The organism is Chryseobacterium sp. MEBOG06 (assembly GCF_021869765.1).
Classification (GTDB): Bacteria; Bacteroidota; Bacteroidia; order Flavobacteriales; family Weeksellaceae; genus Chryseobacterium.
Genome location: NZ_CP084580.1, coordinates 3,056,592 through 3,112,777, shown reverse-complemented (window position 1 = coordinate 3,112,777; position 56,186 = coordinate 3,056,592). Strand labels below are relative to the sequence as shown.

The following is a 56,186-nucleotide window of genomic DNA, read 5'->3' as shown; positions in this document are numbered from 1 at the left end:
CCCCTGAAAGACATTCCTTCTATCCATACAGACTTAAAAAGTATCGATAAGAGCACAGATGTATTTATCTGGCTGGGACATTCTTCTTATTACCTTCAGACTAATGGGATTTCATTTCTGATAGATCCGGTTTTAAGTGTATATGGCTCTCCGTTTAAATATTTTAATAAAGCATTCAAAGGTTCAGACATCTTTAAACCTGAAGATATTCCGGAATTGGATTATCTGGTGATTACCCACGACCATTTTGACCATTTGGATTATCCTACAGTCAGATCAATCAGAGAAAGGGTGGGGAACGTCATCCTGCCATTGGGAGTCGGTGCCCACTTTGAAAGATGGGGTTATCATGAAAGTCAGCTTATTGAGGAAGAATGGGGCACTGAAGTTGAATTAAAAAATAATATAAAACTGGTTTTCACTCCTGCCAGGCATTTTTCGGGCAGAAGGATAAAGCAGAATGATACCCTTTGGTCTTCTTATGTTTTGATAGCACCCTCAAAGAAAATATTTCTGGGAGGCGACAGTGGATACGACGCTCATTTTAAAATGATCGGTGATAAATATGGCCCTTTTGACTATGCTATTCTTGAAAACGGACAGTATGGAGAAGCCTGGAGGTATATTCATATGCTTCCTGAAGATGTAATTCAGGCAGCAGTTGATATTCAGGCCAGAAAGATTATTCCTGTTCATGCAGCAAAATTTGCGCTTGCCCTTCACCCCTGGAATGAGCCTTTACAAAAGGTTACAGCCCTCGGAAAAGCACAAAACCTTGATATTCTTACTCCAATGATTGGAGAAGTGGTGGATCTTGACCGGTCAGATCAGCAATTTAGAATCTGGTGGGAAGACTGATCAGGCATGCCAGATATCTTTATATCTTGCCGGATGATTTTCAAACTGTTGTCTTACAAAATCACATTCCGGATCTACAAGCAAATCTTTTTCTTCTGCATAGCGAACCAGCTCATCCAGTAATAATTTGGCATATCCTTTCCCTTCGCGTTCTTCATCAAGCTTGGTATAGTATACTATGAGTAGCCTCCCATCAACCTTTATGGACATATAACCTGCTTTCTGATCATCAATAAGTAGCTGCAATTCATCCTGATATGGAGATACTTTAAATTTTATATTTTCCATAATTACTGAGATTTGATTGATTTAAAAAAATAGACTGGAGAATTTCCAAAAACATTCTCTCCTTTAAAATTACAAAATTAATTGATATGGAATAATAGTTTTCGGGAATCTTAACGAATTTTATAATTGTAAAGATTAAAGATTACGGATAACAGATAACAGATAACAGATAACAGATTTATTTTGGTAAATATCAATATCACCCATTCATCAGAAATTTTTTGTACCTAAAAACAGATAGAGCAATTTTTTTATTCCCAGTGTTTAAGAAAATAAACAGCCTGAAAAACAGTGGCTTTTGAAATAATAAACAACCTTCAATAGTATATGATTGTATAGAATATTTCAAAGATAATCAGTTATTTATAGCTTTTTTTAACAAACCTTTGGGTTTTAATTTAATTCTTGGCACTCTAATTGACTATATTATAATGCTTAATTTAAAAGAGGAATGAAATGAAAAAGTTATTATTAACCGCATTTTTGATCGGGACATTCAGTTTTAGCTTTGCCCAGTCAGAGTATTATAATGATTACAGGAGGAGTATTTCGGATGTTAACTGGCAGACGGTAGTTGCTGATCTGTTACTTTCTACAACGCAGGCTAATCAGGTTTATGCATTAAATGATAGATACCGTGATTATAATTCATGGAACAGGGTATATGTAGTAGATCCGGGAAGATGGAGAGGTGAGCGATACAACGAGCTGGAAAGAATTCTGGGGAGAGAAAAATATATAGCCTTTAAAAAAAGATATTATAGAGGACAAAATCCTGTAATGGTCTACGGAAGAAATAAAAACGATTATAAAAAATACCGCAAGCAGCAGCAGAAATATTATAAAAACCAGGAGAAATACTACAAAAAACAAAACAAACATCATGGTCATGGTCATGGACATGGTGATTGGGATTAAACCATTATCAACTATATATTCACTTTACGTGGCTGGCATTGCTGTCAGCCGCTTTTTTTTTGAAAATTAATTTATAGTTTAATTTGTTTGAATTTTATAATTTTGATCTATGGAATCAAACGAATCATTAAATGGCTTTTACGAGCGCAATGCTTTTAATCTAGGTAAACCTTACGCTGGAGTAAGTAAGCTTGGACATTTCAATGTGTTTTCAAGAGAGTACTGCTCTCCGTTGACTCCTTACAGCAGGCGGGATTACTATAAAATATCTTTGATTATTGGAAAGGGGAAGCTTCACTATGCCGATAAATGGATTAAAGTAGATCGTCCGGCATTACTGTTTTCAAATCCTATTGTTCCTTATTCATGGGAAGCTGATGATGATGATCAGCAAGGCTGGTTTTGCCTTTTTACAGAACAGTTTTTACAGAATGGAAGCCGTTTGGGAAATCTTCAGGATTCTCCGCTTTTTAAAATTGGCGGAACTCCGGTTTTCTTTGTGGATGAAGATCAGCAGGGTATACTTTCGGATCTATATACAAAAATGATGACTGAGATTCAATCGGAATATATTCACAAGTATGATATACTCAGAGCCTATCTTCACGTGATGATTCATGAAACCATGAGAATGCAGCCGGCAGAAGATTTTGAGCCTTATCAGAACGCATCACAGAAAGTAGCCTCTTTATTTATGGAACTGCTTGAAAGACAGTTTCCAATTGACAGCCCTGAAGCTTTCTTAAAGCTAAAGACGCCCAATGATTATGCACAGAGCCTGTCTATTCATGTCAACTCCCTCAACCGTTCTGTGAAAGAAATTACAGGAAAAACGACCAGCCAGCAGATCACAGGCCGAATCATTCAGGAAGCTAACGCTTTATTAAAACATACAGACTGGAATATTGCCGAAATTGCCTATGGGTTAGGTTTTGAAGAACCTTCTTATTTTACCAATTATTTTAAGAAACAAACCGGACTTACTCCAAATGCACTTAGAGCGAATTCTGTTTGAATTTTATAATTATTAGTTTGAATTCTATATCGGTGATATCTGATTCATGATCTAATTTTGTCTTATTAAAATCAAACCATCATGAAATTTAAAAAATTAGGAAACACCGGAGAGCAGTTATCTGCAATTGGTTTAGGATGTATGGGAATGAGCTTTGCTTATGGCCCAGCAGATGAGCAGGAAAGTATCAATACCCTGCATAGAGCATTAGATTTAGGAGTTAATTTTTGGGATACGGCAGATATGTATGCTAACGGAGAAAATGAAAGGCTTATTTCTAAAGTTCTTGTACCCAACAGAGATAAAATTTTTATCGCTACCAAATTTGGATTTAGGTTCAAAGATGGTACTGCAAGCCATAGCGGAGCTCCGGGAACTTACTTTGACGGTTCTCCTGAATGGATCAGACAGGCGGTAGATTTAAGCCTTCAAAGATTAAAAATAGATACCATTGATCTGTATTATGCACACAGAGTAGATCCGAATATCCCTGTTGAAGAAACAGTAGGAGCAATGGCAGAACTTGTAAAAGCTGGAAAAGTGAAGTATATCGGGTTATCTGAAGCGTCACCAGAATCTATCAGAAAAGCTAATAAAATTCACCCAATTGCAGCCTTACAGTCAGAATATTCTATCCTTACCAAAGATGTTGAAAAAGAAATTCTGCCAACGATCAGAGAATTGGGTATTTCATTAGTTCCTTATTCTCCGCTTGCAAGAGGACTTTTTGCCAATATCAATGAAGTGCAGAATCTGGGAGATGACGATTTCAGAAAATCATTACCACGCTATCAGCAGGAATATCTTGAAAACAATACAAAACTGGCTAAAGAAATCAACGAATTTGCTGCTTCAAAAGGGGTGAAAGGCACCCAGTTGGCCTTGGCATGGGTATTGAACCAAGGGGATGATATCATTCCGATTCCTGGTACTAAACGTATTAAGTATCTGGAAGAAAATATTGCAGCAGTCAATATAGAACTTTCCCAATCAGATCTGGATACCATTGATGCTATCCTGAAAAAATATCCCAATGTAGGAGAAAGATACAGCGAAGGTTCAATGAAATTGGTCAACAACTAAACACATTCACCAAATTGAGATTGAGTTCCTGAATAACAGCAGGAACTCAATCTTATATAATAGCTAATGCAGTTCCTCCATAAACGGAGGTATTTTAAATACAACATCACAAATTGAAATATGAATAGAAGAGAACTTTTAAAGAGCGGTTTATTAGCCGGAACATTAAGCTTTATCCCATTTTCCAATGTGTTTGCAGAAATGAAAACAACACCGGAAAAAGAGAGAGAGGATTTATCAGGTTTTAAAAAGATTGAATTGGGGGATCTTGAATTGTTTATTCTTACCGACGGATATATTCACGAAACCAATCTGGATTCATTTGCACCAAGAGGGAATGTTTCGGAACTGAAAACGATCTTAAAAGACAATTTCAGACCTGAGAATTACATCGATATGGCAATCAACGTTCTGCTTATCAAAACAAAAGACAGGCTGGTTTTACTGGATGCGGGAATGGGAATATTTGCAGATGAAAGAACAGGATTTCTGGTAAAAAGTCTTCAAAAGGCCGGGTTCTCTGCGAACGATGTGACAGATGTTTTTCTTTCTCATGCCCATCCTGATCATTTCGGAGGAGTAGTGGACAAGCAGAATAATCTAGTATTTCCAAATGCAGCTCTTTTTATGTCTAAAATAGAATATGATTTTTGGATGAAAGCTTCCGTTAAAGATTTTGGAAACAGTGCTCTGAAAGCTCACCCGGAATTTCTTACCAAGACTATTGTGGCAATACAAAATATACTGAAAACCATCCAGCCAAAAGTGAAATTCTATGACATGAACACTCCGTTATATGAATATTTTAGTTTTCAACTGGCTCCCGGGCATACACCTGGTTTAACCATAACTACTGTTTCTTCAGGGGATGAAAAACTTATATATATTGCAGACCTTATTCATTCTGATGTCATTCTTTTTCCTCATCCGGATTGGGGCTTTTCAGGAGACACGGACCTGGATATTGCGACAGCTTCAAGGAAAAAACTTCTGGAACAGCTGTCACATACCAAAACCAGAGCATTCGCCTGCCACTTACCATGGCCGGGACTAGGTTTTACAAAGAAGAAAACAAGCGGATTTCAGTGGTTTCCGGAAAGTTTTATAAACTAAAAGGGAAGAAACAGATATTAGAAAGATTACTTATGAAGGACTTCGATGATTCCTTTTATTTGAAATATGACTATAAAATCAAAAGGAGCGGGCTTTAGCCCGCTCTCATTATAAATATCCATTCTACTGGCTTTAGCCAAAACCTGATTTCAGAATTAAAAATATTTTTCATTTGCAAATACACAGATTTCATAACGCTAAATTCGTGTACTCGTAGCCTTATAATTCAATAGTGCTTTTGTAGCTCCAGAGATTTCACCTGTTTTTGTATTCTGAATAAAGGCAATTATTTCCCAGTTTTCCGGAGAAAAATGTTCAGGAAGACTGAAGGCAACAGTTCCTTTTTGTGGTTTATTTAATGAGATTATATTCTGCTTGTGGACGATTTGCCAGTGCTGCAAATGACGGCCTTCATTTTCACCTTTATCCACCTGAGTGGAAGACTGTTTTTCAATCAGGCTTATAAGAAGTACTTTTTTAGGATCAGCTGAAGAGGCATTGTACTCGATATTAATTTGATTTTGAGAGATCTTTGCCGAAAGATCAATGCTGTTGTTTTTTGAATTGAAGAAAGCTTTCTGAATAGCATTTTCTACTGCATTGCTGTCAGAACCTACAAATTCAGCTCTCCCGTTAACTACTAGTTGAGGAGTATAAACCTGTGAATTTAGCATGTGGCTGTACTGCTGCTGCCGTTGTGAATTTTCAGCAGAACTGAAACGGTCTTTCCATCCCAGGCGGTTCCAGTAGTCAACATGATAGGAAAGGATGTATACCGGTTGGTCTTTATATTCTTTTACAACTTTTCCGATCAGTTCATCAGCCGGAGGACAGCTTGAGCAGCCTTCTGATGTGAACAGTTCCAATATAGCAAAACCATTGTTTCCGGAGTCAGTATTCTGTGAGGTTTTTTGTACTTTATCTTTTTGTACAAATGCGAAAGCTGCAAATAATAATAAGGTGAAAGCACCTACTGAGATTAAGTTTCTTAATACCATGTCTTTTAATTTGGTTCAAAAGTAGATACTCCGCAATTCCCGGAGAATATGAAACTGGTTTAACCGGACAAATGGAGAGGCGAATCAGGAAAATAAAAGGGATGATTTTTTTAAGAATAGATAGTGGAGGATAGAAGCCGGAAGTCATTGTAAACCATATTCATTGTGTCATTTGAAATATAAATTCCTATAAAAGGAAAACGTTTCTCTTTTTGACTTCTATCCTTCTGTATATGCTTTGTTATCTGTTTTCCAGCCAGTTGAAAAAACTATGCGTTTTTTCCTTATTAATCAGGAGTTGTTCAGGAGTTTCAATCACCAGTTTAACGAGAATCTTGCGTTGAAAATAATGTTCCATTTCTTTTATAGCTTTAAAATTAACGAGATACTGTCTGTTGATTCTGAAAAACTGCTTATCAGAAACCTGTTCAGCTATTTGGCTAAGCGGGGGAGTAAGCTGAAACTGTTCTTTGGTAAAGGTCACCAGATGGGTGATTTCATTATGAATATAAAAATAAGCAATATCTTCCGTAGGAATTGTGGTGTATTTTTGATTTTTAAAGACCAGAAAACTGTTTTTACCTGAAGGCTGATTGATTTTTTGTAAAAGAGATTCAAGGTCCGGCAGTTCATTCTTCTGAAAAAATATCTTTAATCCGTCAACTTTTTTCAATGCTTCTTCAATGTCCTTTCGGGAAAAGGGTTTTAAAACATAGTCTACGCCTTTACTTTTAAAGGCATCCAACATATATTGATCGAAAGCAGTACAGAAAATAACCGGGCAGGTAATTTCTATGGTTTTGAAAATTTCAAATGAAAGCCCGTCTGAAAGCTGAATATCCATAAAGATAAGATCAGGCTGTATATCTTTAGACAAGGCTTCAATGCTGGTTTCAATACTGTCGTAGGTTCCCAGTATTTTTGAATCGGGTTTTAAGTCTGAAATTAAACTCTGAAGAGCTTTTGCAGCTCTGAATTCGTCTTCAATGATGATGATATTCATGAATTATCGGTAGTTTTATCTGAAAAGTTTTTTCGTCTGAATGAATGGTAATATCCTGTTCCAAAAGATGTTTATAACGCATTTTGATATTGTCAAGGCCTACGCCTAGAGAGTCTTCTATGGCGACTTTCCGTTGAATAGGATTTTCTATGACCATGGTATCAGGAGCATTATAAATTTTAATATGTAAAGGCTTACTGTATGAAACGATATTGTGTTTTATGCAGTTTTCAACCAGAAGCTGAAGAGTAAAAGGTGGAATAAGGGTTTGCAGCGTTTCACCTTCAAGCTGGTTGGTAAATGTAATCCCATCCCCAAACCGGGCTTTCTGGAGGAAGAGATAAGCTTCCACTATTTTCATTTCTTCCTGAACACTGATCAGATCCAGTTTTCTGCTTTCCAGGGTAAACCGGTAAAAATCAGAAAGCTTTACAATGAAATCTACCGTTTCGTAGTCGTTGGTCTCTGCCATTAGTTTTAAAGTATTAAGGCTGTTGAATAGAAAATGAGGATTGATCTGCTGTTTTAAGAGCTCGTACTGAGCCCCAAGATTATCACTTTTTACTTTCTCAAGTTCAAGCTGAACCTGCTGACTGGCATAATTGTTCTGCAGCAAGGTTAAAAACATATAACATACTAGATTGATTAAAATCCCTCTCACTTCGATCATCAGCATTACCGGGCCAAAGTTGATATGCGAAAGGATCAGCTGCTGAATCCATGCCAGCCCAAACATAATGACCATCCCAAATGCTAAAATGACGAGTAACCTTGAGTAAGAAATATGCTGTCTGCGCTGTCTGGCCGAACGATTCAGCATATAAATGTTAATATACCACATAATAACGGAGAATGCAGCTGTTATCGATGAGTTGACGAGAGCTTCCTTCCAGTTGAACTCATGATAGGCAAGCTGCGGCACAGAGGATAGAATTCCGAGAAAAAGGGAACTTATCCAGATGGTTGCTTGTGAAATTTTTATTTTTTGCTGTTGCATAGAACTGCGGATTTCAAAAGTTAAATTTATACTTTTTATTGAATATATGATAAAAGGAGCTGATGAATAAAGAATATGTGGTACTTTCTAAATCAGTAAGAATCCGGCACTATTCTATATTTGCAAAAAGCAACCTTTGAGGCTGCTTTTGATTAGGGTCTGCTTACAGGACGATAACTCATGAAATACTGTATTTTTTCCGTTTGATCAGAGTGATTATTTTTTGTCTGGGTATTTTGACTGTCGTAGGTAATATTTCCTCTGTCATCAGTTTTCACTGTTTCAATACTTATCAGTTCACCGGTGATTTTACCGCCAAAGTATTGAGGGTTATCATGATAGCGCCAGGTAACCAATTTCATAAGGGAGCCTCCTTCCGGTTTGAGAGCTTCTTTTGATAAAGATTCGAGGGCTTTTCCGTTTCCATACAGGGCAGACATCGTTTCCTTCTTCGGATTCAGTGATGTAGAGATGAATTTCAGATTGCCGGGATCAAAAACCAGCCTTATCAGTCCCTTATCATTATCCTGATTTTCTTTGCTGCAGGAATTAAGTGAAATAAAACTTGCGAATAAGATCAATAGTGTATGTTTCATTGTTGCTGTAGGTTTTTAATAAGTCTCTGTGTGTTAATTTTCATGGGCACATCGAAAAGATATCCTGTTTTCTCTGCAAGCTGTCTGTGGCAGGCAATACATGATTCTCTAGCAAATGATGCTGTTTTCCCCGTTGGATGAAGTTCATTTCCTGAAAATTTGGCAAATCCCCATCCTTCTGTATCTCCATATTTGTCGGAATCTTTTACCATAAACTGTGCATTCACAAATTCTCCGGCTCTGATTTCTCCATCAGGCAATTCCTGTTGTTTCCATACTGATTTTACTACAATGCTGCCGTCCGGCCATGGGTGAAAGTTTTCAGTTTCAACGGCTTTTACAGCAATGTCATTTCCATAAATAACTCTTATCGAATGATCAAAGAGTGTACTCATGCTGATGACTTTCCAGTTTTTAAAATCATCAGTATACTGAACTCCATTAGGCGAAACGGGAAATTTTGAAAGGTTGAGGTTAGGAGTGGCGTAAGATTCGTGCGTTTCAACCTTCTTTTTGGCAGACTGGCCTGCTGCAGATAATGAAAGAGTGTATTTTTTAATTGTTTCAACATCTTTGTCGGTAATCTTAGCAGAAGGATGCAGAAGGGTATACTCATGAAGAGGCATTTTTCCGTTTTGCATCATATTGAGAATAGCATACATTTTTCCCTGATGCTCACCGGGGGAATACTTTTCCCATTCTGAGAAATTAAGAACTTCCCTTGCTCTTTTTATATCCTTATTCACGGCCCATGAAATGGGAGCTATTTTATCATACCAGCTTAAGTTTTGCTGATTGGAATGGCAGCTGAAACATGAGTTTTCAAGAATGGCAAGGACTTCTTTAGGGGCTTCAACCTTCCCTGTAACAGGTTTTCCTTCCAAAGGCCTGCTGAACAGTTGCAGTCCTCCGAAAATCCCCAATATTGCCAAAAAGACAATCGCAATAGGGTTTCTTTTTTTCTTTACAGTATCCATAACATATTTGTTTTATTTTTCTGGTCCAAAAGTAGGCTGATAAACTTTGATCAGAAATGTAAAACAGGCCGAAGCAGACAAAAGAAAAGGCGAAACAGGAAAATTTTATGCCGGAAAATTAAATGAAAAATCCCGGTGATTCTGCGGTCGGGATTTGAGGGAAATATTCAAGAGGAGCGGGCTTTATCTCACTCACAATTTAAATAAAATAAAAAAGCCCCTTTAAAAAAAAGGAGCTTTTCATTTATATTAAATCAAAGATTAGATTGCATCAATGATTTCATTTAAAACAGTACTAGGTCTCATAGCTGAATACGTTTTATAAGTATCAGTTTTGTAATACCCTTCAATATTTTGAGGCTTACCTTGAGCACCAATTAATTCTGCATTGATTACTTCTTCGTTTTCCTGCATAGCCTGTGCAATCGGAGCAAATTGTTTTGCCAGTTCAGCATCAGCAGTCTGGTTAGCTAAAGCTTCAGCCCAGTACATTGCCAGATAGAAGTGAGAACCTCTGTTATCAATTTGTCCTACTTTTCTTGCAGGAGACTTATCAGTAGCTAAGAATTTAGCATTAGCTTCGTCTAACGCATCAGCTAAAACCTGAGATTTTGTATTTCCCTGAGTTTGAGCTAAATGCTCTAAAGAAGCCTGAAGTGCAAGGAATTCACCTAGAGAATCCCATCTTAAATAACCTTCCTCTAAGAACTGCTCAACGTGTTTAGGAGCAGAACCTCCTGCACCTGTTTCAAATAGGCCACCTCCGTTCATCAATGGAACGATAGAAAGCATTTTCGCAGAAGTTCCAAGCTCAAGGATTGGGAAAAGGTCAGTTAAGTAATCTCTTAATACATTTCCTGAAACAGAGATTGTATCTTTACCTTCTCTTGCTCTCTTAAGAGTTTCAGTCATGGCATCTTTTACATCAAGGATTCTGATGTCAAGACCTGTTGTATCATGATCAGCAAGATATTTTTCTACTTTTTTGATGATTTCTCTGTCGTGAGCTCTTCCTTTGTCTAACCAGAAAATAGCAGGAGTATCAGATAATCTTGATCTGTTTACAGCAAGTTTTACCCAGTCCTGGATCGGAGCATCTTTCGTCTGGCACATTCTGAAGATATCATCTTTTTCTACTTTTTGAGATAGAAGAACATTTCCAGCCTCGTCCTGAACCTCTACAGTTCCGTCAGCAGATAATTGGAAAGTTTTGTCATGAGAACCGTATTCTTCAGCTTTCTGAGCCATTAATCCAACATTAGGAACAGATCCCATAGTTGTGGGGTCTAGTTTTCCATGCGCTTTCATATCATCAATTACAGACTGATAGAAACCTGCATAAGAACGGTCAGGAATGATACATACCGTATCTTCTTCATTTCCTTCCTTGTTCCACATTTTACCTCCGCCTCTTACAAGAGCAGCCATAGATGCGTCAACGATGATGTCTGAAGGTACGTGGAAGTTGGTGATTCCTTTATCAGAATTTACCATAGCCACTCTTGGTCCTGCAGCAAGTGCTTTTTCAATATCAGCTCTGATGTCAGCTTCCTGAGCATTTCCTTTTATTTTTTCAAAAAGATCAGCAAGACCGTTATTTGGATTGATATCTAAAGATTTGAAAGTCTCAGCATATTTAGTGAAAACCTCTTTGAAGAAAGTCTCTACAATAGCCCCGAAAATAATAGGGTCAGAGATTTTCATCATCGTAGCTTTAAGGTGTGCAGAAAGAAGTACATTTCTGTTCTTAGCTTCCTCTATTGCTTCCTGAACGAAAGATCTCAATGCATTTAGGTTCATTACGGAAGAATCGATTACCTCTCCGGCCTGAAGACCTGCGAAATCTTTTAGTACAGATTCAGATCCATCATTTCCTTTGAATACGATTTTGTATTTTGTAGCGTTTTCTAATGTCGTAGAATTTTCTGTTCCATAGAAATCACCATTGTTCATGTGAGCTACATCAGTTTTGCTGTCAGAAGCCCAGTTGCCCATTCTGTGAGGGTTAGCTTTTGCGTAGTTTTTAACAGCTTTTGGAGCACGTCTGTCAGAATTTCCTTCTCTTAATACAGGGTTTACAGCACTTCCTAAAACTTTGGCATATTTAGCTTTGATTGCTTTTTCTTCGTCATTTTTAGGCTCTGCAGGATAATTCGGAACTGCGAAGCCTTTACCTTGTAATTCAGCAATAGCTGCATCCAACTGAGGAACAGAAGCAGAAATATTAGGTAACTTAATGATATTAGCTTCAGGTTTTGTTGCCAATTCTCCAAGTTCAGCTAAAGCATCAACAATTTTCTGGTTATCGTTTAAAAACTCAGGGAAATTAGCTAAAATTCTTCCTGCTAAAGAAATATCCGGAACAGCAATTTCAATATTTGCCGATTTCGTAAAAGCTTTTACAATAGGTAAAAATGAGTGAGTAGCAAGCATTGGAGCTTCATCAGTAAGTGTGTAATAGATTTTTGATTTTTCTGACATTATACTGTAATTTTTTATTTGAAATTTTAAGTCCCACAAATTTACTAAATATGATTGTTTTATTTGAGGTTTTTACATAAAAAAAGAGACCTAATTCTCTTTAAATTAATATCAGGGTAATGGATTACATTCCATTTTTGCTAAAGTGAATGTTAAATCCTGCTTTTAAGTTTTTTTGAAACCAGTATTGAGGCTTCAGGGCGTTAAAATACACGAAAGACTTTTTATTTTCACTTTAAGATTAATTTAACCTTAATCAGGCAGGAAAAAAAATCTTTTTTGATTAAATTTGGAAAACTAAAAAAAATAAATAGTATGTCAACGACAATCACTTTAAAAGGAAACGAAGTACACACAATAGGAACATTACCATCAGTAGGAAGCACAGTAAAAGATTTTGCTTTAGTAGACTCAGGATTAAATGTGAAAAACCTTGAAAGCTTTGAAGGAAAGAGAAAAGTATTCAATATTTTCCCAAGTATTGATACTCCTACCTGCGCTGCTTCCAGCAGAAAATTCAATGAAGAGGCTTCAAAACTGGATAATGCAGTGGTAATCAATGTTTCAAAAGATCTACCATTTGCATTGGGTAGATTCTGTGCAGCAGAAGGACTGAACAATGTAGAAACACTTTCAGACTTCAGAAGCAGCTTTGGTGATGATTACGAAGTGACTATTACGGATTCTCCTTTGAAAGGACTTTTAAGCCGCGCTGTGATTGTTACAGATGAAAATAACAAAGTACTTTACACAGAACAGGTTTCAGAAATAGCTGACGAACCTAATTACGATGCTGCACTTGCTGCACTGAACCAATAGAATAAATAATTTTTGTAAAAGAGCCTTGTAGAATTAATTTTTGCAAGGCTTTTTTTATTTAAAACACAATATATAAACAGAAAACAAATGATGTCCGATCATTACAAGATGGCTGATGAATATTTTGAGAAGCTTTAAGAAGCAGAATTGTTAATTAACTTAAGTTAACACCGGTTTACATTTTTAGATTGTAGCTTTACGTTATCAAAACCTAACACACTTTATTATGGAACAAAAAGACCTAACCATTATTTTGGTACATGGAGCCTGGGGAGATGGCTCTCACTGGCAATATGTTATCCCTTCTCTTGTAAAAGCGGGATACAAAGTAAGAAGCGTTCAGAATCCTTTAACTTCACTTCAGGACGATATTGATAAAACTAAAGATCTTATTGATGCCCAGGAAGGGAAAGTGCTTTTAGTAGGACATTCTTATGGTGGAGCTGTTATTTCAGGCGCTGGAAATCATGATAAAGTAGCAGGGCTGGTTTATATCGCAGCTTTTGCTCCGGATGCAGGAGATAGTTTGGGCTCTCTCTTAGGTAGAAGAGAATCTCCGGGTGGTGCTAGTATCTACCCTGATGATAAAGGATTTTTATGGATCAAATATGATGAATTCCATTCTGCTTTCTCTCAGGACCTTGATGAAGAAAAATCACTTGTAATGGCATTATCCCAAAAACCTATTCATGGACAGTGTTTTGGCGATACAGCGGGCGAACCTGCATGGAAAACGAAGCCAAGCTGGTATCAGATCTCTTTAAAGGACCGTATGATCCCTGCAGAAACAGAAAAGGAGATGGCAGAACGCCTTCAGCCTAAGAAGATTATATCTTTAGATGCGGGACATGCTTCATTAGCTTCACACCCTGAAGAAGTTGCACAGCTGATTTTAGAAGCGGCCTCTTCGCTGTAAACATTAAATAATACTCAATAACTTATCTGTGCCTTGTAAATTTTTGTAATTTCACAAGGCTTTTTTATGATATAATTAAAATCAATATGGTAAAAAGAATTGTTGCGAATATAAAGACAAATGATCTGTCAAAGGCTGATCGCTTTTATCAGGATATCTTGGAACTTGATATCCTGATGGATCATAGCTGGATCAAAACGCTGGGAAATGATGAGGATGCAAAAGTTCAGATCAGCTTTGCCGAACAGGGAGGGAATAATACTGAAGTTCCTTATCTTTCTATTGAAGTGGATAACGTAGATGAAATATACAATAAAATGAAAGATGCCGGTTTTGAAATTATTTATGATTTGACTAACGAAGAATGGGGAGTCCGCAGGTTTTTCGTTAAAGATCCTTTTGGACATACAATCAATATATTGGCGCATTTGTAATGTGGATGAATTATTTTTTTACTATTAAATAACATACGATGAGAGCGGAAAAAATTATACCTATTCTTAGAATTTTCGATAAGCAGAAAACAAAAGAATTTTATGTTGACTGGCTGGGGTTTGAGATAGTCTGGGAACATTATTTTGACGAAAATACCCCTGTTTATATGGAGGTGAAAAGAGAAAACATGATTTTCCATTTAAGTGAACATCACGGTGACGGAACTCCGGGAACTCATGTTGCCATCTGGGGAGAAGGTGTACCGCAATATCATAAAGAACTGATTGACAAAAAATACAAATACAACCGTCCCGGACTTGAAAAAACGTTTTATGGAGCTGTGTCTTTTACCGTTATTGATCCGTTCGGAAATAAAATTTCTTTCGAGGAAGAATATGATGAAGCAAAACATAAAGATCTGGAATTTGCCTTAATTCATTGATTTTACAATTTATAATAATCAAGGACGGTTTTTATGGCCGTTTTTAATGCTGTCTAATTTGTGTGTTTTAAAAAATAAAAAATACAAAAAAATAGAATTGAACAGTTTTCATTTGAATTAAAAGTTGATTGAAATCAGTATTATTTCCGAATATTACAATTAACTTTGTTATCATCAATATGAAACGTTCAGGAACAGCAGATTTACCGTTACACTATGGCAAAGTACCCCCTTGGCTTTATGAACGTATGTCTGTACTGGGTCTCTCCATTATTGAAGTCATTCTGATGGATTACGGTAAAGATGAGGTGCTGCGCCGTTTGGCTGATCCATTTTGGTTTCAGAGCTTTGGAGCGGTAATGGGTATGGACTGGCATTCTTCAGGAATTACCACTTCTGTGATGGGGGCTTTGAAGCGTTCTGTTAATCCTAATTCAGCTTCCCTGGGGCTTTATATTTGTGGCGGAAAAGGCAAACTCTCCAGAGAAACACCCTCAGAACTCATTAGAATTGCAGATCAGACCGGCTTAAACGGGACAGAATTGGTAAGAGCTAGTAAACTTTCTGCTAAAGTAGATAATACAGCCATTCAGGATGGCTATCAGTTATACCTTCATAACTTTATTCTTTCAGATAATGGTAACTGGAGTGTTATTCAGCAGGGTATGCATGAGTCAGACGGAACAGCAAGGCGTTACCACTGGCATTCTGAAAATATAACGTCCTTTGTAGAAGAACCTCATACTGGAATTAATGGAATTTCAAGAGGTAAAATACTTAATCTTACCGATGCCGAAGCTTCAGGAAACAGAAAAGGAATTTTAGATATTTCCCATACCGATTCTGTAGAGGTGATGAGAGATTTTTCTAGATTGATTCTGCCTGCCCATCATGATGTACAGGCGTCTGATGTTGATTTGAAACGGTTGGGAGCGCTTTTATATGTTACCAGAGAGCAACAGCCGCAGAATTTTGAAGATCTGCTGATGCTGGAAGGAGTAGGGCCAAGAACAATGCAGTCTTTAGCTTTAGTGAGTGAAATTATTCACGGGGCACCTTCAAGGTTTGCAGACCCTGCCAGATTTTCCTTCGCCCATGGAGGTAAAGATGGTCATCCTTTTCCTGTGCCTACCCATACCTATGATGAGAGCATCAGTATTCTTAGAAAAGGAATTGAAAAATCAAAACTTGGAAATTCTGACAAACTGAATTCACTGAACAAGCTTCATCAAATCGTAGCAAAGGCTGAGCAAGACTTTACTCCTGATTTTGATATACAGGATATCATTGAAGAAGAAAGGCAAAATTCTTGGCGTTTTGGAGGTAAAACTGTGTTTGGAGATGCCCGGAAACCTAATCCTCCCAAATCTATTCAGCTATCCCTATTTTAAAGAGGTCAAATACTTTGTCTTCTGATTATAAAAATTGATAGTTTTACCCAAAATGTATTCTTACTTCGGAGGAGTGGCAGAATTGTAGATTTGATGGGGGAAATTTATCATATTCAGACCTGTTTTTGGATTGTTGTTTAAGTTTTAGATATTATGAAATATCTTTTATTCCAATATTATATGTGGTGTTTTTCAGGTGTTGAAATTAGTATGTTTAATATTTGTTGTCTTTAATTCAATTAAAAATTTTATTTTTAAAGACTTAAAAAAATGACACCAATGACCAATAGAGCCTTAGAAATATGCTATGATTTCCCTTTTTTTCTACATGAAGAGCTTGATGAGATATTCAAAGCCCATGAGAAAACATCATTCCAAAAAGGCGAATTTATTCTGGAAGAAGGAAAAACAGCCAATGAATACTATATTCTGGACAGCGGCCTGGCCCGCTCATTTGTTAATGACTTTAACGGCAATGAGGTAACCACTCATTTTTTCGTGGAAAATGAAGTGATTATTGAAGTCTTATCCATGTTTCAGAGAATTCCCTCTCAGGAAAATATAGTCTGCATTACAGACTGTGAATGCTGGAAGCTGGATTATGATACCTTTCAGGAATTATTCCATAAAATCCCCAACCTCAGAGAATGGGGAAGGTCCTGGATGTCTAAGGAACTTTTCGACTATAAACAGCGTTCTGTAGAGATGTTTACCCTTTCTGCCACCAAAAGATATCTTAATCTGCTTGAGCAGAAATCTAAAGTAATCCAGTTTGCTCCCTTAAAGCAGATTGCTTCTTATCTGGGAGTTACAGATACTTCTTTGAGCAGGATTCGTAAAGAACTGGTTTCCCATCCCAAGAAAAATTAAATCTTGCCTTATGACAAGTTGATTTTCATCCTGCCTTGGTAATTTTGAATAAAAGTTTAACACTAAAAATTACAAAATGAAAGTCAATCAAATTTACGTCAACCTTCCGGTAAAAGATGTGCAGAGAACAAAAGAATTCTGGACCAAACTTGGTTTTGAAATCAATGAACAGTTTTCAGATGAAAAAGCAATCTGTGTGGTACTGAATGACATCATCTATGTCATGTTTTTGCAGGAAGAGTATTTCAAGACCTTTACCAATAAACCTGTAGCAAAAGAAAATACAAGTCAGGTTATTGTAGCAGCAGGACTCAACAGCCGTGAGGAGGTTGATCAAGTAGTGAATACAGCGGTTGAAAATGGAGCTTACCAGCATGAAGAACCACAGGATTACGGATGGATGTATCAAAACTCCTTCTGGGACCTTGATGGACATGGCTGGAATATGACATTTGCCGATCTGTCTCAAATGCCTTCAGAATAATCCAGAAACGTTTGATTGAAAACTTAACACTAAAAATTACAAAATGAACATCAACGAAATTTATATCAACTTACCTGTAAAAGATGTACAAAAAACCAGAACATTCTGGACAAAGCTTGGCTTTTCTGTCAATGAAAAATTTTCAAATGATAAAGCGGTAAGTGTAATTATGAAAGAAAATCATATTTACGGGATGTTTCTGAAAGAAGATTTTTTCCAGACTTTTACCAATAGACCTTTTGCTAAAGGTGATACTACGCAGGTGCTTCTTGCCATCAGTGTTAGTAGCCGTGATGAAGTAGATCATATGGTAAAAACAGCTATTGAAAACGGAGGTTCAAAATACGGAGAGCCAGTGGATTACGGATGGATGTATCAAAGTAGTTTTGCAGACGTCGATGGACATCAGTGGGAAGTGATGTACGGTGATGACTCCCAAATGCCTTCAGAATAAATATTACCGTCAAATCTATCACATTTTATCCTATGAAAACAAAATCAAACGATATAGAATTCTTGAAAAATCAGGTGGCAGGTACTTACAAAGTCGTTTCCATGAATATAGATGGAGTAAGCGATGAAGAATCAATGATTTTTCCTAATGGAGAAGCCAATTGTATGAATTGGATTTTCGGACACCTTATTTATATCCGAAATGCTTTCCTTAATATTTTGGGCGAAGAGGCAGTTTGGGATAGTGCTCAATTTTCATGCTATAACAGAGGCGAAATACCTTTGAACCGAAAAGAAGAATTTGTAAGTTTTGAAGAATTAAAATCATATTTCAGACAAAGCCAGGATAAACTGGAAGCAAAACTTGAAATTCTTGAAAGTTTGAATACTGAATGGATCAAAGATATCTCCAACCTGAGTCTGCACGAGATTTACCATAGCGGGCAATTAGGCTATCTACGGAGGCTCCTTGGGAAACCCGGGGCTATAAAATAAAATTGAAAAAAGGACATATTGCCTTTTCTACAAAAAAATAATCCATAAAAGAACAACAAAATGAACACTCCAATATCAAAAAAAATGGAAGTCATTATTCCGGCTTACAGAATGCACAGTCAGAACTTTATAAATGTTTTGGATGGCATTTCGGAAGAAGATGCATTGAAAAGAATTGAAAATAAAACCAATCATATTGTATGGATGGCAGGAAACTTTGTCAATGTGCGATATGGGCTTGGCTGGGTGTTGGGTCTGCAGGAGCAGGACCCGTATAATGATCTGTTCTTTCAGGGAAAATCATTAGATGAAAGTATAAAATACCCAACTTTAGCTGACCTTAAGAAAAACTTTCATGACATTTCGGCTAAAGTATACCAGAAACAACTGGAAGTATCGGATGAAGAACTGGAAGAAATCTTTGAAATAGGGATGAATATTCCCTTTGTCAAAGAAACAAAGCTCAATTTTGCAGGAATGTGCATTGGGCGTGAGGATTATCTATGCGGGCAGATTGGCCTCATGCGAAGAATATTAAATTATCCCGGAATGAAATATGAAGTGGATGAAAATCTTAAATATTAACTCATGATTCCGGTAGAAAAAGGATACAAAAAAGTCAACGGAATCCAGCTGTATTATGAGATTTATGGATCCGGAAGCCCGCTGGTTCTTATTCATGGTGGGGGTTCTTCTATAACATATGATTTTCAGGAAGTCATCGCAAGGCTTGAAAATAAATTTCAGCTAATCGGTATAGACCTTCAAAATCATGGAAGGAGTGAACACCGCGATATTCCTGAAACATTTGAACAGGATGCCGATGATGTTGCTGCACTTTTGGCAGAAATAAATATTCATAAAGCCTCATTTTGGGGGTTTAGTAATGGAGGGAATACAGCAATGCAGATAGTTCACCGTTATCCTAAACTGGTAGAAAAGTTGGTTGTAGCCTCCGCTTTTTATAAAAAAAACGGTATGATAGAAGGCTTTTTTGAAAGAATGCAGGATGCAACTTTTGATTCGATGCCGGAACCGTTAAAAATTAACTTTTTAAATCTCAATCCGGACTTTTCAAAGCTGGAAAATCTTTTTGATAAAGATTGCCGGAGAATGCAGACTTTTCAGGATTGGGATGATGAAATACTGGCTTCTATACAATCACCTGCACTATTCATCAGCGGTGATAAAGATGTGATGAAACCCGAGCATACAGCTGCGATGTGGCGTTTGGTGAAAGGTTCTCAGCTGATGATACTTCCTGGAACACATGGCGCTTATATGATGGCTGACTTTGATGGTAGTATCAATGAAGACTTAATTGATTTTACAGTTAACGAAGTGGAAAAATTTTTAACTCATTAAATTTCCGAAGAAGGTAAGTAATATCAGATGAAAGTATGTTGACCATAAATTTTAAAATCAATGTATTCCTGCTTCTCTTATCCCTTTGATACTGCTTTTAATGATTAATTCAATCCGGATCTTATAAAAAATATAACATTTAAAATTAAAAATCATGGCTAAATTAAATCCGTATTTAAATTTCAATGGAACAGCAGAAGAGGCATTCCATTTTTACAAATCTATTTTTGGAGGTGACTTTGTAGGAGGTATTCACAAAATGGGAAATGCTCCGGGCACAGAGAACCTTTCGGATGAAGAAAAAAACAGAGTGATGCATATCGCATTGCCTGTCGGAAACGATCTTTTAATGGCTTCAGATATTGTTCCGGGATTTGGACAGACTCTGACAGTTGGGAATAATAACTATGTTTCTGTTTTTCCCGATTCAAGAGACGAAGCAGACAGAATTTTCAAAGGGCTGTCTGAGGGCGGAAATATAGAAATGCCAATTGAAGATCAGTTTTGGGGAGATTATTTCGGAAGTTTTCAGGATAAATATGGCGTTCATTGGATGGTGAACTATAATACAGAATACACAAAATAATCCTATCTTTAGCTAAATTATTAGAAGAGGTGTCCGTTTCGGACAGCTCTTTTGTCTAATCATCAAAATACAGAACTATGGATCCAATTACAATAGACATCACAATTCTGGCACCGGTAGAAAAGGTGTGGAATTATTTCAATGAGCCCAAGCATATTACAAAATGGAATTTTGCCCACGAAAGCTGGCATTGTCCTAGTTCTGAAAATGACCTTAAAGTGGGAGGGAAATTTAAAAACAGAATGGAGGCTAAAGATAAAAGCTTTGCATTTGATTTTGAAGGGATATACGATGAAGTTGTTCCCTATGAAATAATAAAATACCATTTGGAAGATGGACGAAAAGTGGAGGTAATCTTTGAGACAATAGATGAGAACACAACAAAGATTATAGAAATTTTCGATCCGGAAAAGCAGAATTCTGTGGAAATGCAGAGAGAAGGCTGGTATGCCATCCTCAATAATTTCCATAAGTATGTTGAGAATCACTAAAAATATTTTTTGTAGTCATGATCAATCTAGTAATCATGTCAAAGAGCTTACATTCCATTGATGCGGTGAACTATGACCCTCAGGATGGTTTCCTTCAGGGAGTGATTGCCATTTCGGCCAGAAAAGCCCTGGAAAAGGAAAAAATAGACTCTTTGGAAAAGCTGTCGGATTATTCTGAAAAGGAAATTATGCAGCTTCATGGTTTCGGAAAAAATACATTGGTGAAGCTAAAAGATTATATGAGAGAACACCAGTGTTTTTTTAAAGAAACATAAAGGTATATAAAACAGGAAAATTGGTAATGTCATTGCAGTCAAAGTTGAGAAATACTTCTCTGAAGGCAAAGGCAAGGTCTTTTCTTTGCTATATGTTCTACGAAATAGCTAAGATCAATCAACGAAAAAAGTACCCGCTTCAAAGCATATAATTCAGAAGAAAATAAAACGGAATATGCCATCCCATTCTTAAAAATAAAAAAGAAAATTTCTCAATAATTTTATAGATGATTGCGTATTATTGATCCCGCAAAGTAGGTGTTAGAAAACAAACGGACTACATTTTCAATATTAAAATTAAAAGTTATGAACAACGATATTTTTCCATGTCTCTGGTATGATGGAGACGCGAAAGAGTCTGCAGAATTTTATTGTAAAATTTTTGGAGGCGAGATTACAACAGATACTCCTGTTGTGATGAACATTGATCTTTTCGGTCAACGAATAATGTTACTGAATGGAGGCGCGCAGTTTAAAAAAAATGCATCCGTTTCTTTGATGGTCATCTGTGAAACCGAAGATGAGGTTCAAAAATACTGGAACCAGCTGTCAGATGGAGGAATGCCTCTGATGGACCTGAGTTCCTATTCATGGAGTAAAAAATATGGATGGATTCAGGATAAATATGGAGTTTCTTGGCAGTTATTTTTAGGCGATAAAGCCGGTGAACAGAAAATTGTTCCTACAATGATGTTTATTCATGATAATAATGGTAAAGCCAAAGAAGCTATGGAGCTTTATACTAAGACCTTCCTGAACTCAAGCATTGGAAATATATTAAAATATGGTGAAGGAAGTGAAGGTCATGATACTCAGGAACCTGCCGAAAATGTTCAGCATGCTCATTTTGTAATCGATCATTACAGTTTATTCTGTATGGATAATTCTTATGACCATTCATTCGATTTCAATGAAGGAATTTCAATGGTGGTAATGACGGATGATCAGCAGCAGACAGACAATTACTGGAATGCCCTTACCTCAGATGGCGGAAGAGAAAGCATGTGCGGCTGGCTGAAAGATAAATATGGTTTTAGCTGGCAGATTGTTCCTAAAAGATTGATTCAGCTAATGAATGATTCCAATCAGGAAAAAGCATATAAAGTAGTGCAGGCGATGATGAAAATGCAGAAAATCATTATTCAGGATCTTGAAGATGCTTATAATTCTTAAATTACTTCCTTTTATTAGGGTTTAGAGAAAAAAGATCAGCTTTTGAAGAAACTGCCTCTATTACAGGAAAATTCATTCACTCAGTGGCGGTGATTTTGTGGACGGATAGAGATTAAGAATTCATTCTTGGTCTGATAGTTGGTGTGATATCTTAAATCACTTGTTTACAATAAAAATTTAAATAATATGGAAGAATTATCATACGAAATTGAGATCAATGCAGAACCAGAAAAAGTATGGAGTGTTCTTTGGGGAGATATTACCTATAGACAATGGACAACCGCTTTTTCGGAAGGATCTTTTTATGAAGGAACCCTTGAAGAAAATAATATCATTAAGTTTCTTGACACCAAACAGAACGGAATGTACAGCAGGGTCGAAAAAGTGATTGCAAATGAAGAGATTAAATTTCTCCATCTGGGTGAAATTTATGAAGGGATTGAAGTTCCTCAGAATTGGGGTGATGCTACCGAAACCTTTTTTCTTGAAGAAAACGAAGAAGGAACCCTGTTGAAAGTGAAAATTATGTCTTCAGAAGAATTTAAAGATTTTTTTGAAGAAAAGTATCCAAAAGCATTGATGATCATTAAGCACCTTTGTGAAAATCAGCTTTAAACTAAAGTGATATAAAACGCACCAACCCGTAATCTCAAAAATCTAAAAATATGGAAACCCTGTCATATGAAACAGTTATTGATGCTCCCCTGCAAAAAGTATGGGACATTCTCTGGAGCCCGGAAACATATAGCCAATGGACTCAGTATTTTGGAACAGGTTCAATCATGAAATCCGACTGGAAAGTAGGGGGAACTACCTATTTCCTCAATCATAAAGGAGAGGGGATAGTTTCCACTATTGACAGTCTGGATGAGCCGAATCAAATTGTTTTTAAACATTTAGGATTGATAAAGGATGGTACAGAAGATACCCAGAGTAAAGAGGTGATGGAATGGAGCGGGTATTCTGAAAAATATTTTTTGATTGATTTTGACGGAAAGACAAAACTTCATACAGAAATCCAGACAGAAAAAGAATGGGAAGATCATATGAATACAGGTTTTACGAAAGGGCTGATGGTGGTGAAGAGCCTGGCAGAAGGAGTCAATTTGACTTCAGTATAAATAAGTAAGGATACATTATAGAAGAATATATTTTCTAATTCCTGCAACTTTACAACTATGAAACTATTAGTAATTATTTTCGCCACATTTATACTGGCTTTGCTAGGGACTTTTCTAATTCATGGGAAACCGGATTTCTTATTTTCCGGAAATCTTGGAATGGCTGTATTCATCATCTTTACAGGTCTGTCACATTTCAAATTTCAGAAAGGGATGGCAATGATGATTCCGGATTTTATTCCTGCTAGAATGTTTTGGGTGTACTTTACGGGTATTATAGAAATTGCTGCGGGAGTAGGATTGATGATTCCGTCACTTCGTGAACTGACCGCAATTTTACTGATCATTTTTTATGTATTGGTTTTTATAGCCAACATTCATTCTTCCCAAAAAAGGATTAATATTTTCAAAGCTGATTATACCGGCCCGGGGATGAAATACCTTTATAACCAAAGAATTCCTATGCAGATTATTTTAATTGCGTGGACCTGGTATTTCGGTATTTATCTGAACTAAAATAAAAAGACAGTTTATTGGCTGTCTTTTTTACATATTCGAAATGTTTTTTTAGATTAATACTGTAACATTTTATACGGTTGGAGCGTCTTATTGTATAAAAGTATTTACTTTTTATTGATTTAAAAATTAAATATTTTTGCTTTTTTAACCTTTAAAAACATTAATCATGAATCTAAATCACAAAATTCTAGGCACAATTTGCATAGTATTGCCAGCTATTATGATTAACGCACAAAGTTCTACCACCAAATTACCCGGAGATCCAACTTTACCTTCTAATAAAGCGAGTATTGAGAAACTTATTTCTTATGATAAAGGAAACTTCAAATATAAAGTTGAAGATTACTTTGCAAGACCTAAGGCTTCCGGATTTAAATTATCTCCGGATGGAAAATATCTTTCCTACAAAGAAAAAGATAAGGACAGCAAAAATCATGTCTACGTCAAAGATCTGGGAACAGGAAAAATCACCAAAGCAATTGTTGAAAAAGACGATCTGATCAAGAGCTACGGATGGCTCAATAAAAAGCGTCTTTTTTATACCCAGGATAAAGGAGGTAATGAGAATATCCACCTTTATGCAGCTGATGCTGACGGAAGCAACCTTAAGGACTTAACCCCGTTTGAAGGCATTACCTTAGGGACCATAAGACCTATAAAAGATACAGATTTTGTTGTGGTTACCATGAACAAAAACAATAAGCAGATTTTTGAACCTTATAAAATCAATTTTGTAACAGGTGAGATTACCCAGCTTTACGAAAATAAAGATGTCAACAGTCCTATTGATGATTATATTTTTGATAAAGACGGAAACCTGAGAGGGTATATTGTCCTTGAAAACGGGTTAACCTCAAAAACCTATTATAAAGATCTGCAGACCGGGAAATTTAATCTTCTTAAATCGACAGACTGGTCAGATACATTTAGTATTATCAGATTCAATGATAATTCTAAAAATAAAGACGAAGCATTTGTGATAACAAATTTAGACAGTGACAAAACGAGAATTGTTTTGTATGATCTGAAGAAAAATTCAGTGATCAGAGAAGTTTATTCCAACCCGGTATATGATGTCAGTTCTGTAAGTGTTGCGGGTAAAAACAGAAACTATGAACTGGATTATATCAGTTATGAGGGGGTAAAAGGAGAAACTGTTCCGGTAAGTAAATTCTATAAAGAAATTGATGATAAATTAAAATCGCAATTTAAAGATAAAGAGTTTTCTGTAGTTTCGTCTGACGATAATAATGATAAACTTCTGGTAATAGTTACCAGTGATAAATTATATGGTGCTTATTATGAATATGATACCAAAACGAAAGAACTGAAGCTTCTTTACAATCTTATGCCGCAGCTTAAAGAAGAAGATATGGCTGAAATGAGACCGATTGAATTCAAAAGCAGAGATGGCTTGATAGTCCGTGGATATATTACACTGCCAAAAGCTGCTTTAGATGGTAAAAAAGTTCCTTTAGTTGTTAATCCTCATGGCGGCCCGCAGGGGGTAAGGGACAGCTGGGGGTTCAATCCTGAAACACAGTTGTTTGCCAGCAGAGGGTATGCCACGCTTCAGATCAACTTCAGGATTTCAGGAGGATATGGAAAGGAATTTCAGAAAGCCGGATATAAGCAGATCGGAAGAAAAGCGATGGATGATGTGGAAGATGGAGTGAAATATGCCATTAGTCAGGGATGGATTGATAAAGATAGAATAGCAATTTACGGAGGAAGTCATGGTGGATATGCAACCTTAATGGGATTGATCAAAACACCGGATTTATATGCATGCGGAGTAGATTATGTAGGAGTGTCGAATATCTTTACATTCTTTGATTCTTTCCCGGAATACTGGAAGCCTTATAAAGAAATGGTAAAACAGATCTGGTATGACCTTGATAATCCCGAAGAAGCAAAAATTGCTAAAGAAGTTTCCCCGGTTTTTCAGATTGCCAAAATTAAAAAACCACTATTTGTAGTGCAGGGAGCCAATGACCCGAGAGTAAATATCAATGAATCTGATCAGATTGTAAAAGCAATGCGTGCTAAAGGATTTGAAGTACCTTATATGGTAAAATATGATGAAGGGCACGGATTCGGGAAAGAGCCGAACAGAATTGAACTGTATAAATCGATGTTAGGATTTTTTGCAGAAAATTTTAATAAATAAAACATAAATTTTATCGTAATAGAATCGGAAGGCATTATGTCTTCCGATTCTTTTTATCACAGCTGAGGCACTGGATATCGGTAATAAATTTTATCCCCGATAGCAGCGGTTACCCAGCAGTAATGGTTGGAGGGCCATAGGGCGATGAGTATGAGCATATACCGGGAAATAGGTCCCTGAAAACAGTAAATAAAGCAGAATAAGCAATTTATTATATGAAACAGAAGCTCACTGAATAAAAGAAAAATTGAATTTTGAGAAAAATATTTTAAATTTATTAAAGTAAACCCCAATGGATAATCGTCATATCAATATGGAGGTTGTCGAAAAAATAACAATGCCACAGAAAGAGAAAGAAAGCATCATCTCACAGACCGTTTCCAACTACGGAGGGAAGCTGATGTCCTATATTCGTCCTAAAGTGAAAAATGCAGAAGATGCAGAAGATATTCTGCAGGAAGTGTGGTATCAGTTCAGCAGCATTACCAATCTCTCTGAGATTGTAAATGTAGGGGGGTGGCTTTACAGAGTGACAGCTAATAAAATCACAGACCGCTACCGAAAAAAGAAAACAGAAAATCTGGAAGATTTTGTCTACGAAGATGATGATGGAGAGTTTTCCATCAAAGATATCTTGCTTATGGATGAAAGCGCAGGTCCTGAAGTAAAGATGTTTCAGGATGAGATCTGGAAAAAGCTGTTTGAAGCTCTTGATGAACTCCCCGAAAAACAAAGGCTGGTGTATATGGAAAATGAATTGAACGACAGGACGCTCCAGGAAATAGCCGATGAACAGGGAGAAAACATCAAAACTATCATTAGCCGGAAAAACTATGCTGTGAAGCATTTAAGAAACAGATTGAGAGAATTATACGAAGATTTAAAAAGTTAGTAAAAAGAAATTATGAATTATAAACACAAAAAGGGCTGGATTTTTTTATTATTATGTCCACCGTTAATTTTTGTAGCCGTTACATGGATTGTAATGTTGCTTTGGAATTGTCTGCTTCCTGAGATTCTAGGAGCGAAGACCATTACATTCTGGCAGGCAATGGGAATTCTGATCTTGAGTAAAATTCTTTTTGGAGGTTTTCATTTTGGAAAAGGAATGAAAGATTTTAAGGAAAGAAAAATGAGACAGAAAATGGAAAGCTGGTCCCCTGAAGAAAGAGAAAAATTTAAGGAAGTATGGAGAAATAAATGTTCAGGAGGATTCTTCAACAGAAATAACGAATAATTTGAAAACTTTAAAGAAGTAGTAAAGTAAAATTAAGATTCATTCGTCTATATAAAAAATAAGAAGTAGTAAAATTTAAAATTTTGAAAAAATGAAAAATTCAACATTAAAAGGAGCTCTTGGAGCATTAGCCGTTGTAGGGGTAGCATTGATTGCTAAAAAAGCTATCGAGAGAAAAAGATTTATCAGAGGAATTTTTGATGAATACGGAATCAAAGAAAAATCGCCTTTCGGGCTTGCAGATAAGATCAGAGAAATGAATGATGAGGATTATCAGGAACTGAAAGGGAAATTCAAAAAAGAATTCCATTCAAAATGCTGCAGAAAAGAGAATAACTGCGAAGCATAAGAAGTAAAAAACTAAATTGAAATTGTTAGACTCCGGCTCGGGAAGCTTTGCTTCCCGAGCCGGAGTCTTTTTATAAAGTAAATTAGACCATACTCTTCATATAAAATGTATTTAAGTACTAACTTTGTTTTTTTATTATAGATTGTGAAGTATTATGGAATTTAAAAAAATCTCTATTTCAGCAATTCTGCTTTTTTCTTGTGTAACAGTTTTTGGGCAGAAACCTAAAGAAGAGGAGAAACAGTATATTTTCTTTTTACATAATAAATTCCTTGAAGATCATTCACTGGAAGAAGCACATCCCAAATATGGAGTGGCAGAATACGAACCTATACTTTTGGAACTGAAAAAAGGGAACACTATAGTTATTTCAGAAAAGAGAAAGGCGGGTACGGATCCCTCAGCCTATGCACTGAAGGTGAAAAAGCAGGTAGATAGTCTTATGAAAAAAGGAATTTCTGCGGATCATATCAGTATTATAGGGACTTCTCAGGGAGGGTATATCGCACAGTACGTTTCTTACTATGAAAAAAATCCGCAGTTAAAATTTGTATTTATTGGTTCCAGTTTTGAAAATGATTCTTTAGAAAAAGATAAGAATTTCAGACTGTATGGGAAGATACTTTCTATTACTGAAAAATCAGATGATGGGCATGTACAGCTCTCACAGGAGCAGCGTTTTATCAGGTCCGGAATTAAAGATTTTAAAGAAATAGAACTGAATACAGGATTAAATCATGGTTTTCTTTTTAAAACACTCAATGACTGGATTGTTCCGGCTAAAGATTGGATCTACCGGAAATAAGCTCTCCTATTTTTTCTTATATAAAGTTGATATTTCCCACTACACTGCATTTTCGTTAGAATGATAAAAACTTTGCGTCTTTGCGAGTTTCCAACTTGTGTATTTTTTGCTGGAGCATCGTAAAGACGCAAGATATTATATCACAGGACGTTTTTCAAAGGAAAGAATTTTTTTCTACGATACATTAATGATCATCTTTAAAAGTATTTTTTAGTTAGAATCATAATAGCTGAAAATCATTGATTTTCTTGCGCCTTAAATCATACAAAAAGAAAAAAAACTTAGTGTCTTTGTGTTTCCCAACCTTTAGACTAAAGAAGATAATCTTTGATATACAATGGTTTTTTAATCTATTTCCGCCAAAAAAAATTACCCTAAACATCAAACACAAAGAAAAATAAATTCTTATTTTTGTATTGATTAATGAAAGATTACTACTATTTTCTCGGTATATCCCAGGATGCTTCAGAAGAAGACATCAAAAAAGCTTATCGAAAGCTGTCTTTAAAATACCATCCGGATAAAAATGACAACGATGACTTTTTTGCAGACCGTTTCCGTGAGATTCTGGAAGCTTATGAAACATTGAGTGATCCGGGCAGAAGACATGCCTATGATCAGAATTTAGAAAGTCAGCAGAAAAGTTTCAGGTATACTATTCCGCCTGCCATAAAAACTTTTGCGGCGAATAAGATTCATGCAAAAAAAGGAGAGGAGATTATCATCAGCTGGCAGACCAATAATGCTGATGTGGTAAAAGTGCTGCCTTTCGGGCTGGAAAAGCCTTACGGAGAAAGGATTTTTAAAATTACAGAATTTAAAGATGGTAAATTCCAGCTTTTGCTTCATGCTACCAACTCGCTTCTGAATAAAACGGCTGTTCAGGGCATTACAATAACAGAAGTTTTTGAAAATAACACAGAGAAATTCAAAAACTCAGCAGAAGAAATGTTTAAACCTCAGCCTGTAACAAGAATAAACAGGACTGGTCAGCCTAAAATTATAATGCTGATTTGGGGGATCATTATATTGGCAATTGCTATATATATGCTGATCAGAAATTTCAGTTAACTTATGCCATTTTCTTTCTTCCCGGGCATTTTTTACATCTTTTCCCTTTCTTGAATTTTTTGCAGCATGATTTCTTTTCACAGAACATCTCTTCGTTACCGAATGTGTAAGGGGCCAAAGGCGGTACTTTAAATGGGACAATCATATTCATGATGCAAATATATTAATTTAGAATAAATATAATTAATAAAATTTCATAAAATTCTTTAAACCTGATCAATAGCAAAAACAGCCTCTTTCAAAAGCTGCCAATTGTATCGGAATTCGCAAGAAAACCAGTCTTCAATCCTCATAATCTGAGATAAAGTTTTATCTGTTAAGGTTTGTTATATTTTATCGCTTTTACCTCTTTATTTTGATCATTATGATAAGCATATTCATAATTTTCTTCCATTTTTTCACTTGTAAGGCATTGTTTTATTTTTGATAAATTGACTGTGTTATTGAATATTATTAGTGGAATTAGGGAGATATCTGTTTAAAATAAAATAAAACTATGCAAAGCTTGCTAAAAAATTATCCTAATAAAACAGGGGAGTCATTTTGTGAATTATCATCCCTCTTATGCTCTTGTACAATCGTGTAAAAAATTGTAATTTTACCCATCTTTTACAAACAAAATCTAATAAATAAAAATGAATACAGAACAGTTTGTGAGCCGTCACATTTCCCTTAATGAAGCCGATAAACAGGCGATGTTGGAAAAACTTGGCGTTTCTAGTATTGAAGAGTTAATTTCTCAGACCATTCCTTCTTCTATCCGATTAGAAAAAGATCTTGAGATCTCAGCACCGCTTTCGGAGTACGAAATGTTGAATCACTCAAAAGATCTGGCATCAAAAAATACAGATTATACAAGTTATATCGGTTTTGGATACCATAATACACTTTTGCCTTCAGCAATTCAAAGAAATATTTTTGAAAATCCAAGCTGGTATACTGCATATACGCCTTACCAGGCGGAGATTGCACAGGGAAGGCTTGAGGCGCTTCTTAATTTCCAGACTGTAGTATGTGACCTTACAGGTTTTGCATTGGCTAATGCATCTCTGTTGGATGAGTCTACTGCGGCGGCTGAAGCTATGCATATGTTCTTTAACAACAGAACAAAAGATCAGAAAAAAGCAGATGCTAATAAATTCTTTATTTCTGACCTTGTATTACCTCAAACCGTTTCTGTATTAAAAACCAAAGCTGAAGGATTAGGAATCGAAGTGGTAGTGGGAGATCACAAAACTCATTCATTAGATGCTTCTTACTATGGAGTTTTACTTCAGTATCCGGGGAAAAACGGAATCGTTCTGGATTACACGGAAGATATCGTAGAATACAAAAAACTTGATCTTCAGGTAGCGGTAGCTTGTGATCCAATGGCATTGGTGAAGCTGAAGTCTCCTGCTTCTATGGGGGCTGACTGTGCTGTGGGAACTTCTCAGAGATTTGGTATTCCATTAGGATATGGTGGTCCTCACGCAGCATTCTTTGCTTGCAGAGAAGATTACAAGAGAGATATCCCTGGAAGAATCATCGGGGTTTCTCAGGATATGTACGGAAAACGTGCATTGAGAATGGCTTTACAGACTAGAGAGCAGCACATCAAAAGAGAAAGAGCTACTTCGAACATCTGTACTGCGCAGGTTCTTTTGGCAGTAATGGCTGGTATGTATGCTGTTTACCACGGTCCAAAAGGATTAAATTATATTGCTGATCAGATTCACTTTAAAGCCAATGCTTTGAATGGCGGTCTTAAAGCTTTAGGATACCAGACGGTGGAAGAGCCGATCTTCGATACTGTAAAAATCACGATGAGTGAAGATGAGAAAGGAAGACTGATGAGAATGATGCAGGATCACAGAATCAATCTTAACTACTTTACAGATGGTGTTGTAAGTATTGCGATCAATGAAAGCACAACATTGGAGAAATTAAATTATCTGATGGCTTCTTTCGCTCAGTTCAAAGATAAGCAGACTTTCAAATTAGAAATAAAAGAAGGATACAGCATTCCTGAAGAGAATCTTAGAAAAGATGAAATTCTTACGGAATCAGTATTCAACAAATACCATACGGAAACGGAATTGATGCGTTACATCAAACGTCTTGAAAGAAAAGATTTATCATTGACGCACTCCATGATCTCTTTAGGATCTTGTACGATGAAGCTGAACGCAGCAACTCAGATGCTTCCGCTTTCATGGGCAGACTGGGGTAGTGTACATCCGTTTGTACCGGTAGATCAGGCTGGAGGTTACCAGAAGATGATTGCAGAGCTTGAAAAAGATCTTGCTGAAATCACTGGTTTCGCAGGTACTTCATTGCAGCCGAACTCAGGAGCTCAGGGAGAATATGCAGGGCTAATGGTAATCAGACAATATCACATTTCAAGAGGTGACCACCACAGAAATGTAGTATTGATTCCTCAGTCTGCACACGGAACAAACCCGGCTTCTGCAGCAATGGCAGGAATGAAAATCGTAGTTGTAAAAAACCTTGAAAACGGTGAAATCGACTTCGAAGATCTTAAAGCTAAAACAGAACAGCATTCAGCAAACTTATCAGCTGTAATGATCACTTACCCTTCTACTTACGGATTCTTTGATGCTAACATTAAAGAGATCACAAATCTTATCCACGAGCACGGAGGGCAGGTATATATGGATGGTGCGAACATGAACGCTCAGGTAGGATTCACAAGTCCCGGAAACATCGGAGCAGACGTTTGTCACCTTAACCTTCACAAAACTTTCGCAATTCCTCATGGAGGTGGAGGTCCTGGAGTAGGCCCAATTTGTGTTGCCAAGCACCTGGTGCCATTCCTTCCTTCCAATGCGAATATCAGAATCGGATCTAAGGATGCGATTGATGGTATCTCTGCAGCACCTTACGGTTCAGGTCTTATCCTTAACATTTCTTATTCATATATTAAAATGTTAGGAACTGATGGTCTGAAAAAAGCTACAGGACACGCGATCATGAATGCCAACTACCTTAAGGAAATCTTAGCAGAACACTTCCCGATTTTATATTCAAATGAAAACGGAAGAGTGGCTCACGAATGTATCGTAGACTTCCGTCAGTTCAAATCTTTAGGAATTGAAGTGGCTGATGTAGCGAAGAGATTGATGGATTATGGATTCCATGCTCCTACGGTTTCTTTCCCGGTTGCAGGTACATTGATGATTGAGCCTACAGAATCTGAAAGCAAATCTGAAATCGACCGCTTTGCAGAAGCATTGATCTCTATCAAATCTGAAATTGATGAGATTGCTAACGGAGAAGCTGATCAGGCTAATAACGTATTGAAAAATGCTCCTCACACAGAGCAGTTGGTAATCTCTGATTCTTGGGATAAACCGTACAGCAGAGAAAAGGCCGCTTATCCATTAGAGTGGGTAAGAGACCACAAATTCTTCGCTTCTGTATCAAGAGTAGATGATGCTTACGGAGACAGAAACCTAGTATGTACTTGTGAGCCAATTGAAGCTTATATGTAATCTGAGTTTTTTAGATATAAAAAATCCCTTTCAGTAATGAAAGGGATTTTTGTTTTCTTATGGTCACTGCGAGCAATCTCAATGCTCGGATATATCTTTATCTTCTTTTAATAAGTTCTTCAAGCCTGGACATCATATCATCCTTTTCCTTCAACATTCTTTCATAAAGAGCAATTTTCTCTTCGTGGAGCTGGATGATTTTGTCAATAGGATTATAATTATTAACAATTACACCTGTTGCGTTATCATGAAAAGTACTTGAAATGATATTTATAGCTTGTTCCTCATCAAAATTCTGGAATGCTTCCACAGGAATTTTTAATACTTCGGAGATTTTTTGAAGCAAAGGATCTTCGATTGTTTCTTTTTGTTCCAATAATGAAATTTTCTTCTGATTCCAATCGTCACCTAAATCCAGTGCTAAAGCTTCCTGTTTGATGCCCAGCATTTCTCTGAATCTTTTAACGTTTCTGCCCTGATGTATTTTTTGTTCCATTTGTAGTTTTTTTGAAAACCTAAAATTGTAAATATAGAATAGTAAAGATAGAAAATTGTGATGGAAAAATGGAATGTATTTTCGAAGTATTTTTTAGAAAGAGACCACTGGTTCTGATTAGAGTTTTAAATGCTTTTATAAATACGATAAGAAAAGACTCATCTTCTTTATAGAAGTCCATAATGCAATTAATAAAAAGTTCTTTTCTTCCTAAAAGTAAATCCCTTCCACAAATGATGAAAAGGATTTGTATTTTTAGAAACAGCTTGGCTTTAATGCCAAATTATCTCCAGTAATTATTCGCAGCAGCAATAGTTGCAAATTCTGTAGCAACAGTCTGCCCGATAGCAATCAGCATGGCTGCATCATCAGCATACACGGGGCGTAGTTTTTCACGAATTTCGGCATCGGGCTGTGTTACTTTAATAATCAATCTTGCCATTTTTACGGCCAGTTGTCGTCCCTCTTCAGGTGTTTTTGTCAGAAGAGAATTGTTGGGTACTAATTGAATGGGTTCGCTCATTGTATTACTTTTTTAAATTTTGAAAATGTAATTATATTTATGCTACAAAAGTAGAAAGCAGAAATTCCGGTATCAGTATCAAAAGTCACTGGTCAGCAACTTTATTTTTCTATTATTCTGAATTAATTTTTTATCCAGTTCAATCTTTTTCATCAGCCTTGATATTACTTCCCTTGTCGTGCCCAGATCATCAGCAATGCTTTGATGTGATATGGCGAGTTCATTGGTTCCGGAAATCTTTGCTTTTGTTTTTAAATAATCCCACAGCCTGTCTTCAAGCTTGTAGCAGATGATCTGTTTGGTGGTATGTAGCAGATCATTATAATGCTTCTGAAATTCAGCGATAATAAGGTTACTGAAGGTTGGAAACCTGATAAGCCATTCTTTAGCTTTGTCAATAGGGATTAGCAGAATGGTGGATTTTCCTTCTGATATCGCTGAAAAATTAATGGGATTTTGATTAAACAGATGAACAAAGCTGAAAATACAGGAAGCCCCCTGCTGAATAAAATAGAGTAAAAACTGTACGCCATCTTCTTCGCTATATGCTTTTACATTGCCTTCTAAAACAATTGGTAAATATCGGATCAGCTGCCCTTGTTTTACAATAAACTCATTGTCGGGAAACAGTTTGATAATTCCGAATTTTTCAATTTCTGCGATCAGTTCCTTTCCAAAATCGGGGAGGCATTTTTGAAGAATAGTTGTGTTGGTCATAAATCAGACTGGCTTTTATGATGTTGAATATAACAAATCCCTCTCAATATTGGGAGGGATTTGTGTGTTTTTATTGTTATTGCGAGTTGTCGTTGCAAGCAAAATACTCTCAAAAGTTCTTTTATTTCTTTTTAATTAGTTTTGCACAATACTCATCATAGGAGATTAGTGAAAATTGGTTCCAGAAGCGTTTAGTAAGTTTACAATTGCTGTGTCGTTTATTGCAAATTCAAAGAGTTCTTCATTATAATCATTGATTTCATTTAAATGATTATCGATGTCATTGAGTATTTCGGCTATGATATTTCTATTAGGTTGATAATAGAAAAAGTATAACTTTATAATTCCTAATGCATTATTTAGAAAATCCTGTTTTGTAACCTCTAATTTGGGAAAAAAGTCTGTTATATTATCATAAAAGTAATCAATAATATTAAACATTCTTACAATAGGATGGGGGTGAGAGTATTTTTTTGTATAGAAATCTATTTTGTTCAAATCCAGTTTTGAAGTTTCAAACCTGAAATAGAAGAATACTTTTGTTATAAAAATACTACCTAAACCTGTATACAGCATACATTTGAATATGTTGTCATCATTAACTTGGTATTTTCTTTTCATTTTAAAAATATATTTCATCACTTCAAATGAAGCCATTCTGTCGGCATCAAACTCCCATGCGTGTTTTTTCATTTCAAATGTAGAGTGATCTAAATTTTCGTTTCTGTAATAATCAACAGATATTTTTGAACTATTAAATTGAAGAATATGTCGAAACTCATGGCTGAAAGTAAACTGTATTGAGCAGTTAAGCATAAATTTATTAAGTTCGAAATTCTCTAGATTGTATAAATCGGCATATGCATGTGAAAGTTGCTGATCACCCATTAATGCAATTAATAATATATGTATAATGTTCTTCTGATCAAATATATTATGCATCTGAATAGTATATCCGGTTGTAATACCTATTATATTATACCCCTTTACAGTTCTTGCGAAAGCGTTGCAGTAAGAATGATTTTTAATAACAAAATGGCAATCCTTTAATTTAAACTGATTAGCTTTTTCAGCAAGTAGCTCATTAAATTTATCCTCAAAGTATTTATACTTCTCTACAATATCCGGATCGAGTTCTTGATAGTCAAATGCGTCCGTAATAATTTGATATTTTACAAGTTTATCAAGTTCTTCTCTGTTCATTCTTATGTTGTCTTTAATATTGTGTGGTTAATAGTTGCAAAAATATGCTTTGTCAAAATTAAATATCCCTAGTCTGTAAAGTGAGAGATTTTTAGGGAAGGTTTTAGTATGCTTGTCACTTGTTTTTAAATGGGGAAATTATAGGAAAGCCATGTCATAAATGCGATCACGCTTACCAGTGAGATCAGAGAACCGTAAAAAAGTCCAAAGCCAAAATTTTTAAAGTATAAAAGCTTCTCTGACTTTAAAAAGTAAAGCAAAGCGCCTATAAGAAGGCATATAATAAATATTCCGATGATAGTCTCAAAACCGTCTAACAGCTGCAAAGTGATGACCAGTATCAGCTGTATAACAATGGTGATCGTAAGGAAAAAGTATTTCATGAAAGTTGTATTGAGTGGTTATGGGTGAAATAAATGCTGTTTTATTATTCAAATAATTCATATTTTTCCTTATAATCTTCTTTTGCTTTAAAGTGTTTTGTTTTTTTATCATAAAGAAATATATATTCTACAGGAATTTTTTTGAAAGGATGATCAACAGAATACTTGACCTGCTTACCATTGATTACCTCAGTATCATACCAATCTCCCTGCGGAGTATGACCCTGTATCAATACTATTTTCCCAGTGAAAGCAATATCATTAAGCCCATCCTTATTGAAGTCTTTAATGAGTAATTTTAACTCATTGGGTTCGTAAACTTTGCTGTCTTCATGGGCATCATAAGTTCTCAGTTTATAATCATAGTATCCTTCGTACACATTTTCCAAAGAATCTGCTGTTACTCTGTAGAGCTCATGTCCGCCATTACCTTTTCCTGTAACAATAGTGGTGAGTAGAAAAGGGTTTTCGTTGGGAAGAATAGAAAGGAATTCATATCGTTGGGCCGCTAATCTTTTCACAAGTCTACCGTCCTCTGCTACTATAAGCTGATATTTCCATGGACATTCTCCTGTAGAGCCAACCTTCCAGTTGTATTCAATAAAGTAATAATTTTCATCAGAGCCGTTTATTTTTACTTTTTTAAAGGCTGTTATTTTTTCACCTTCCTGCTGAGCAGGGCTTTCATGAATAATAAGATTAAAGGTCTGCCGAAGATTTGTGATAAACTTAGAAGAGTCTTTAATCTGCGGATAATCTGAAAGGTATCCGAATTTTACTCTCTCTTTATACTTATTTTCTTCCAGGCTTTCTTTTTTTTTAGTGCAGCTAAGAATAAGCAATGAAAAGGCGGTGAATGTTAGTGTTTTTTTCATAGGGTATTAGTCGTAAAAGAATGAGGAAATATATTAGATTTTAATGAAATCTCAATCGGTTAAAAATTTATTTCTATCTCGAAAAGAAAGAATGTTACTGAAAACAAGATCACCTCCCAAGAATTGAGAGGTGTTTTTATTATTTTCTAATGTGTTTTTTATCTTCTCTTATAGCTGTACGCAATCAAAATTGCGACTCCCATAATAAGCACAGTTATCATTGAAATGGTTTCAATTGAAATTCCACTTTTCATCTGTGTGTTTTCTTTTTCACATGAAAAAAAGAATAATACGGTCATTAGCAGACAGCCCGATAGTAATTTTTTTGTCATAAATGCATTTGTTTGGTTGTTAAATATTTATGATCAAAAAGTGTACCGGATTTGAAGGCTGAAAGTGGAGTTATTTTAATATGGCTTATAGTCTGGTTTTATTTAACTTTCCGGAGATTTTGTTGAGTACTGCCTGATACTGAAAGTACTCAATAGCCGTAATAAAAATGAAAAACAAGACAGGAATTACCAGTTCAATGATCCAGTGATGAACAAAGTTATATAAGATTAAAAAAAGTATTCCGGCGTAGGCTATATTGAACAGGATTGAATAAAAGGCTTCTATTTTATAAGTTAAAACCCCTGTATCCTCTTCATAGATGAAGTATTCTTTACCTGGAGATATCACCAGCGGAGATCTTTGGGAAAAGTCCAGTTTGAACAACTTATCTTTTCCTGTAATGACATTGTTTTCAATGGTTATAGTATTCACATCCCTTTCTGTAAATGAGTCCTGTACCATATCAGTCACATTTTTGAATGTTTTGCCGTTTTTTATTTCTGTTTTGAATGTATAGTGAAATGAAAGCATTAATTTTTTACTCTTTATTCTTTTCTGTATTTTCCTCGTTCCAATAATAGCTGTCCGGATAGATTCTGGGCCCGAAAACAGCTGTTCCTACACGTACAATTGTCGCACCTTCTTCAATCGCTGTTTCCAGATCACTGCTCATTCCCATAGAAAGTTCTTTCATTTCTACGTTGGGAATATTTTCGTGAATAATTTCCTGCTGAAGGTTTTTTAAAATTTGAAAACATGATCGTACTTTTTCTGTTTCTGCACTGAAAAGGCCGATGGTCATTAATCCTTTTATTCTTAAGGTGGATAATTCAGACACTTTTCTGGTGAGTTCTATAGCTTCAGTGGGATGAACCCCGAATTTACTTTCTTCACCGGATGTATTGACCTGAATCAGAACTTCAATTGTTTTGTTTCCGGCCAGAAGTTTCTGATGCAGCTTCTCCGCCAGATCCAGACGGTCCAGAGAGTGAATGCAAGTTACATCATATTTCAGAATATCCTTGATTTTATTGGTCTGAAGATGACCGATAAAATGATTTTCATGAGGAATATCCTTTAAATCTTCATATTTCTCCTTCAGCTCCTGAACTTTATTTTCAGCAATCAGCATATGTCCGTTTTCCAAAGCAATTCTGATACGATCCGCAGAAACTGTTTTTGTTGCTAAAAGTAATCTGATCTCATCCGGATTTCTTCCGGTCTTCTTACAAACTGCTGTTATCCGGTTTCTGATGATTTCAATATTGTGAAGGATATCTTCTTTCATGACTGTATGGTTTCTCTGGCTTCAAGTTTCCTGATTAAAGCTGCTTTAACAGCTGTAAGAGCATGATCTTTGGCTTCTGCGAAAGAAATGGAGTATCTGCGTTCAATAGTTCTCATCTCTTCGGGGAACTGATTCAGCAGCTGATCATAGTAAGTATCCAGAAATTCTGCAGAAGGCATTTCGTAATTGATCTTTAGCTGAAAACGCCTCAGAAGTGCAGTATCAATAATTTCAGGATGATTGGTGGCACAAAGCAAAAGGGCATTCTCAGGATAATAGTCAATAAGTTGAAGTAAGGTGTTTACCAGTCTTCTCATTTCGCCTACATCTTTATCATCACTGCCTCTGGCCTTTCCGATCTGATCCAGCTCGTCCAGGAAAAGCACAGCTCTTTCTCTGCCCGCTTTATCAAATATCATTTTAATATTCTGCGAAGTCTCTCCAATACGTGATGAAACAATATTACTCAGATTCAAAATGATAATGTTTTTTCCTAAAGCGTTAGCTAAAGCTTTAGCAGTCATTGTTTTCCCGCAGCCTGAACTTCCCTGAAGGAGAATCTTATTGTTTACCGGAAGACCGTACTCCTGCAGTTCTTTAAGGTACGTATGTTCTTTGATAAGCTGCGTAAGATGATCTCTATTGGTCTTATCAAGAAATACTTCGCTGAGGTTTACTTGTTCTTTGTCTTGAATAATAAGGTTATACAGGCTCATAATGACTGATCAATAATTCTAATCTTACAAAGATAAAGTTTTATTGAATGAAGTATAACATCCTGAATGAGAATAAAGGGGTGGTCCAGGGAGGGTTTTGGGAGTTGAAAATTGAAAGTTGAAAGTTGAAAATGGGTAATGAAGAGTCGATAATTGAAAATGGAGAGTTGAGAATGACGACGGAATATGGGGAAAATGGGGGATAGGTTGGGGTGATTAAAGAAGTTTTTTTTACAATTTATATTATAGGGAATATAATGTAGGGAAGTGGAGTATATTTTATTTTTTCTGTTTAAATTTTTGCAGAGTCTGTGGCTTTTTAGACTGATTCGGAAGGTTTTGGGGCTGGTTGAAAAAGTAAAGCCGGACTATTGCCCGGCTTTACTCATTGGATATTAAAATTTGTTATGAAACTAAGATCTTTCTGCTTATGTTTTTGGGCCCTTTTACCCCATTGAGTAAAAGAGCAACTGATTTCTCAGCCTAAAAACATAAAACAATATAATTAGTATAGATATTCTATAGGCTTATTTATTTTAGAATTAGTTTCTTTCTCTTCTTGCTGTCATGAAATATGATGTGAACACTACTAAACATGTTGCGATACCGATATAAGTTACCATTTTGTATTATTTTTAATTATTTGACTTTTTTTTATCAATCTTTCAATTGCAATATTACTACTTTCAAATCACGTGCCAAAGCAAAACATTATGATGTATATCAGTGCTTTACGGTGGTTGTTGTTCATTTATTGGTGATTTTTTGTTTACAATAAATTAATATATTATTGAGAATTTATTAATACTTTTATTGTTCTGTCTGTAAAATTATGTGAAAACGATAACCGTTTAAAGACTTCTGTATTGGACTTGATAAAACAAAAAATAAATAATGCGTTACATAATACCTCTGTAAAATGTTTTTTTGAGACGGAAAATTTTAGCGTAAATCTGATTTCTTTGTTAATAAAATTTATTTTAGGCTGTATTTTTTTAACAAAAGTTTTTGTCAGTTGTCAGATTTCATGACAAGGGGAAATATTTATATTGTCACAAAAATGAAAAAGCTGACACCAGCTATGAACGTATGTCAGATAAATGATGTGATAACTGGAAGTGTATTTAAGTTTCTTTATATTAGTTGATTACGGCTGTTTTTATTTTGGATTTATCATAAGCCTTCACAAAAAAGCCATTTTTTTTCTATGAATTATTTATCTCTAAACCGGGATTAAAAGTCAATGGGATAGGCAATACAGACGTTTTTTATGATCACTTTTTTGTTCATTTCCAGGGATTTGTTTTTAGGAATGGAAGTTCACTTTTGTTACTTTTGTAGAAAGAATAAATTATGGGACGCAGTTATATTTTTCTTGCTTTAGCTATTGTGTTTGAAATCATAGCCACTACTTTTCTAAAGAAATCTGAAGAATTCTCAAAACTATGGCCGTCTGTGGTAACGGTTATAGGATATGCCTGTGCATTTTATTTTTTGAGTCTTACACTACGTCATATTCCGGTAGGAATTACTTATGCTATCTGGTCCGGAGTAGGAATTATTTTTATTACGATCATTGGAGTCCTGGCCTTTAAGCAGGTGCCTGATGTTCCTGCAATTATTGGCATTGCACTGATCGTGATCGGGGTCATCATTATTAATTTGTTTTCAAAGATGGGAACGCACTGATTTTTAAAAAAGAGTAGTTGGGAAATGTAAGGGAATTGGATTGTAGCCTACCACTTAACAATACGTATCAGCTTCATTAAACAAGATAGATTCAGAAACTTCGGTTTCGTTTTTTCCAAAGCTTTTTAATGGTTTCGAAAAGCCTGAAATCATTTTGCTCCAGGTTTTCCAAAAGGATTATAAGATATTCCGACATTGACATAAAATGAGGGTTGATAACTGGCTTTAAAAATATAGTCTTTAAAAGATTCTTCTTTGTCAAAAACTCTTGCCTGAGGAACCGCTCTGATTCCTGTTTTTAAGGTTCCGATAAAATTACCGCCCAGATTATGCTCATAAATAGCTCCGGAATTAATCTCAAGCTGGCGGAATTCGTAGGTTCTGCTGTTCCTGTATATATAAAAGGTAGTATTATCCATCTCTGTTCCCAGAGAAATTCTCCCGTTGGCAAAAATGTCCTTTCTGATCAGTACCTTTTTAGGAAGAAGCACATCAAGTACCCAGCCATTATTGAATTTATTTTCATAGGTAAAGATCGGAAGAACGGGTATCTGACTACTGGGATCTATAAAACCGGCAATACCTACCATCATCTTTGTCTTTGGTGTAGCTTTCAGGATGAGTGAGGCGGTTACTGTTCCTCTGATTCTTTCAAAATGCTGTTCACTTCCATCTGTAGAAATGCTGGCAGTGTAGATGGCAATCTTTTGAAACAGTTTTGAAAAATAGCTCAGATTTACTGCTTCAGAATGATAATGATAGTGATCCTGAGTACTGGCATCAGTGATCATGGGTTCTTCGGTATTGAATGCTGTGTACCGATAGTTCAGAGAGGTACTCAGCAGCAGGTTTTTATTTTTTATAAAATAAATATTGGCATTTGCTTTTACCTGCTGAAAACTTTTTACCTTATTGTCAGGAAGGTCAGCTCCCTGAAGTTTTGATGAAAACTGATAGGGACCTGTTTGGGTAAAATCGACGTTCATATCACGGTTCTGCGGAAATTTATCTGCAAAATAAGCTCTTACCTTCAGGGGAATACTGTCTTTCTTCTGTGCAGACACAATGCTTTTCAAAGGCAGCATAGCAAAGGGAAGAAGGGCTCTTCTTAATACTTTCATATTATTATTTTAAGGATAAGATGGAAGACTGAAAAAAATTGAACAGGAATATTCTGTCATAAAATATTTCAATGCTGTTCTCTGCCATAAAATCGGTATAGCGGATCGTATTGGGCACAGAATCTTCTTCCACAAAGACAAACCAGATCTCTTTAAGTCTGTTCCGCCTTTTAAACTCCTCAAAGACATTCCAGTCAAATGGGGAAGAATACTTGAGGTCATAAAACAGGATCCCTTTCTTAATCCCATTTTCTTCTATGATATTAACAGGATGGTTAATGTAATTTAAAATCCGAATTTCCTGCTGATAACATTCCACAAAATGATGGAGATCAATAAGCTGTATTACTTTCTCTTCCTGCTGGGATTCTGTCATATAAAAACATTCTATGGTTATTTCTTCTGTAAGTTCCTGAAAAACGGCTAATTCCATGTGCATAAAAAATTGAACAGGACAAAGAAATGCAGAAAAAGACTGTGCAAATTTGTTTTTATACCAAACGGCTTGTAATTTATACGAAATCCGGATGTATTAGAATTCGTATAAAAAAAATCAGGGTTTGTATAATAGTATAGATATTCTTTGCGTTATTCTCTATTTTTGCTTTGTATTAAAACTCTGGGAGCATACTATGAAATACGGAACACCAAAATTTAAGGATACAATGGTTATAGACTTTCTGGTAGAAAACCGGTTCAGGTTCTGGCGCCATGGTATATTTCTTATTTTCTTTTTCGTGCTTATCTATACTGCAAGGTTCTGGCATTGGTATTCCGGCGTGTATCAGTATTATGTTTTATGCTTTGTCTACATGGTGCTGATCGGGATGGTATATATCAACATTTATGTTCTGGTTCCCAGATTTTTCTTTAGAACAAAATACATCACTTATCTTGTATTGCTTGTGCTGATGGGAGTTGTGGGACTTAATATGATAGGGTATGGTTTTAAATTCTTTTTTGAAGACTTCAGAGTGGAAAACTTGAAAAAAGTAGGGGACAGGGGCAGTATTTATGAAGGAGTACTCATGTGTATTCCTATTATTATGACCACTACTACAGTAAAACTGCTGCAAAAGTGGATCAGTGATACCAGGAGAATCACAGAACTCAGTAATCTGACCCTGCAGATGGAACTGAATGAGCTCAGGAATCAGATCAATCCGCATTTTCTGTTTAATATGCTGAATAATGTAAAAGCGCTTATCAGAACAGACCCCGAAAAAGCATCGGTAGTCATTGTAAAGCTTTCAGAATTTCTGAGATACCAGCTGTATGAGAATGGGGAAGAGAAAACCCTGCTGCTTTCAGAAATCGATTTTCTTTCCAATTTTCTCAATCTTGAAAAGATACGGCGCGATAATTTTTCATTCGATATCAATGTAGATATAGACAGCAGAACTATAAAAAGTACTTTTATCTCTCCCAATTTATTTACCACCTTTGTAGAAAATGCAGTCAAACATAGTGTAGACATCAGCAGTACAGAGTCTTATGTGAAGATCAATATTGATATGGAAAATAAAATGCTGTGCTTTACCTGTACGAATTCCAGAAACTCAAATTTTACTACATCTAATACCAGCTATGGAGGATTAGGACTTGCCAATATTAAAAGAAGGCTTGAACTCCTTTATGGAAAAGCTTTTGAACTGGATATTATTTCCGGGGAAAAAGAATATACCGTTAACTTAAAAATTCCAGTATGAATTGTATAATCGTAGATGATGAGCCGTTGGCAAGAGCAGAAATGCGATCGTTGATCATTGAAACCTCTAACACCGAGGTTCTTGGAGAATTTTCCAATGCACCTTCAGCACTGGACTTTCTTAAAACGAATGATGTAGACCTTATCTTTCTTGATATTGAAATGCCAATGGTCACAGGGCTGGAGTTTGCTGAAATGCTGCCAAAAAAATCACTGATTATTTTCACCACAGCCTATTCCCAATATGCTTTAAAAAGCTATGAGCTGGAAGCGGTAGATTATCTCCTGAAACCCATTGATCCCCGAAGACTGGAAAAGGCTGTAGAAAAAGCTGCTCTCTACACCGAACTTCTATCTAAAGATACGGTGAAAAATACTGTTGAATCCAATGCAGCAGATTTTTTATTCATTAAAGCCGACAGAAGGTTTTATAAAATCAACTTTTCAGATATTAAATTTATTGAAGGATTAAAGGATTATGTAGTAATTCATACCAGACATCAGAAGCTTATCACTGCAATGAATCTCAAAACGATCCACCAGAAAATTGTATGGGAAACCTTTCTGCGCGTAAGCAAATCTTATGTAGTCAATATTGACTTTATAGATTCATTTGACAATCATAATATATATATTGATGAATCTGAGATTCCTATCGGAGAAGTTTACAGGTCCGATTTCTTCACAAAATATGCCGGTGGATTTTTGAATTCTGACGGATAAGACTAATGTTTCTGACCTGTGAAACGGATCACTGAACCGGTTCCGTTATGAAATAACCCTTCGTTAAGTTCAATTTCCTTTTCTTCAAGTTCTAAGATCTTGTAATCGGGAAAATCAGTTTTGATTTCGTCAATTGAAAATAAGGATCCGATATCTTTTGGTCCGCCTACTTTTTCATTTTTCGTCACATATTCAAGGTGATTCTTGCTGAATGCTTCAAAGATAATGAAGCCTCCCTTACGCAGATACTGATTCAGCATTATATGAATAGAAGATTTAATATCCGCAGGGAAGTGGGCATAAATAAGAGCAATAGCATCAAAATGCTCCTTTTGGAAATTCAGGTTCTGAAGTTCTCCAACCTGATAATCGATAATGACATTTTGATTTTCGGCAAGCAGTAAAGCTTTAGCCTTTCCTTCGCTGCTGATATCGAAAGCTGAAACATTCCATCCTTTGGTGGCTGCAAAAACGGCATTTCTTCCTTCACCTTCCGCGGGAAAAAGGATAGAGGAGGGTTTTAGTTTTTCTAACTGTTCTTTTAAATAATTATTGGGCTCTGTACCATAGGCAAATTCCTCACTGCTGTATCTGTCGTTCCACCTGTTGAGCCATGTATTGTCTGTCATTGTATAATAATTTGAGTTTTATTAGCGGTTATTATTGTTCATCGTTTACCGATGAATGAAAATGGATTGAATACCTCAAATATAGCATGTTTTCAGGCTTTTTCATGAATGGAAAAAACACTGGTCAAAATAGATTTTGTGAATAGACTTTTGATGGGAAGAGTTGTTGGAATGCATTAATAAAGCTTCTGATCTGTTTCGCAGTAAAAGCTTCTTCGTTTTCCTATACCTGTTTGTTTTTTTACGAGTTTTTGCCCGCATATCGGACAAGCTTTTTTTGAATGAACCAGCCAGTGTTTCTTTAAAACAAATTCCCGTTTCCATTTCAGAAAATCAAAACTGTAATTTCTGGCTTCGGCAATAAGCTCCTTCAGTTTTTTTGCCGGCAGATTTCCGATAAGACTTTCAGGCTGAACACCAATTCTGAACAGAACTTCGTTCTTAATAATATTTCCTACACCCGAAAAAATATCCTGATTCATCAAGGCATCACATACCATCATTTCTGGTTTGGCCTTGAGTTTTTTCTTTGCTTTTTCGGGATTCCATAGGTCACTCATCACATCAGCTTCCCAATCGATGCCAGATAAATAATCAAGATCTACAGATTTGACGGAACAGGTATAGAAATATATGCTTTCAGTTTTAAAATTAAGTGACAGACGAAGGCTTTGATCAGGTTTCGTCTGTTCATTAATACTATATGACCCGAACATCAACAGGTGAATGCGGACGGCCTGTTTATCAAAAACAAGATAGGTCTGTTTTCCGAAAGTACGGATCTCATGAAGCTTCTGGCCGATAAGAAGTTCTTTATCGAATTTTGCATTACCTGATGCTTCTGTCACTTTTTTTCCGACAAAAGGCTGCAGGTTTTCTTTCATTAATATAATGGAGGGACCTTCAGGCATAGTTTTGCTTTTGAATAAAAGTTCAAATACTATTCCGTAAAACTAAAATTTGGAGTAATTTTGAAAAATGATGAATTTAAACCAGATTTTCACCAATCAACGTACAGGGAACAATCCGCATACCAAAGCTTCAAGAACTGATTTTCAAAGAGATTTTGACAGGATTATTTTCTCTTCCGCATTTAGAAGACTGCAGAATAAGACTCAGGTTTTTCCTCTTCCAGGAAGTGTATTTGTGCACAACAGGCTGACGCATTCTCTGGAAGTGTCCTCTGTAGGAAGAAGTTTAGGAAGTATTATTGGTGAATATATTGCTGAAGATTTTAAAAATGAACTTACGGAAGATTCAAAGAACTTTTATCTATATAATTTAGGAAATGTAATTGCAGCAGCCTGTTTATGTCATGATGTAGGAAACCCTGCCTTCGGACATTCCGGGGAAGATGCTATTGCAAGTTATTTTGAAAGAAATGAGAATGACCTGAAATCCAAATTCAATGAAAAAGAATGGGCTGATCTGGTTAACTTTGAAGGGAATGCTAATGCCATCAGAGTATTGGCCCAGCAGCAGCAGGGAAAAGATGCCGGAGGTATTCAACTCACTTTTTCTACACTGGCAAGTATAGCGAAATACCCTTGTGAAGCCGTTGCCAAGAAGAAAGGGATCATTCACAGAAAGAAATTCGGGTTTTTCCAGAATGAAAAAGATATTTTCCTTGAAATTGCGAAGGGAACACATCTGATCTCAGAGAGCGAGGAACCTCATATTTTCAAAAGGCATCCTTTTGTATGGCTGGTAGAAGCTGCGGATGATATCTGCTACAATATTATTGATATGGAAGATGCTCACCGATTGGGGATTGTATCTACTTCAGATTGTGAAAACCTTTTCTTTGAACTGGTAAAATCTGAAAGCAGCGATATTGATAAAGTAAAAAATAAACTGGCTTCCATCTCCAATGAAAATGAAAAGATATCCTATCTGAGAGCAAAAGCTATAAATGCATTAATCAACAAATCACTTGAAGCTTATAAGCAGAATTTTCAAACAATTCTGGAAGGAAATCTGGATAAAGGACTGCTTGATATTTATAAATCGGAAAATAATGCACTGCAGGATATAGAATCTTTTTCTATTGAAAAAATTTACAACCACAAAGCAGTGGTGGAAATTGAAAATGCGGGCTATAACGTAATGTACGAATTACTGGATCATTTTATCCCTTCCATTTTGAAACCGGAGGATGAAAGAAAATCTTATGATAAAAAAGCCTTAAAACTACTTCCGAGGCAGTTCTTCTATGAGAGCGGAACAGACTATCAGAAGGTTTTGGGAATTATTGATTTCGTTTCAGGAATGACAGATAATTATGCTACAGATCTTTACCGGAAAATTAAAGGAATAGACATCGGAATGACGGTGTAAATTCTAATTATTTTAATAATTCAGAAGCCTCTTCTATTAATGATTTCATTAAAGTGGAGGCCTTTTTGTGTTTCAGAATAGGAGCAATCTGCCCAGACCAGAAGAAAACCAAATCGTTCTTTTGCTGTTCCAGTGCAGCTTTTCTCAAAGCTCCCATAAAATGAGTCTGCAAAGGAAATGGCAATGTTTTATCCGTAGCGGTCAATACATCTCTTGTGATTTTTGTGGTAATTCCGCGCCCTAATCTTCCGGTGTATGCTCTGGTGAGGGTTGTAGATTTTGAAGCTTCGGAAAACAAAAATTCCTTGTGCAGAGGCAGCGCTCCGGATTCTTCGGTAGCTAAAAATGCAGTGCCGACCTGTACAGCATCTGCCCCCAGTTTGAAAGCTCCGGCAATGCCACGCCCGCTGGCTATTCCTCCGGCTGCAACCACAGGAATTTTAACCTTATCCCTGATCAGTTGAATCAGAGTAAAAGTTCCGGTGGTTGAAAGTTCAGCTTTCTCCAGAAATGAAGGTCTGTGGCCGCCACTTTCAAAACCTGAAGCTACAATAATGTCTACACCTGTGTTTTCCAGGGCGGTGGCTTCATACACAGTGGTTGCATTTCCAATGATAACTGTCCCCTGGCTTTTCAGTTTTTCAATAATATCAGGATCCAAAAGTCCGAACATAAAGCTGAAGACCTTAGGCCTAATATCAAAAATAACCTGAAGCTGATTCTGAAATCTTGATTCAAAGGAGGGCGGAAGAGGCGGAACTTCAATACCTAAACTATCATAATAGGGTTTGAAAACCTCTACCGCTTTTTGGTACAGATTCTCCGTATGTTCCTGATCAATAATATCATGATCGCTCACCCAAAGGTTCAGATTATAAGGTTGATCTGTAATCGTTTTGATTTGCCGGTCAACATCAAAAATATCCTGAGGAGATAAAGTATAGGCACCATAACCTCCCAGACCGCCAAGTCGACTAACCGTTGTTGTGAGTTCTACAGTAGAAAGTCCGCCTCCAAAAGGCCCCTGAAAGATCGGATATTCTATGCCAAGTAAATCTGTTATCTTATTTTTATTCCACATAATATTGGATTATTTTGGTAAAATTAATAGATTAACATTCTACATCGGTCAGCGTCTTGTTGACAATAAGCCATTGGCCGTCAATCTTATGAAAAGTTATAAAATTATAGTAATTGAAATCGTACATTTTTACATTTAATTTTACCACAGCAATTGTGTTGATCACATCCACTGATAAGATGGTTGGTTTAAAATTTTTTCCGGATTTTTCCGGACTTACGCGGTTTCCCACTCCTTCAATATACTGTGCTGAGGTCTTATAATACGGAACCCCTTTTATATCTCCGAAAAGCAAAGCATCTTTATGGAAAATATGTTTTAAAAGCTCAGTATTTCCTTCATAAATTCCTTTGAAATAATAGGCATTAATGATGTTTCTTATTTCCGTTTCTTCTGTTTTGTATGTGTTCATGACATTTATTTTTTGAGCATAGCTGTTTATTGGTATCATAAACAGCCATGCAAGTAAAATTAGAATTTTCATTTTTATAAACGATGTCCTGCGCCCATTCCTCCGTCTACATTGATGATCGCACCTGAAATAAGTTTATTCTTGGCAATTGCATGAATCATCTGGGCAACCTCTTCGGGTTCTCCGATACGGTTAATCAAATGAAGTCCCGCGTTGTTGTCAAGGTTATGACCATGCATCGGTGTTCTTATGAGCCCTGGTGCAACGGTGTTTATTCTGATATTATCATTTCCAAATTCTGCAGCCAGTTGCAATGTCAAAGCATGGATCGCTCCCTTGCTGGAAATTGGGGCTGTGGACGGAGATTGTGCAATTGCATGATAAACCAGCGGTGTTCCGATGTTGATGACCACACCTTCTTTCTGTTTGATCATTTGGGGAAGTACAGCCTGTGTTGTGAAGAATGTTCCTTTTAAGTTGGTTGATAAAAATCTGTCCAGGTATTCTTCCGTTACATCTAAAAACGGTTTGTTTTCGTAGATACCTGCATTGTTGACCAAAACATCTATTGAACCGAATTTTTCAAGAGCAGTTTTAGCCAATGCTTCTCCTGTTGATTTATTCGAAACATCTCCGGCAACCATCGCGAGATTTTCTCCAGCCTTCAGTTCATTATAAACGGCTTGTAATTTCAACTCTGTTTGTGAATTGATGACTACATTATCCCCTCTGTCTAAAAAATAGCGGGCGGTCGCCAAACCAATTCCTGATGATGCTCCGGTGATAAGTACGGTTTGTTTTTTCATATCTGATTTACTTTTTTTCGGTTGAAAATCCCTGCTCTTTTAACACTGAAACCTGCTCTCCTGCATATCCCCAGTTATCATTGTCGATTTCGTTAATTATTATGTGGGTCAGATGCGGATCTTTATTTAAAACGATAGTGATTACTTCACTTACTTTTTGAATTAATTCCTGTTTTTTTTCGCGGCTTATATCTTCGCGTAAAACATCTATGGTTATAAATGGCATAATATTAAATTTTTAATGATATTAATGAATTGGCTGCCTCTGCAACTAAATGAATATTCAGATCGAAATTGTTATAGATAAGAGTATCACCAAGGTTGGTAAAGAAATTGGCAGATCTGAATCTGATATTGAATTTTGCCCGGTCAATTACAATTTTCGCGTCTAAAACAGCAGTGTTATCCTTTTTCACAATCTGTAACGTTGTTTCAAGAGAATGGGTAATGCCTTTAATGGTAAGATCACCTTTTACATGGTAAAGATTACTGTCACCTGGCTCAGCGTAAGTAATTTCAAAAACGGCTTCAGGATATTGGTCTGAGTTGAAGAAGTCATCAGAAGCCAGATGATTTGCAAATTGAGTATTGGTTTCAGATTCTTCTATATCAAGGATGGTAATTGATTTTGTGTTGATTACAAATTTCCCTGACAGGATGTTGCCGTTTCCGAATGTGAAATGTCCTTCTTTCACTCCTATGGTTCCGTTATGAGCTCCTGTTACTTTTCTTCCGGTCCATTCAGCTAAACTTTTTTGGCTGTCTATTATAAAACTTTTTGTGTCCATTTTTAATTGGGTTTAAATGATAGGACAAAGTTCAGCCGAATCCGAGAGAAAGTTATGTGATGTAGATCACTAAATATAAGTTTTAAAAGGAGAAAAAAATTAGTGTTTAGACTGATTAAGCCTGCTCAAAGTCTCTCTTGATACTCCTAAATAAGCTGCAATCAGATGTTTGGGCACCAAATTGTACAATTGAGGATATAACGCCAGAAGCTCTTCATACCTGAACTTCGCATCATTATTCATGAAAGAGAGGAGTCGTTTTTGCGCAGCTACATAGCCTTTATTCGTACGCCATCTGAAAAAATGCTCAACTTCATGAATTTCATTGCAGATCTTTTCACGGTCTTCATTGGATATAGATAAAATACCGGCATTGGTGATACAGTCTACATTGATTGTAGCTCTGTTTTTACTGTAAAGAGCATCAAAATCCGTGACCCACCACGTTGGCATTGCAAACTGGAGAATAAACATTTTTACATCATCATTGAGATAAAATGCTTTAAGACAGCCTTCAAATACGAAATACTCATGATCTACAAAATCACCTTCAGAAATCAGGCTTTGTCCTTTTTTTAAATTAATTAAATTAAAATGTCCGAAAACATAATCAAACTGTTCATCTGAAAGAGAAGTGAATTTTGAAATATGACCTTTTAATATTTCTTTAGCATCAACCATACAGGATAATTTATAGTCAAAATTAAGTTTTTTCTTAAAACAATCTTATCTTAAATTAATCTGTAAGTAACGAGTTTGATTTTCAATCCATTAATGTTGTGGTAAGCGTACATTTATTTTTATTATATTTAATGAAACACAATGTGAAGTTTTATTTTAACAAAAATGAAATGATGACGACACATTAAAAAATTATAAAACTATGAGTCTTTTTTTAATACCCATTATCTTTTTCGGATTGATTATTTTATTCGCTTCGTTTTTTGTGGTAAAACAGGAAACTGCAGCTATTGTAGAACGTTTTGGGAAACTCCAGGCCGTAAAACATTCCGGGCTTCACCTTAAACTTCCTATTATAGATCAGATTGCTAAAAGGCTGAATTTGAGAATTCAGCAACTGGATGTTATGATTGATACTAAAACATTGGATAATGTTTTCATCAAAATGAAAATCTCTGTTCAGTATCAGGTAATCAGAAATCAGGTAGGAGACGCTTATTATCGTTTGGAAAATCCTGAAAATCAAATTACTTCTTTTGTATTTGATGTAGTGAGAGCGGAAGTGCCAAAATTAAAACTGGATGATGTTTTCGTTAGAAAAGATGACGTTGCGATTGCTGTGAAAAGTGAACTTCAGGAAGCAATGAACAGTTACGGATATGATATTATCAAGGCATTGGTGACTGATATTGATCCGGATGAGCAGGTAAAACATGCCATGAACAGGATAAATGCTGCAGAAAGAGAGAAGACTGCCGCTGAATATGAATCTGAAGCACAGAGAATCAGAATTGTAGCGGTGGCAAAAGCCGAAGCAGAGTCTAAAAAATTACAGGGGCAGGGAATAGCTGACCAGAGAAGAGAAATTGCAAAAGGACTTGAAGAGTCTGTAAGAATGCTGAATAATGTAGATATCAACTCATATGAAGCATCAGCTCTTATTGTGGTGACCCAGCATTATGATACTTTACATTCTGTAGGAGCAAGCAACCGAAGCAGTTTGGTTCTTCTTCCCAATTCGCCTACTGCAGCAAGCGGCATGCTGAATGATCTTGTGGTTGCCATGACTACTGCAAACACTGTAGGAGAGGCTAATAAAGGTAAATATCCTGACCCGCCTCAAAAAGAGTCAGGGTATTCGAAAGAAAGCTAGCACCGGGAAGCTAAAAGCTATTGAAATCAAAAAAAGCTCCCAGCCTGAATAAAGAAAAACTCCCGGGAAAATCTTCCCGGGAGTTTTTGTTGTTATTTTTTCGTTTTAGAAACTTGTTGTATCAATGTGTATTTGATTGAAGATCCATCAGCCGGAGGATTAGCAATTTTTTCTGTTTTTACTTTCAAAACATATTCATATCCAGGTTCATAAGTGAATCCTTCTATATTGTTGTAGAAACTGCTCCAGCTTTCAGAAGCTTTCTCCTTAACCTGCATACACTTCATACGTCCGGCTCCTGCTGAGCAGTCTACCGTGTTGGCTCCAATAATAAGTGTTTTTTCATTAGCAGAAGCAGTTTCTTTTTTCGTTTTAGAAACCTGTTTTACCAACGTGTATTTTATAGAAGAACCGTCAGCTGGCGGATTAGCAATTTTTTCTGTTTTTACCTTTAAAACATATTCATATCCTGGCTCGTAAGTGAACCCCTCGATATTATTGTAGAAATTAGTCCAGTCTCCTGAAGCACTATCTTTTACCTGCAGACATTTCATAGGAGCTACTCCGGTACAGTCTGCAGTTTGAGGCCCTACGATGAATGTTTTTTCATCAGCGGATACTTTGGCACTATTTGTACATTGTGTCATTGCAAATAATGCTAATGCAGGAACTGTTCCTTTTAGAATTGTTGCTATAATTTTCATAAACTTGATTTTAGACCATACTTGGCAATTACCATGCCGGAATTTTTCATGAATTGTAGCAGTTCTTCTATTGTTTTTTACTTTTTTAATTATTTAATTTGAAGTTCTTAAGGATGACAACCAAAACACACAATTTTATACTACATATGGACAATCAAATTCAAGTTGACAATTACAGGATTCAGAAACCTGAAACATGGGCAGGAAATATTGGAGATCAGGAAATAAAAGATCGAATTACAGACTCCGAATTTGCCAGAAAACAAATTGATGAAGGCAGGGATTACTGCTATTTCTTAGACAGAAAATATTACACAAGCAATACTGAAAACAGTGAGTATACCTGTATGGCTTATACACTGAATGAACCCGGGAATCTTGAAAGAGCCTCTGTCATGGATGTTGTTGTGGAAGAAAATGAGGTCTATCAGATCCACAGAATCAGTGTTCTGAGAGACGGAGTACTGATTGATAAAATCCCTGATACGAAAATAAAAGTACTGGACAGCGAAAATCAGAGCAGCGGAGGGATTTTAAGCAGTAACAAAAAGATTAATATTACCATCAGAGATCTTAGGCTGTATGATGTACTGGTATTGGAAGATTCCAGAATCAAGGTTTTTACGGAACGTGATTTTTTGAGAGAAGAATTTTCAAAATATGTATGGGTAAGTCCTGATAATTATTGGGCTTACGGGAGTTTTAAATTTACATTCATCAATGATCGTGAACAGACCATTGCCTATAAGAAAACATTTTTCAGAGATGAAGAGGGCCATGTTTTGGAACCCGAAATCAGTCATTTAAAAAAAGGAGAACGTTTTGTAATTGATAAGCAGAATTATATTAACCCTGTAGATTCAAGCCGTGAAATTTTCCCTTATATAGACTTTGCTACCGAAAGCAACTGGAAGGATCTTTCCAACTATATTGTTCCTATTTATAATGATATTTTCAACAAGTCATCATTAAAGGATTTTGCACCCAACCTTCTGGAAAAGCTTGATGCTATTACCGATCTTGATGAGAAACTACAGTTTGCAATAGAATATGTTCAGAATCATATCTATTATACCTTCAATGCAGATGAGATGAACGGGCACAAACCGCAGGAACCTGCTATAACTTATGAAAATAAACAGGGAGACTGCAAAGCAAAGTCTGTTTTGCTAAAGGTTATTCTGGATTATATCGGAGTAGATGCTTCAGTGGTTCTGGTTAATTTTAGTACAGATTATTATATTAAATACTATCTGCCATCACTGTTGAATTTCAATCATGTTGTTGTAAAAATCAATTACAAAGGGCAGGAGTATTTTGTTGATGCCACCATCCGTGATGAGTTCGGACTGATTGAAAACCGTGGATTTATATATTTTATGCACTATCTGGAAGTTAAGGAGAATCAGGAACTTCAGATAAGAAAGCCTCATAAATATGCCTATTACTGCATTGATGAAAAAGTAGATTTTAATGTACAGGGCAGCGTCGGAAAGCTGAATCTGATTACCACATACAAAGGGAACCGGGCTAATGCAATGAGAAAGTATTTTAAAGTTACTAATAAAAGGGAAATTATAGACAGCTGGAATAATTTCTTTTATTACAGCCTTAATTATTCTAATGACCGGAACGGTACTGATATCCGAAATATATTCAGGGAGGCGGCCATTGATGTTATAAGTGATGATAAAAAGAAAAATGAACTTAAGATTCAATATACTTCTGTAGTTGATAACCCTTATTATACAGATTTGCAAAAGAACCGTTTTCTGATGTATTTCGATCGTAATGTTGTCAAAGCAAGTGCGCGGGATTTTATGCATAAAGATTTACCATTCTGGCATAATTTCGATAGTGAGAAATATGAGATTAATCTTTCTACAGATCAGAAAATAGACACTGAAGAAAAATATACGGTACAGGAAAGTACAATAGCCAATCCTTATTTTGATTATAAAAGCCGTAAAAAGGTTGCCAAAAATGGGGCAAGTGTGTATATAGAATTTAATCCTTTGGTGAACGTAGAAATCCAGCAGACCGAGTTTGAGAAATTCAGGATGGATCATCATATGGTAGCTGACAGCAACTTCGGATTAGGGATTGATATCATAGAGCCGGGACTGATGAATATGCTTAAATTCAGTTTTAAGAAAAAATTTAAATAAAGAAACCTGAGTTTTAATTTCAGAGTTTAAAACTTCAGCTTCAGCGGGCGGCGGAGCCGCCCGCTGAAGCTTTTTATTCTAATCATTATATTTTCGCTCAAAATCACATAAATATGCACAGGATACCTTTTCTTGCGTTCTTTCTATTTCTTTCTTGTGTTATGAATGGACAGAAATTAATTCCAAACAACGTCACAGGATTTTGGAAACTAAAGGAAGCTGGATTTTATGACAACAAAAAGAAAGTAATCAAAGAATTTGATCACTGCCGTTTGATGAGAAATTATGCAATCCGGGAAGATGGTTTTGCTGTTTATAACTATATAGAAGGTACAGTGGATGATTGCAGCCCTTCCGAACCAAG

Annotated in this window: 64 protein-coding genes (2 of these 64 cut by a window edge); 37 read left to right on the top strand and 27 right to left on the bottom strand. The window is 36.0% G+C overall.

Going from position 1 to position 56,186, the window contains the following annotated elements; genetic code table 11:
• Window positions 1–858, top strand: the 3' portion of a protein-coding gene (locus tag LF887_RS14285) for an MBL fold metallo-hydrolase (protein ID WP_236854920.1). Its footprint begins 240 nt before the window's first position; 858 of the gene's 1,098 nt are visible here — the last part of the coding sequence; its start codon lies beyond the left edge, outside the window; it ends in the stop codon at window positions 856–858.
• On the opposite strand, the gene LF887_RS14280 is transcribed toward LF887_RS14285, so the two are convergent.
• Window positions 859–1,146 carry a GNAT family N-acetyltransferase gene (locus LF887_RS14280; protein WP_236854919.1) on the bottom strand — a complete coding sequence of 96 codons (288 nt, stop codon included), beginning with the start codon at window positions 1,144–1,146 and terminating at the stop codon, window positions 859–861. It abuts the gene before it with no gap.
• Window positions 1,147–1,602: 456 nt separating this feature from the next.
• Here LF887_RS14280 and LF887_RS14275 point away from each other — a divergent pair, with 456 nt between their 5' ends.
• The 4 genes from LF887_RS14275 to LF887_RS14260 all read left to right on the top strand — a co-directional run bounded on the left by LF887_RS14275 (window position 1,603) and on the right by LF887_RS14260 (window position 5,275).
• Complete coding sequence (locus LF887_RS14275; protein ID WP_236854918.1) at window positions 1,603–2,064, top strand: hypothetical protein; 462 nt, start codon at window positions 1,603–1,605, stop codon at window positions 2,062–2,064.
• 109 nt (window positions 2,065–2,173) lie between these two features.
• Window positions 2,174–3,079, top strand: coding sequence for a helix-turn-helix domain-containing protein (locus tag LF887_RS14270; RefSeq protein WP_236854917.1), 906 nt, complete (start codon window positions 2,174–2,176; stop codon window positions 3,077–3,079).
• 81 nt (window positions 3,080–3,160) lie between these two features.
• On the top strand, window positions 3,161–4,162 hold the full coding sequence (locus LF887_RS14265) for an aldo/keto reductase (protein WP_236854916.1): 1,002 nt from the start codon (window positions 3,161–3,163) through the stop codon (window positions 4,160–4,162).
• Between the two features lie 120 nt (window positions 4,163–4,282).
• Window positions 4,283–5,275, top strand: coding sequence for an MBL fold metallo-hydrolase (locus LF887_RS14260; protein WP_236854915.1), 993 nt, complete (start codon window positions 4,283–4,285; stop codon window positions 5,273–5,275).
• A gap of 197 nt (window positions 5,276–5,472) precedes the next feature.
• Here the strand turns inward: LF887_RS14260 and LF887_RS14255 are convergent, their stop codons facing one another.
• The 6 genes from LF887_RS14255 to LF887_RS14230 all read right to left on the bottom strand — a co-directional run bounded on the left by LF887_RS14255 (window position 5,473) and on the right by LF887_RS14230 (window position 12,327).
• Entirely contained in the window at window positions 5,473–6,273 is an 801-nt protein-coding gene (locus LF887_RS14255) for a DUF1223 domain-containing protein (RefSeq protein ID WP_236854914.1), read from the bottom strand.
• A gap of 241 nt (window positions 6,274–6,514) precedes the next feature.
• Window positions 6,515–7,276 (bottom strand): LytR/AlgR family response regulator transcription factor, encoded by a 762-nt coding sequence (locus LF887_RS14250; RefSeq protein ID WP_236854913.1) that lies wholly within the window; start codon window positions 7,274–7,276, stop codon window positions 6,515–6,517.
• A complete protein-coding gene (locus tag LF887_RS14245) occupies window positions 7,257–8,273 on the bottom strand; it encodes a sensor histidine kinase (protein ID WP_236854912.1) in 1,017 nt (338 codons plus the stop codon). The genes LF887_RS14250 and LF887_RS14245 overlap by 20 nt, the downstream gene beginning before the upstream one ends.
• Before the next feature lie 152 nt (window positions 8,274–8,425).
• Entirely contained in the window at window positions 8,426–8,869 is a 444-nt protein-coding gene (locus LF887_RS14240; RefSeq protein WP_236854911.1) for a hypothetical protein, read from the bottom strand.
• Window positions 8,866–9,846: a heme-binding domain-containing protein gene (locus tag LF887_RS14235; RefSeq protein WP_236854910.1), complete on the bottom strand. Its 981-nt coding sequence runs from the start codon at window positions 9,844–9,846 to the stop codon at window positions 8,866–8,868. Before LF887_RS14235 ends, LF887_RS14240 begins: the two co-directional genes overlap by 4 nt.
• A 261-nt stretch (window positions 9,847–10,107) precedes the next feature.
• The gene (locus tag LF887_RS14230; RefSeq protein WP_236854909.1) at window positions 10,108–12,327 is read right to left on the bottom strand and encodes an NADP-dependent isocitrate dehydrogenase; all 2,220 of its coding nucleotides are present in this window, start codon (window positions 12,325–12,327) and stop codon (window positions 10,108–10,110) included.
• A 315-nt stretch (window positions 12,328–12,642) separates the two neighbouring features.
• On the opposite strand from LF887_RS14230, the gene tpx reads away from it, so the two are divergent.
• The 25 genes from tpx (at window position 12,643) to gcvP (ending at window position 33,288) form a co-directional block, all read left to right on the top strand.
• Window positions 12,643–13,146 (top strand): thiol peroxidase, encoded by a 504-nt coding sequence (tpx, locus tag LF887_RS14225; protein WP_236854908.1) that lies wholly within the window; start codon window positions 12,643–12,645, stop codon window positions 13,144–13,146.
• Window positions 13,147–13,372: 226 nt separating this feature from the next.
• Window positions 13,373–14,062: an alpha/beta hydrolase gene (locus LF887_RS14220; protein ID WP_236854907.1), complete on the top strand. Its 690-nt coding sequence runs from the start codon at window positions 13,373–13,375 to the stop codon at window positions 14,060–14,062.
• 86 nt (window positions 14,063–14,148) lie between these two features.
• Window positions 14,149–14,496: a VOC family protein gene (locus tag LF887_RS14215; RefSeq protein ID WP_236854906.1), complete on the top strand. Its 348-nt coding sequence runs from the start codon at window positions 14,149–14,151 to the stop codon at window positions 14,494–14,496.
• Between the two features lie 38 nt (window positions 14,497–14,534).
• A complete protein-coding gene (locus tag LF887_RS14210; RefSeq protein ID WP_236854905.1) occupies window positions 14,535–14,939 on the top strand; it encodes a glyoxalase superfamily protein in 405 nt (134 codons plus the stop codon).
• A gap of 179 nt (window positions 14,940–15,118) precedes the next feature.
• The gene (locus tag LF887_RS14205) at window positions 15,119–16,330 is read left to right on the top strand and encodes a DUF763 domain-containing protein (protein ID WP_300686191.1); all 1,212 of its coding nucleotides are present in this window, start codon (window positions 15,119–15,121) and stop codon (window positions 16,328–16,330) included.
• Between the two features lie 279 nt (window positions 16,331–16,609).
• Window positions 16,610–17,200, top strand: a complete 591-nt coding sequence (locus tag LF887_RS14200) for a Crp/Fnr family transcriptional regulator (RefSeq protein ID WP_236854903.1) — start codon at window positions 16,610–16,612, stop codon at window positions 17,198–17,200.
• A 76-nt stretch (window positions 17,201–17,276) separates the two neighbouring features.
• Window positions 17,277–17,684, top strand: a complete 408-nt coding sequence (locus LF887_RS14195) for a VOC family protein (protein WP_236854902.1) — start codon at window positions 17,277–17,279, stop codon at window positions 17,682–17,684.
• 43 nt (window positions 17,685–17,727) lie between these two features.
• On the top strand, window positions 17,728–18,138 hold the full coding sequence (locus tag LF887_RS14190) for a VOC family protein (protein WP_236854901.1): 411 nt from the start codon (window positions 17,728–17,730) through the stop codon (window positions 18,136–18,138).
• A 32-nt stretch (window positions 18,139–18,170) separates the two neighbouring features.
• Window positions 18,171–18,632 (top strand): DinB family protein, encoded by a 462-nt coding sequence (locus LF887_RS14185; protein WP_236854900.1) that lies wholly within the window; start codon window positions 18,171–18,173, stop codon window positions 18,630–18,632.
• A 60-nt stretch (window positions 18,633–18,692) separates the two neighbouring features.
• Window positions 18,693–19,217: a DinB family protein gene (locus tag LF887_RS14180; protein WP_236854899.1), complete on the top strand. Its 525-nt coding sequence runs from the start codon at window positions 18,693–18,695 to the stop codon at window positions 19,215–19,217.
• Between the two features lie 3 nt (window positions 19,218–19,220).
• The gene (locus LF887_RS14175; RefSeq protein ID WP_236854898.1) at window positions 19,221–19,997 is read left to right on the top strand and encodes an alpha/beta fold hydrolase; all 777 of its coding nucleotides are present in this window, start codon (window positions 19,221–19,223) and stop codon (window positions 19,995–19,997) included.
• Between the two features lie 154 nt (window positions 19,998–20,151).
• Window positions 20,152–20,583 carry a VOC family protein gene (locus LF887_RS14170; protein ID WP_236854897.1) on the top strand — a complete coding sequence of 144 codons (432 nt, stop codon included), beginning with the start codon at window positions 20,152–20,154 and terminating at the stop codon, window positions 20,581–20,583.
• A 77-nt stretch (window positions 20,584–20,660) separates the two neighbouring features.
• Complete coding sequence (locus tag LF887_RS14165; RefSeq protein WP_236854896.1) at window positions 20,661–21,074, top strand: SRPBCC family protein; 414 nt, start codon at window positions 20,661–20,663, stop codon at window positions 21,072–21,074.
• A 17-nt stretch (window positions 21,075–21,091) separates the two neighbouring features.
• Entirely contained in the window at window positions 21,092–21,349 is a 258-nt protein-coding gene (locus LF887_RS14160) for a DNA-directed RNA polymerase subunit alpha C-terminal domain-containing protein (RefSeq protein WP_236854895.1), read from the top strand.
• A gap of 306 nt (window positions 21,350–21,655) precedes the next feature.
• On the top strand, window positions 21,656–22,522 hold the full coding sequence (locus tag LF887_RS14155) for a VOC family protein (protein WP_236854894.1): 867 nt from the start codon (window positions 21,656–21,658) through the stop codon (window positions 22,520–22,522).
• Window positions 22,523–22,708: 186 nt separating this feature from the next.
• Window positions 22,709–23,137: an SRPBCC domain-containing protein gene (locus tag LF887_RS14150; RefSeq protein ID WP_236854893.1), complete on the top strand. Its 429-nt coding sequence runs from the start codon at window positions 22,709–22,711 to the stop codon at window positions 23,135–23,137.
• A 50-nt stretch (window positions 23,138–23,187) separates the two neighbouring features.
• Window positions 23,188–23,643, top strand: a complete 456-nt coding sequence (locus LF887_RS14145; protein WP_236854892.1) for an SRPBCC family protein — start codon at window positions 23,188–23,190, stop codon at window positions 23,641–23,643.
• Between the two features lie 57 nt (window positions 23,644–23,700).
• A complete protein-coding gene (locus LF887_RS14140) occupies window positions 23,701–24,159 on the top strand; it encodes a DoxX family protein (RefSeq protein ID WP_236854891.1) in 459 nt (152 codons plus the stop codon).
• 169 nt (window positions 24,160–24,328) lie between these two features.
• Entirely contained in the window at window positions 24,329–26,332 is a 2,004-nt protein-coding gene (locus LF887_RS14135) for an alpha/beta hydrolase family protein (RefSeq protein WP_236854890.1), read from the top strand.
• Window positions 26,333–26,624: 292 nt separating this feature from the next.
• A complete protein-coding gene (locus LF887_RS14130; protein ID WP_236854889.1) occupies window positions 26,625–27,224 on the top strand; it encodes an RNA polymerase sigma factor in 600 nt (199 codons plus the stop codon).
• A gap of 12 nt (window positions 27,225–27,236) precedes the next feature.
• Window positions 27,237–27,569, top strand: a complete 333-nt coding sequence (locus tag LF887_RS14125; protein ID WP_236854888.1) for a hypothetical protein — start codon at window positions 27,237–27,239, stop codon at window positions 27,567–27,569.
• 91 nt (window positions 27,570–27,660) lie between these two features.
• Window positions 27,661–27,918 (top strand): hypothetical protein, encoded by a 258-nt coding sequence (locus LF887_RS14120; protein WP_236854887.1) that lies wholly within the window; start codon window positions 27,661–27,663, stop codon window positions 27,916–27,918.
• 154 nt (window positions 27,919–28,072) lie between these two features.
• Window positions 28,073–28,723, top strand: a complete 651-nt coding sequence (locus tag LF887_RS14115; protein ID WP_236854886.1) for an alpha/beta hydrolase — start codon at window positions 28,073–28,075, stop codon at window positions 28,721–28,723.
• Between the two features lie 423 nt (window positions 28,724–29,146).
• Window positions 29,147–29,794, top strand: coding sequence for a J domain-containing protein (locus LF887_RS14110; protein WP_236854885.1), 648 nt, complete (start codon window positions 29,147–29,149; stop codon window positions 29,792–29,794).
• Window positions 29,795–30,429: 635 nt separating this feature from the next.
• Window positions 30,430–33,288, top strand: a complete 2,859-nt coding sequence (gene gcvP / locus LF887_RS14105) for an aminomethyl-transferring glycine dehydrogenase (protein WP_236854884.1) — start codon at window positions 30,430–30,432, stop codon at window positions 33,286–33,288.
• 97 nt (window positions 33,289–33,385) lie between these two features.
• On the opposite strand, the gene LF887_RS14100 is transcribed toward gcvP, so the two are convergent.
• The 9 genes from LF887_RS14100 to LF887_RS14060 form a co-directional block, all read right to left on the bottom strand.
• Entirely contained in the window at window positions 33,386–33,784 is a 399-nt protein-coding gene (locus LF887_RS14100; protein WP_236854883.1) for a helix-turn-helix domain-containing protein, read from the bottom strand.
• Between the two features lie 283 nt (window positions 33,785–34,067).
• A complete protein-coding gene (locus tag LF887_RS14095) occupies window positions 34,068–34,307 on the bottom strand; it encodes a hexameric tyrosine-coordinated heme protein (protein WP_236854882.1) in 240 nt (79 codons plus the stop codon).
• Between the two features lie 78 nt (window positions 34,308–34,385).
• On the bottom strand, window positions 34,386–35,024 hold the full coding sequence (locus LF887_RS14090; RefSeq protein ID WP_236854881.1) for a Crp/Fnr family transcriptional regulator: 639 nt from the start codon (window positions 35,022–35,024) through the stop codon (window positions 34,386–34,388).
• A gap of 165 nt (window positions 35,025–35,189) precedes the next feature.
• Window positions 35,190–36,227 carry a hypothetical protein gene (locus LF887_RS14085; protein WP_236854880.1) on the bottom strand — a complete coding sequence of 346 codons (1,038 nt, stop codon included), beginning with the start codon at window positions 36,225–36,227 and terminating at the stop codon, window positions 35,190–35,192.
• Between the two features lie 125 nt (window positions 36,228–36,352).
• The gene (locus tag LF887_RS14080) at window positions 36,353–36,610 is read right to left on the bottom strand and encodes a hypothetical protein (RefSeq protein WP_236854879.1); all 258 of its coding nucleotides are present in this window, start codon (window positions 36,608–36,610) and stop codon (window positions 36,353–36,355) included.
• Window positions 36,611–36,654: 44 nt separating this feature from the next.
• Complete coding sequence (locus LF887_RS14075) at window positions 36,655–37,485, bottom strand: hypothetical protein (RefSeq protein ID WP_236854878.1); 831 nt, start codon at window positions 37,483–37,485, stop codon at window positions 36,655–36,657.
• A 417-nt stretch (window positions 37,486–37,902) separates the two neighbouring features.
• A complete protein-coding gene (locus LF887_RS14070) occupies window positions 37,903–38,349 on the bottom strand; it encodes a hypothetical protein (protein WP_236854877.1) in 447 nt (148 codons plus the stop codon).
• Between the two features lie 7 nt (window positions 38,350–38,356).
• Window positions 38,357–39,106, bottom strand: a complete 750-nt coding sequence (locus LF887_RS14065) for a YggS family pyridoxal phosphate-dependent enzyme (protein WP_236854876.1) — start codon at window positions 39,104–39,106, stop codon at window positions 38,357–38,359.
• Window positions 39,103–39,822 carry an AAA family ATPase gene (locus tag LF887_RS14060; protein WP_236854875.1) on the bottom strand — a complete coding sequence of 240 codons (720 nt, stop codon included), beginning with the start codon at window positions 39,820–39,822 and terminating at the stop codon, window positions 39,103–39,105. Before LF887_RS14060 ends, LF887_RS14065 begins: the two co-directional genes overlap by 4 nt.
• Before the next feature lie 1,353 nt (window positions 39,823–41,175).
• Between LF887_RS14060 and LF887_RS14055 the strand changes: the two genes are divergently transcribed.
• The gene (locus LF887_RS14055; protein WP_236854874.1) at window positions 41,176–41,511 is read left to right on the top strand and encodes a DMT family transporter; all 336 of its coding nucleotides are present in this window, start codon (window positions 41,176–41,178) and stop codon (window positions 41,509–41,511) included.
• A gap of 149 nt (window positions 41,512–41,660) precedes the next feature.
• Here LF887_RS14055 and LF887_RS14050 read toward each other — a convergent pair whose 3' ends face one another.
• Entirely contained in the window at window positions 41,661–42,632 is a 972-nt protein-coding gene (locus LF887_RS14050; RefSeq protein WP_236854873.1) for a DUF6268 family outer membrane beta-barrel protein, read from the bottom strand.
• Between the two features lie 4 nt (window positions 42,633–42,636).
• A complete protein-coding gene (locus LF887_RS14045; RefSeq protein WP_236854872.1) occupies window positions 42,637–43,065 on the bottom strand; it encodes a hypothetical protein in 429 nt (142 codons plus the stop codon).
• Window positions 43,066–43,264: 199 nt separating this feature from the next.
• Here LF887_RS14045 and LF887_RS14040 point away from each other — a divergent pair, with 199 nt between their 5' ends.
• Together LF887_RS14040 and LF887_RS14035 are read left to right on the top strand one after the other, a co-directional pair.
• The gene (locus LF887_RS14040) at window positions 43,265–44,341 is read left to right on the top strand and encodes a sensor histidine kinase (protein WP_236854871.1); all 1,077 of its coding nucleotides are present in this window, start codon (window positions 43,265–43,267) and stop codon (window positions 44,339–44,341) included.
• Window positions 44,338–45,063: a LytR/AlgR family response regulator transcription factor gene (locus tag LF887_RS14035; protein ID WP_236854870.1), complete on the top strand. Its 726-nt coding sequence runs from the start codon at window positions 44,338–44,340 to the stop codon at window positions 45,061–45,063. The genes LF887_RS14040 and LF887_RS14035 overlap by 4 nt, the downstream gene beginning before the upstream one ends.
• Before the next feature lie 2 nt (window positions 45,064–45,065).
• Here LF887_RS14035 and LF887_RS14030 read toward each other — a convergent pair whose 3' ends face one another.
• Window positions 45,066–45,692 carry a class I SAM-dependent methyltransferase gene (locus LF887_RS14030; protein WP_236854869.1) on the bottom strand — a complete coding sequence of 209 codons (627 nt, stop codon included), beginning with the start codon at window positions 45,690–45,692 and terminating at the stop codon, window positions 45,066–45,068.
• A gap of 176 nt (window positions 45,693–45,868) precedes the next feature.
• Window positions 45,869–46,603, bottom strand: a complete 735-nt coding sequence (locus tag LF887_RS14025) for a DNA-formamidopyrimidine glycosylase family protein (RefSeq protein ID WP_236854868.1) — start codon at window positions 46,601–46,603, stop codon at window positions 45,869–45,871.
• 70 nt (window positions 46,604–46,673) lie between these two features.
• Between LF887_RS14025 and LF887_RS14020 the strand changes: the two genes are divergently transcribed.
• Complete coding sequence (locus LF887_RS14020; protein WP_236859507.1) at window positions 46,674–48,029, top strand: deoxyguanosinetriphosphate triphosphohydrolase; 1,356 nt, start codon at window positions 46,674–46,676, stop codon at window positions 48,027–48,029.
• Window positions 48,030–48,036: 7 nt separating this feature from the next.
• Here the strand turns inward: LF887_RS14020 and LF887_RS14015 are convergent, their stop codons facing one another.
• From LF887_RS14015 to LF887_RS13990, 6 genes are all read right to left on the bottom strand, one after another.
• Window positions 48,037–49,110 carry an NAD(P)H-dependent flavin oxidoreductase gene (locus tag LF887_RS14015; RefSeq protein WP_236854867.1) on the bottom strand — a complete coding sequence of 358 codons (1,074 nt, stop codon included), beginning with the start codon at window positions 49,108–49,110 and terminating at the stop codon, window positions 48,037–48,039.
• 31 nt (window positions 49,111–49,141) lie between these two features.
• Window positions 49,142–49,522 carry a nuclear transport factor 2 family protein gene (locus LF887_RS14010; protein ID WP_236854866.1) on the bottom strand — a complete coding sequence of 127 codons (381 nt, stop codon included), beginning with the start codon at window positions 49,520–49,522 and terminating at the stop codon, window positions 49,142–49,144.
• Between the two features lie 74 nt (window positions 49,523–49,596).
• Window positions 49,597–50,328, bottom strand: coding sequence for an SDR family NAD(P)-dependent oxidoreductase (locus LF887_RS14005; RefSeq protein WP_236854865.1), 732 nt, complete (start codon window positions 50,326–50,328; stop codon window positions 49,597–49,599).
• A 7-nt stretch (window positions 50,329–50,335) separates the two neighbouring features.
• Window positions 50,336–50,554 (bottom strand): tautomerase family protein, encoded by a 219-nt coding sequence (locus LF887_RS14000; RefSeq protein ID WP_236854864.1) that lies wholly within the window; start codon window positions 50,552–50,554, stop codon window positions 50,336–50,338.
• 4 nt (window positions 50,555–50,558) lie between these two features.
• Window positions 50,559–51,116, bottom strand: coding sequence for a YceI family protein (locus LF887_RS13995; protein WP_236854863.1), 558 nt, complete (start codon window positions 51,114–51,116; stop codon window positions 50,559–50,561).
• A 99-nt stretch (window positions 51,117–51,215) separates the two neighbouring features.
• Window positions 51,216–51,797 (bottom strand): Crp/Fnr family transcriptional regulator, encoded by a 582-nt coding sequence (locus LF887_RS13990; protein WP_236854862.1) that lies wholly within the window; start codon window positions 51,795–51,797, stop codon window positions 51,216–51,218.
• Between the two features lie 202 nt (window positions 51,798–51,999).
• Between LF887_RS13990 and LF887_RS13985 the strand changes: the two genes are divergently transcribed.
• Window positions 52,000–52,950 (top strand): SPFH domain-containing protein, encoded by a 951-nt coding sequence (locus LF887_RS13985; RefSeq protein WP_236854861.1) that lies wholly within the window; start codon window positions 52,000–52,002, stop codon window positions 52,948–52,950.
• A gap of 92 nt (window positions 52,951–53,042) precedes the next feature.
• On the opposite strand, the gene LF887_RS13980 is transcribed toward LF887_RS13985, so the two are convergent.
• A complete protein-coding gene (locus LF887_RS13980) occupies window positions 53,043–53,654 on the bottom strand; it encodes a DUF4377 domain-containing protein (protein WP_236854860.1) in 612 nt (203 codons plus the stop codon).
• A gap of 146 nt (window positions 53,655–53,800) precedes the next feature.
• Here LF887_RS13980 and LF887_RS13975 point away from each other — a divergent pair, with 146 nt between their 5' ends.
• Window positions 53,801–55,822 (top strand): DUF3857 domain-containing protein, encoded by a 2,022-nt coding sequence (locus LF887_RS13975; protein WP_236854859.1) that lies wholly within the window; start codon window positions 53,801–53,803, stop codon window positions 55,820–55,822.
• Between the two features lie 113 nt (window positions 55,823–55,935).
• Window positions 55,936–56,186 carry the 5' portion of a lipocalin family protein gene (locus LF887_RS13970; RefSeq protein ID WP_236854858.1) on the top strand. The gene runs 208 nt beyond the window's last position, so 251 of the gene's 459 nt are visible here — the first part of the coding sequence; it begins with the start codon at window positions 55,936–55,938; its stop codon lies off the right edge, out of view.

What these genes read in the sequence shown, in the direction of transcription:
- LF887_RS14280 (WP_236854919.1), bottom strand. Translation starts at nt 1,146, where the DNA reads ATGGAAAATATAAAATTTAAAGTATCTCCATATCAGGATGAATTGCAG.
- LF887_RS14275 (WP_236854918.1), top strand. Translation starts at nt 1,603, where the DNA reads ATGAAAAAGTTATTATTAACCGCATTTTTGATCGGGACATTCAGTTTT.
- LF887_RS14270 (WP_236854917.1), top strand. Translation starts at nt 2,174, where the DNA reads ATGGAATCAAACGAATCATTAAATGGCTTTTACGAGCGCAATGCTTTT.
- LF887_RS14265 (WP_236854916.1), top strand. Translation starts at nt 3,161, where the DNA reads ATGAAATTTAAAAAATTAGGAAACACCGGAGAGCAGTTATCTGCAATT.
- LF887_RS14260 (WP_236854915.1), top strand. Translation starts at nt 4,283, where the DNA reads ATGAATAGAAGAGAACTTTTAAAGAGCGGTTTATTAGCCGGAACATTA.
- LF887_RS14255 (WP_236854914.1), bottom strand. Translation starts at nt 6,273, where the DNA reads ATGGTATTAAGAAACTTAATCTCAGTAGGTGCTTTCACCTTATTATTA.
- LF887_RS14250 (WP_236854913.1), bottom strand. Translation starts at nt 7,276, where the DNA reads ATGAATATCATCATCATTGAAGACGAATTCAGAGCTGCAAAAGCTCTT.
- LF887_RS14245 (WP_236854912.1), bottom strand. Translation starts at nt 8,273, where the DNA reads ATGCAACAGCAAAAAATAAAAATTTCACAAGCAACCATCTGGATAAGT.
- LF887_RS14240 (WP_236854911.1), bottom strand. Translation starts at nt 8,869, where the DNA reads ATGAAACATACACTATTGATCTTATTCGCAAGTTTTATTTCACTTAAT.
- LF887_RS14235 (WP_236854910.1), bottom strand. Translation starts at nt 9,846, where the DNA reads ATGGATACTGTAAAGAAAAAAAGAAACCCTATTGCGATTGTCTTTTTG.
- LF887_RS14230 (WP_236854909.1), bottom strand. Translation starts at nt 12,327, where the DNA reads ATGTCAGAAAAATCAAAAATCTATTACACACTTACTGATGAAGCTCCA.
- tpx (WP_236854908.1), top strand. Translation starts at nt 12,643, where the DNA reads ATGTCAACGACAATCACTTTAAAAGGAAACGAAGTACACACAATAGGA.
- LF887_RS14220 (WP_236854907.1), top strand. Translation starts at nt 13,373, where the DNA reads ATGGAACAAAAAGACCTAACCATTATTTTGGTACATGGAGCCTGGGGA.
- LF887_RS14215 (WP_236854906.1), top strand. Translation starts at nt 14,149, where the DNA reads ATGGTAAAAAGAATTGTTGCGAATATAAAGACAAATGATCTGTCAAAG.
- LF887_RS14210 (WP_236854905.1), top strand. Translation starts at nt 14,535, where the DNA reads ATGAGAGCGGAAAAAATTATACCTATTCTTAGAATTTTCGATAAGCAG.
- LF887_RS14205 (WP_300686191.1), top strand. Translation starts at nt 15,119, where the DNA reads ATGAAACGTTCAGGAACAGCAGATTTACCGTTACACTATGGCAAAGTA.
- LF887_RS14200 (WP_236854903.1), top strand. Translation starts at nt 16,610, where the DNA reads ATGACCAATAGAGCCTTAGAAATATGCTATGATTTCCCTTTTTTTCTA.
- LF887_RS14195 (WP_236854902.1), top strand. Translation starts at nt 17,277, where the DNA reads ATGAAAGTCAATCAAATTTACGTCAACCTTCCGGTAAAAGATGTGCAG.
- LF887_RS14190 (WP_236854901.1), top strand. Translation starts at nt 17,728, where the DNA reads ATGAACATCAACGAAATTTATATCAACTTACCTGTAAAAGATGTACAA.
- LF887_RS14185 (WP_236854900.1), top strand. Translation starts at nt 18,171, where the DNA reads ATGAAAACAAAATCAAACGATATAGAATTCTTGAAAAATCAGGTGGCA.
- LF887_RS14180 (WP_236854899.1), top strand. Translation starts at nt 18,693, where the DNA reads ATGAACACTCCAATATCAAAAAAAATGGAAGTCATTATTCCGGCTTAC.
- LF887_RS14175 (WP_236854898.1), top strand. Translation starts at nt 19,221, where the DNA reads ATGATTCCGGTAGAAAAAGGATACAAAAAAGTCAACGGAATCCAGCTG.
- LF887_RS14170 (WP_236854897.1), top strand. Translation starts at nt 20,152, where the DNA reads ATGGCTAAATTAAATCCGTATTTAAATTTCAATGGAACAGCAGAAGAG.
- LF887_RS14165 (WP_236854896.1), top strand. Translation starts at nt 20,661, where the DNA reads ATGGATCCAATTACAATAGACATCACAATTCTGGCACCGGTAGAAAAG.
- LF887_RS14160 (WP_236854895.1), top strand. Translation starts at nt 21,092, where the DNA reads ATGATCAATCTAGTAATCATGTCAAAGAGCTTACATTCCATTGATGCG.
- LF887_RS14155 (WP_236854894.1), top strand. Translation starts at nt 21,656, where the DNA reads ATGAACAACGATATTTTTCCATGTCTCTGGTATGATGGAGACGCGAAA.
- LF887_RS14150 (WP_236854893.1), top strand. Translation starts at nt 22,709, where the DNA reads ATGGAAGAATTATCATACGAAATTGAGATCAATGCAGAACCAGAAAAA.
- LF887_RS14145 (WP_236854892.1), top strand. Translation starts at nt 23,188, where the DNA reads ATGGAAACCCTGTCATATGAAACAGTTATTGATGCTCCCCTGCAAAAA.
- LF887_RS14140 (WP_236854891.1), top strand. Translation starts at nt 23,701, where the DNA reads ATGAAACTATTAGTAATTATTTTCGCCACATTTATACTGGCTTTGCTA.
- LF887_RS14135 (WP_236854890.1), top strand. Translation starts at nt 24,329, where the DNA reads ATGAATCTAAATCACAAAATTCTAGGCACAATTTGCATAGTATTGCCA.
- LF887_RS14130 (WP_236854889.1), top strand. Translation starts at nt 26,625, where the DNA reads ATGGATAATCGTCATATCAATATGGAGGTTGTCGAAAAAATAACAATG.
- LF887_RS14125 (WP_236854888.1), top strand. Translation starts at nt 27,237, where the DNA reads ATGAATTATAAACACAAAAAGGGCTGGATTTTTTTATTATTATGTCCA.
- LF887_RS14120 (WP_236854887.1), top strand. Translation starts at nt 27,661, where the DNA reads ATGAAAAATTCAACATTAAAAGGAGCTCTTGGAGCATTAGCCGTTGTA.
- LF887_RS14115 (WP_236854886.1), top strand. Translation starts at nt 28,073, where the DNA reads ATGGAATTTAAAAAAATCTCTATTTCAGCAATTCTGCTTTTTTCTTGT.
- LF887_RS14110 (WP_236854885.1), top strand. Translation starts at nt 29,147, where the DNA reads ATGAAAGATTACTACTATTTTCTCGGTATATCCCAGGATGCTTCAGAA.
- gcvP (WP_236854884.1), top strand. Translation starts at nt 30,430, where the DNA reads ATGAATACAGAACAGTTTGTGAGCCGTCACATTTCCCTTAATGAAGCC.
- LF887_RS14100 (WP_236854883.1), bottom strand. Translation starts at nt 33,784, where the DNA reads ATGGAACAAAAAATACATCAGGGCAGAAACGTTAAAAGATTCAGAGAA.
- LF887_RS14095 (WP_236854882.1), bottom strand. Translation starts at nt 34,307, where the DNA reads ATGAGCGAACCCATTCAATTAGTACCCAACAATTCTCTTCTGACAAAA.
- LF887_RS14090 (WP_236854881.1), bottom strand. Translation starts at nt 35,024, where the DNA reads ATGACCAACACAACTATTCTTCAAAAATGCCTCCCCGATTTTGGAAAG.
- LF887_RS14085 (WP_236854880.1), bottom strand. Translation starts at nt 36,227, where the DNA reads ATGAACAGAGAAGAACTTGATAAACTTGTAAAATATCAAATTATTACG.
- LF887_RS14080 (WP_236854879.1), bottom strand. Translation starts at nt 36,610, where the DNA reads ATGAAATACTTTTTCCTTACGATCACCATTGTTATACAGCTGATACTG.
- LF887_RS14075 (WP_236854878.1), bottom strand. Translation starts at nt 37,485, where the DNA reads ATGAAAAAAACACTAACATTCACCGCCTTTTCATTGCTTATTCTTAGC.
- LF887_RS14070 (WP_236854877.1), bottom strand. Translation starts at nt 38,349, where the DNA reads ATGCTTTCATTTCACTATACATTCAAAACAGAAATAAAAAACGGCAAA.
- LF887_RS14065 (WP_236854876.1), bottom strand. Translation starts at nt 39,106, where the DNA reads ATGAAAGAAGATATCCTTCACAATATTGAAATCATCAGAAACCGGATA.
- LF887_RS14060 (WP_236854875.1), bottom strand. Translation starts at nt 39,822, where the DNA reads ATGAGCCTGTATAACCTTATTATTCAAGACAAAGAACAAGTAAACCTC.
- LF887_RS14055 (WP_236854874.1), top strand. Translation starts at nt 41,176, where the DNA reads ATGGGACGCAGTTATATTTTTCTTGCTTTAGCTATTGTGTTTGAAATC.
- LF887_RS14050 (WP_236854873.1), bottom strand. Translation starts at nt 42,632, where the DNA reads ATGAAAGTATTAAGAAGAGCCCTTCTTCCCTTTGCTATGCTGCCTTTG.
- LF887_RS14045 (WP_236854872.1), bottom strand. Translation starts at nt 43,065, where the DNA reads ATGGAATTAGCCGTTTTTCAGGAACTTACAGAAGAAATAACCATAGAA.
- LF887_RS14040 (WP_236854871.1), top strand. Translation starts at nt 43,265, where the DNA reads ATGAAATACGGAACACCAAAATTTAAGGATACAATGGTTATAGACTTT.
- LF887_RS14035 (WP_236854870.1), top strand. Translation starts at nt 44,338, where the DNA reads ATGAATTGTATAATCGTAGATGATGAGCCGTTGGCAAGAGCAGAAATG.
- LF887_RS14030 (WP_236854869.1), bottom strand. Translation starts at nt 45,692, where the DNA reads ATGACAGACAATACATGGCTCAACAGGTGGAACGACAGATACAGCAGT.
- LF887_RS14025 (WP_236854868.1), bottom strand. Translation starts at nt 46,603, where the DNA reads ATGCCTGAAGGTCCCTCCATTATATTAATGAAAGAAAACCTGCAGCCT.
- LF887_RS14020 (WP_236859507.1), top strand. Translation starts at nt 46,674, where the DNA reads ATGAATTTAAACCAGATTTTCACCAATCAACGTACAGGGAACAATCCG.
- LF887_RS14015 (WP_236854867.1), bottom strand. Translation starts at nt 49,110, where the DNA reads ATGTGGAATAAAAATAAGATAACAGATTTACTTGGCATAGAATATCCG.
- LF887_RS14010 (WP_236854866.1), bottom strand. Translation starts at nt 49,522, where the DNA reads ATGAACACATACAAAACAGAAGAAACGGAAATAAGAAACATCATTAAT.
- LF887_RS14005 (WP_236854865.1), bottom strand. Translation starts at nt 50,328, where the DNA reads ATGAAAAAACAAACCGTACTTATCACCGGAGCATCATCAGGAATTGGT.
- LF887_RS14000 (WP_236854864.1), bottom strand. Translation starts at nt 50,554, where the DNA reads ATGCCATTTATAACCATAGATGTTTTACGCGAAGATATAAGCCGCGAA.
- LF887_RS13995 (WP_236854863.1), bottom strand. Translation starts at nt 51,116, where the DNA reads ATGGACACAAAAAGTTTTATAATAGACAGCCAAAAAAGTTTAGCTGAA.
- LF887_RS13990 (WP_236854862.1), bottom strand. Translation starts at nt 51,797, where the DNA reads ATGGTTGATGCTAAAGAAATATTAAAAGGTCATATTTCAAAATTCACT.
- LF887_RS13985 (WP_236854861.1), top strand. Translation starts at nt 52,000, where the DNA reads ATGAGTCTTTTTTTAATACCCATTATCTTTTTCGGATTGATTATTTTA.
- LF887_RS13980 (WP_236854860.1), bottom strand. Translation starts at nt 53,654, where the DNA reads ATGAAAATTATAGCAACAATTCTAAAAGGAACAGTTCCTGCATTAGCA.
- LF887_RS13975 (WP_236854859.1), top strand. Translation starts at nt 53,801, where the DNA reads ATGGACAATCAAATTCAAGTTGACAATTACAGGATTCAGAAACCTGAA.